Annotated in this window: 49 protein-coding genes, 2 tRNA genes and 1 other RNA gene (2 of these 52 cut by a window edge); 11 read left to right on the forward strand and 41 right to left on the reverse strand. The window is 70.6% G+C overall.

The window, feature by feature from the left end:
- The 8 genes from RWS82_RS14255 to ffs form a co-directional block, all read right to left on the reverse strand.
- On the reverse strand, positions 1-1504 hold the 5' portion of the coding sequence (locus RWS82_RS14255; RefSeq protein ID WP_314651375.1) for a DNA polymerase III subunit gamma and tau. It extends 1034 nt beyond the left edge of the window; only the first 1504 of its 2538 coding nucleotides appear in the window; the start codon lies at positions 1502-1504; the stop codon falls past the left edge of the window.
- Between the two features lie 67 nt (positions 1505-1571).
- Complete coding sequence (locus tag RWS82_RS14260; protein WP_314651378.1) at positions 1572-4124, reverse strand: glycosyl hydrolase family 65 protein; 2553 nt, start codon at positions 4122-4124, stop codon at positions 1572-1574.
- On the reverse strand, positions 4121-4879 hold the full coding sequence (locus tag RWS82_RS14265) for a beta-phosphoglucomutase family hydrolase (RefSeq protein ID WP_314651380.1): 759 nt from the start codon (positions 4877-4879) through the stop codon (positions 4121-4123). Before RWS82_RS14265 ends, RWS82_RS14260 begins: the two co-directional genes overlap by 4 nt.
- A 128-nt stretch (positions 4880-5007) precedes the next feature.
- Entirely contained in the window at positions 5008-6228 is a 1221-nt protein-coding gene (locus RWS82_RS14270) for an acetate kinase (protein ID WP_314651382.1), read from the reverse strand.
- Entirely contained in the window at positions 6225-8342 is a 2118-nt protein-coding gene (gene pta, locus RWS82_RS14275) for a phosphate acetyltransferase (protein ID WP_314651384.1), read from the reverse strand. Before pta ends, RWS82_RS14270 begins: the two co-directional genes overlap by 4 nt.
- A 62-nt stretch (positions 8343-8404) precedes the next feature.
- Positions 8405-9139: a hypothetical protein gene (locus tag RWS82_RS14280; RefSeq protein WP_314651387.1), complete on the reverse strand. Its 735-nt coding sequence runs from the start codon at positions 9137-9139 to the stop codon at positions 8405-8407.
- Positions 9136-9732, reverse strand: coding sequence for a rhomboid family intramembrane serine protease (locus RWS82_RS14285; protein ID WP_314651389.1), 597 nt, complete (start codon positions 9730-9732; stop codon positions 9136-9138). Before RWS82_RS14285 ends, RWS82_RS14280 begins: the two co-directional genes overlap by 4 nt.
- Before the next feature lie 42 nt (positions 9733-9774).
- An RNA gene (gene ffs / locus RWS82_RS14290) (signal recognition particle sRNA small type) lies at positions 9775-9871 on the reverse strand.
- 158 nt (positions 9872-10029) lie between these two features.
- Here ffs and RWS82_RS14295 point away from each other — a divergent pair.
- Genes RWS82_RS14295 through RWS82_RS14305 form a run of 3 tightly spaced genes read left to right on the forward strand, consistent with a single transcriptional unit; the run spans position 10030 to position 14468 of the window.
- A complete protein-coding gene (locus RWS82_RS14295) occupies positions 10030-11007 on the forward strand; it encodes a MoxR family ATPase (protein WP_314651392.1) in 978 nt (325 codons plus the stop codon).
- 13 nt (positions 11008-11020) lie between these two features.
- Entirely contained in the window at positions 11021-12211 is a 1191-nt protein-coding gene (locus RWS82_RS14300; RefSeq protein ID WP_314651394.1) for a DUF58 domain-containing protein, read from the forward strand.
- Positions 12198-14468, forward strand: a complete 2271-nt coding sequence (locus tag RWS82_RS14305; RefSeq protein ID WP_314651396.1) for a DUF3488 and transglutaminase-like domain-containing protein — start codon at positions 12198-12200, stop codon at positions 14466-14468. Before RWS82_RS14300 ends, RWS82_RS14305 begins: the two co-directional genes overlap by 14 nt.
- 10 nt (positions 14469-14478) lie before the next feature.
- Here RWS82_RS14305 and RWS82_RS14310 read toward each other — a convergent pair whose 3' ends face one another.
- Positions 14479-15369, reverse strand: coding sequence for a rhodanese-related sulfurtransferase (locus tag RWS82_RS14310; RefSeq protein ID WP_314651399.1), 891 nt, complete (start codon positions 15367-15369; stop codon positions 14479-14481).
- 65 nt (positions 15370-15434) lie between these two features.
- On the opposite strand from RWS82_RS14310, the gene RWS82_RS14315 reads away from it, so the two are divergent.
- Positions 15435-15522, forward strand: a tRNA-Ser gene (locus RWS82_RS14315).
- A 64-nt stretch (positions 15523-15586) separates the two neighbouring features.
- Here the strand turns inward: RWS82_RS14315 and RWS82_RS14320 are convergent.
- The 8 genes from RWS82_RS14320 to RWS82_RS14355 all read right to left on the reverse strand — a co-directional run bounded on the left by RWS82_RS14320 (position 15587) and on the right by RWS82_RS14355 (position 24927).
- Positions 15587-16189 (reverse strand): GNAT family N-acetyltransferase, encoded by a 603-nt coding sequence (locus RWS82_RS14320; protein WP_314651401.1) that lies wholly within the window; start codon positions 16187-16189, stop codon positions 15587-15589.
- A gap of 9 nt (positions 16190-16198) precedes the next feature.
- Entirely contained in the window at positions 16199-16846 is a 648-nt protein-coding gene (locus RWS82_RS14325; protein WP_314651403.1) for a phosphatase PAP2 family protein, read from the reverse strand.
- A 70-nt stretch (positions 16847-16916) separates the two neighbouring features.
- Positions 16917-18302, reverse strand: a complete 1386-nt coding sequence (locus RWS82_RS14330; protein ID WP_314651407.1) for a multidrug effflux MFS transporter — start codon at positions 18300-18302, stop codon at positions 16917-16919.
- A gap of 156 nt (positions 18303-18458) precedes the next feature.
- A complete protein-coding gene (locus tag RWS82_RS14335) occupies positions 18459-19613 on the reverse strand; it encodes a cystathionine gamma-synthase (RefSeq protein ID WP_314651410.1) in 1155 nt (384 codons plus the stop codon).
- 96 nt (positions 19614-19709) lie between these two features.
- Complete coding sequence (locus tag RWS82_RS14340; RefSeq protein WP_314651413.1) at positions 19710-21086, reverse strand: cystathionine beta-synthase; 1377 nt, start codon at positions 21084-21086, stop codon at positions 19710-19712.
- A gap of 91 nt (positions 21087-21177) precedes the next feature.
- Positions 21178-22146, reverse strand: coding sequence for a carbohydrate ABC transporter permease (locus RWS82_RS14345; RefSeq protein ID WP_314651417.1), 969 nt, complete (start codon positions 22144-22146; stop codon positions 21178-21180).
- Positions 22146-23486: a sugar ABC transporter permease gene (locus tag RWS82_RS14350; protein ID WP_314651419.1), complete on the reverse strand. Its 1341-nt coding sequence runs from the start codon at positions 23484-23486 to the stop codon at positions 22146-22148. The genes RWS82_RS14345 and RWS82_RS14350 overlap by 1 nt, the downstream gene beginning before the upstream one ends.
- A gap of 109 nt (positions 23487-23595) precedes the next feature.
- Complete coding sequence (locus RWS82_RS14355; protein WP_314651421.1) at positions 23596-24927, reverse strand: extracellular solute-binding protein; 1332 nt, start codon at positions 24925-24927, stop codon at positions 23596-23598.
- A 282-nt stretch (positions 24928-25209) separates the two neighbouring features.
- Here RWS82_RS14355 and RWS82_RS14360 point away from each other — a divergent pair, with 282 nt between their 5' ends.
- On the forward strand, positions 25210-26214 hold the full coding sequence (locus tag RWS82_RS14360) for a LacI family DNA-binding transcriptional regulator (protein WP_314651424.1): 1005 nt from the start codon (positions 25210-25212) through the stop codon (positions 26212-26214).
- Between the two features lie 115 nt (positions 26215-26329).
- Here the strand turns inward: RWS82_RS14360 and rplL are convergent, their stop codons facing one another.
- The 3 genes from rplL to RWS82_RS14375 all read right to left on the reverse strand — a co-directional run bounded on the left by rplL (position 26330) and on the right by RWS82_RS14375 (position 29290).
- Positions 26330-26713: a 50S ribosomal protein L7/L12 gene (gene rplL, locus RWS82_RS14365; protein ID WP_314651426.1), complete on the reverse strand. Its 384-nt coding sequence runs from the start codon at positions 26711-26713 to the stop codon at positions 26330-26332.
- A gap of 48 nt (positions 26714-26761) precedes the next feature.
- Positions 26762-27250, reverse strand: a complete 489-nt coding sequence (gene rplJ, locus RWS82_RS14370) for a 50S ribosomal protein L10 (RefSeq protein ID WP_314651428.1) — start codon at positions 27248-27250, stop codon at positions 26762-26764.
- A 249-nt stretch (positions 27251-27499) separates the two neighbouring features.
- A complete protein-coding gene (locus tag RWS82_RS14375; RefSeq protein WP_314651429.1) occupies positions 27500-29290 on the reverse strand; it encodes a glycoside hydrolase family 15 protein in 1791 nt (596 codons plus the stop codon).
- Positions 29291-29336: 46 nt separating this feature from the next.
- Between RWS82_RS14375 and RWS82_RS14380 the strand changes: the two genes are divergently transcribed.
- The gene (locus RWS82_RS14380; protein ID WP_314651432.1) at positions 29337-30707 is read left to right on the forward strand and encodes a glucose-6-phosphate dehydrogenase; all 1371 of its coding nucleotides are present in this window, start codon (positions 29337-29339) and stop codon (positions 30705-30707) included.
- Positions 30708-30826: 119 nt separating this feature from the next.
- Positions 30827-31507, forward strand: a complete 681-nt coding sequence (locus RWS82_RS14385) for a YqaJ viral recombinase family protein (RefSeq protein ID WP_314651434.1) — start codon at positions 30827-30829, stop codon at positions 31505-31507.
- 60 nt (positions 31508-31567) lie between these two features.
- On the opposite strand, the gene RWS82_RS14390 is transcribed toward RWS82_RS14385, so the two are convergent.
- The 6 genes from RWS82_RS14390 to RWS82_RS14415 form a co-directional block, all read right to left on the reverse strand.
- Positions 31568-32107, reverse strand: coding sequence for a hypothetical protein (locus RWS82_RS14390; protein ID WP_314651436.1), 540 nt, complete (start codon positions 32105-32107; stop codon positions 31568-31570).
- The gene (locus tag RWS82_RS14395) at positions 32104-32727 is read right to left on the reverse strand and encodes an LPXTG cell wall anchor domain-containing protein (RefSeq protein ID WP_314651439.1); all 624 of its coding nucleotides are present in this window, start codon (positions 32725-32727) and stop codon (positions 32104-32106) included. Before RWS82_RS14395 ends, RWS82_RS14390 begins: the two co-directional genes overlap by 4 nt.
- The gene (locus tag RWS82_RS14400) at positions 32727-33377 is read right to left on the reverse strand and encodes a signal peptidase I (protein WP_314651442.1); all 651 of its coding nucleotides are present in this window, start codon (positions 33375-33377) and stop codon (positions 32727-32729) included. The genes RWS82_RS14395 and RWS82_RS14400 overlap by 1 nt, the downstream gene beginning before the upstream one ends.
- A 31-nt stretch (positions 33378-33408) precedes the next feature.
- Positions 33409-34053 (reverse strand): SipW-dependent-type signal peptide-containing protein, encoded by a 645-nt coding sequence (locus tag RWS82_RS14405; protein WP_314651445.1) that lies wholly within the window; start codon positions 34051-34053, stop codon positions 33409-33411.
- A 2-nt stretch (positions 34054-34055) separates the two neighbouring features.
- Positions 34056-34649, reverse strand: a complete 594-nt coding sequence (locus RWS82_RS14410; RefSeq protein ID WP_314651450.1) for a SipW-dependent-type signal peptide-containing protein — start codon at positions 34647-34649, stop codon at positions 34056-34058.
- Positions 34650-34877: 228 nt separating this feature from the next.
- Complete coding sequence (locus tag RWS82_RS14415) at positions 34878-35756, reverse strand: LysR family transcriptional regulator ArgP (protein WP_314651453.1); 879 nt, start codon at positions 35754-35756, stop codon at positions 34878-34880.
- Between the two features lie 71 nt (positions 35757-35827).
- Between RWS82_RS14415 and RWS82_RS14420 the strand changes: the two genes are divergently transcribed.
- Positions 35828-36559, forward strand: coding sequence for a LysE/ArgO family amino acid transporter (locus tag RWS82_RS14420; RefSeq protein WP_314651455.1), 732 nt, complete (start codon positions 35828-35830; stop codon positions 36557-36559).
- 66 nt (positions 36560-36625) lie between these two features.
- Here the strand turns inward: RWS82_RS14420 and RWS82_RS14425 are convergent, their stop codons facing one another.
- Genes RWS82_RS14425 through RWS82_RS14435 form a run of 3 tightly spaced genes read right to left on the reverse strand, consistent with a single transcriptional unit; the run spans position 36626 to position 38909 of the window.
- Positions 36626-37432: an amino acid ABC transporter ATP-binding protein gene (locus tag RWS82_RS14425; protein WP_314651458.1), complete on the reverse strand. Its 807-nt coding sequence runs from the start codon at positions 37430-37432 to the stop codon at positions 36626-36628.
- Entirely contained in the window at positions 37419-38084 is a 666-nt protein-coding gene (locus RWS82_RS14430; protein ID WP_314651460.1) for an amino acid ABC transporter permease, read from the reverse strand. Before RWS82_RS14430 ends, RWS82_RS14425 begins: the two co-directional genes overlap by 14 nt.
- A 3-nt stretch (positions 38085-38087) precedes the next feature.
- Positions 38088-38909: an amino acid ABC transporter substrate-binding protein gene (locus RWS82_RS14435; RefSeq protein ID WP_314651463.1), complete on the reverse strand. Its 822-nt coding sequence runs from the start codon at positions 38907-38909 to the stop codon at positions 38088-38090.
- Between the two features lie 314 nt (positions 38910-39223).
- Here RWS82_RS14435 and RWS82_RS14440 point away from each other — a divergent pair, with 314 nt between their 5' ends.
- Complete coding sequence (locus tag RWS82_RS14440; protein ID WP_314651466.1) at positions 39224-40183, forward strand: hypothetical protein; 960 nt, start codon at positions 39224-39226, stop codon at positions 40181-40183.
- 164 nt (positions 40184-40347) lie between these two features.
- Here RWS82_RS14440 and rplA read toward each other — a convergent pair whose 3' ends face one another.
- The 5 genes from rplA to RWS82_RS14465 all read right to left on the reverse strand — a co-directional run bounded on the left by rplA (position 40348) and on the right by RWS82_RS14465 (position 43134).
- Positions 40348-41037, reverse strand: coding sequence for a 50S ribosomal protein L1 (gene rplA, locus RWS82_RS14445; protein WP_314651467.1), 690 nt, complete (start codon positions 41035-41037; stop codon positions 40348-40350).
- Positions 41038-41048: 11 nt separating this feature from the next.
- Positions 41049-41480, reverse strand: coding sequence for a 50S ribosomal protein L11 (gene rplK / locus RWS82_RS14450; RefSeq protein ID WP_091226625.1), 432 nt, complete (start codon positions 41478-41480; stop codon positions 41049-41051).
- A 189-nt stretch (positions 41481-41669) separates the two neighbouring features.
- Positions 41670-42707, reverse strand: a complete 1038-nt coding sequence (gene nusG, locus RWS82_RS14455; RefSeq protein WP_314651478.1) for a transcription termination/antitermination protein NusG — start codon at positions 42705-42707, stop codon at positions 41670-41672.
- Positions 42708-42749: 42 nt separating this feature from the next.
- Positions 42750-43022, reverse strand: coding sequence for a preprotein translocase subunit SecE (secE, locus tag RWS82_RS14460; protein WP_314651480.1), 273 nt, complete (start codon positions 43020-43022; stop codon positions 42750-42752).
- A 39-nt stretch (positions 43023-43061) separates the two neighbouring features.
- Positions 43062-43134, reverse strand: a tRNA-Trp gene (locus RWS82_RS14465).
- Positions 43135-43326: 192 nt separating this feature from the next.
- On the opposite strand from RWS82_RS14465, the gene RWS82_RS14470 reads away from it, so the two are divergent.
- Entirely contained in the window at positions 43327-45147 is a 1821-nt protein-coding gene (locus RWS82_RS14470; RefSeq protein ID WP_314651483.1) for an HSP90 family protein, read from the forward strand.
- Between the two features lie 54 nt (positions 45148-45201).
- Positions 45202-48000: a hypothetical protein gene (locus RWS82_RS14475; RefSeq protein ID WP_314651486.1), complete on the forward strand. Its 2799-nt coding sequence runs from the start codon at positions 45202-45204 to the stop codon at positions 47998-48000.
- A 68-nt stretch (positions 48001-48068) separates the two neighbouring features.
- On the opposite strand, the gene poxB is transcribed toward RWS82_RS14475, so the two are convergent.
- From poxB to RWS82_RS14510, 7 genes are all read right to left on the reverse strand, one after another.
- On the reverse strand, positions 48069-49793 hold the full coding sequence (gene poxB, locus RWS82_RS14480; protein WP_314651489.1) for a ubiquinone-dependent pyruvate dehydrogenase: 1725 nt from the start codon (positions 49791-49793) through the stop codon (positions 48069-48071).
- Positions 49794-50130: 337 nt separating this feature from the next.
- Positions 50131-51015 (reverse strand): DUF559 domain-containing protein, encoded by an 885-nt coding sequence (locus RWS82_RS14485; RefSeq protein ID WP_314651494.1) that lies wholly within the window; start codon positions 51013-51015, stop codon positions 50131-50133.
- Positions 51016-51373: 358 nt separating this feature from the next.
- Positions 51374-52738 (reverse strand): NAD-dependent succinate-semialdehyde dehydrogenase, encoded by a 1365-nt coding sequence (locus RWS82_RS14490; protein ID WP_314651496.1) that lies wholly within the window; start codon positions 52736-52738, stop codon positions 51374-51376.
- Between the two features lie 23 nt (positions 52739-52761).
- Entirely contained in the window at positions 52762-54237 is a 1476-nt protein-coding gene (locus RWS82_RS14495; protein ID WP_314651499.1) for an NAD-dependent succinate-semialdehyde dehydrogenase, read from the reverse strand.
- 24 nt (positions 54238-54261) lie between these two features.
- On the reverse strand, positions 54262-55803 hold the full coding sequence (locus RWS82_RS14500; protein ID WP_314651504.1) for an APC family permease: 1542 nt from the start codon (positions 55801-55803) through the stop codon (positions 54262-54264).
- A complete protein-coding gene (locus RWS82_RS14505; protein ID WP_314651507.1) occupies positions 55803-56687 on the reverse strand; it encodes a universal stress protein in 885 nt (294 codons plus the stop codon). The genes RWS82_RS14500 and RWS82_RS14505 overlap by 1 nt, the downstream gene beginning before the upstream one ends.
- A protein-coding gene (locus RWS82_RS14510) for an NAD(P)/FAD-dependent oxidoreductase (protein WP_314651510.1) crosses the window boundary here: on the reverse strand, positions 56684-57671 show its 3' portion. Its footprint extends 392 nt past the window's final position; the window shows 988 of its 1380 coding nt (coding positions 393-1380); the start codon falls outside the window, past its right edge — the gene reads right to left on this strand; its stop codon occupies positions 56684-56686. Before RWS82_RS14510 ends, RWS82_RS14505 begins: the two co-directional genes overlap by 4 nt.

A 57671-nucleotide genomic window follows, 5' to 3' on the forward strand; every position in this document is an offset into this window, starting at 1 on the left:
GCGTGAGCACGGCGGGCCAGGCGGCCAGGATGCGGTCGAGCGTCACCGGCCCGCTGGGGGCGGCCGGTGCCGTCGAGTCGGCCGGGGCACCGGCCGTCGTCGACGCCGACCCCGTCGAGTCATCGCCGGCCGACGGTCGCGCGGTGGAGGGCGTGGCCGCGGCCGCATCTGCGAGCGGCGCGGCCGCCGGTGCGGGGACGGCCCCGGCGTCCGAGGCCGTCGACGACGACCCGGCGGTGGCGGAGGAGGGCGCGGCGGAACCAGGAGACGACGCGGCGTCCGCAGACGGCGCCGACGCGGATGCCGGCGCCGACGCGGTCGCCCGCAACGGAGCCGAGGCCGTCGCCACGGGCGCCGCGTGGCCGGCACCGCCGGCGACGGCATCCGCTCCCCCGGCGAGCACCCGCGCGACCATCAGTTCGAGATGCAGACGCGGAGACGTTGCCCCCGACATGTCGTCGAGGGCCGCGCTCACGACGTCGGCGGTGCGCGACAGGCGTGCGGCACCGAAGGCGGCAGCCTGGGTGCGCATGCGCTCGAGCTCGTCTTCGGCCAGGCCGCGCAGCACCGCCGAGGCACCGTTGCCGACGGCCGCAATCACGATGAGGTCGCGCAGGCGCTCGAGCAGGTCGTCGACGAATCGACGGGGGTCCTGTCCGGTCTGCACGACGCGGTCGATCGCCGGGAACGCGGTGGCGGCATCGGCGATTGCGAGGGCGTCGACGATCTCGTCGAGCAGCGCGCCGTGCGTGTAGCCGAGCAGGGCGACGGCGCGCTCGTAGCCCACGGTGACCGTCTCGGAGCCCGCCGGCGCGTCGGACCCGGCGATGAGCTGGTCGAGGAGCGACAGGGTGTCGCGCGGCGACCCGCCGCCCGCGCGCACGACGAGGGGCAGCACGCCCTGCTCGACGATGACGCCCTCTTCGGTGCAGAGCTTCTCGACGTACTCGAGCATCGCGGCCGGAGGCACCAGGCGGAACGGGTAGTGGTGGGTGCGGGAGCGGATGGTGCCGAGCACCTTCTCGGGCTCGGTCGTCGCGAAGATGAACTTCACGTGCGGCGGAGGCTCTTCGACCAGCTTCAGCAGGGCGTTGAACCCCTGAGGCGTCACCATGTGCGCCTCGTCGAGGATGAAGATCTTGTAGCGGTCGCGGCTCGGGGCGAACGTGGCCCGCTCGCGCAGGTCACGGGCGTCGTCGACACCGTTGTGGCTGGCAGCGTCGATCTCGACCACATCGAGGGAACCGCCGCCGGCCCGCGACAGCTCGACGCAGCTCGGGCACGTGCCGCAGGGGGTGTCGGTGGGACCCTCGGCGCAGTTCAGGCAGCGCGCGAGGATGCGCGCCGAGGTGGTCTTGCCGCATCCGCGGGGTCCGGAGAAGAGGTAGGCGTGCCCCACTCGATCGCCGCGGAGGGCGGTCATCAGGGGGTCGGTCACCTGGGACTGCCCGATCATCTCGCCGAACGTCTCGGGGCGGTAGCGGCGGTAGAGGGCTGTGGTCACCAGAACAGCCTACGTCGTGCCGCCGACATCGCGGCGGGCGCCCCGAGGCGTTGCGCCCGCCGCACGATCACTCGACCGGAGCCGTCACCGGAGCCGTCACCGGGGCGACGGTCGGCGAGGCCGGGGCGACGATCGGGATCGCCGACGTGATGACGGGAACGGATGCCGACAGCACCGTGCCGTCCTCGCGACGCGCATCCGCGAACTTCCGCAGCGACGGGCGCCCGGGGATGATCGGCCCCTGGCCGGCCAGCGGCGCGATGACCTCTTGGCCGGCCTCGGCGATGTACGCCGTGCCGCGAACGGTGAACGAGACGGGGGCGCCCGAACGCACCCGCAGGCGCAGCTCGTCGGCGGTCACCGTCACGGTGACCTCGGATCCCTTCCACTGCAGCGGGAACGACAGCGACGGCCAGGCCGCCGGCAGACGCGGATCGAAGCTCAGCTCGCCCTCGTAGTCGCGCATACCGCCGAAGCCGCACACGAGCGCCGTCCACACGCCGCCGGCCGAGGCGACGTGCACGCCGTCGGCGGCGTTGTTGTGCAGGTCGTGGAGGTCGACGAAGATCGACTCCTCGAAGTACTCCAGCGCGAGGTCCTGGTACCCGACCTCGGCCGCGAGGATCGACTGCACGACCGCCGACAGGGTCGAGTCGCCCGTGGTCAGCGGGTCGTAGTAGTCGAAGTCGGCGCGCTTCTCCTCGAACGAGAAGTGGTTGCCCTGCAGGAACAGCGCCAGCACGACGTCGGCCTGCTTGAGCACCTGGAACCGGTAGATCACCAGCGGGTGGAAGTGCAGCAGCAGCGGACGCTGCGAGTCGGGCGTGTGCGCCAGATCCCACACCTCGCGCTCGAGGAACAGCGAGTCCTGGGGGTGGATGCCGAGGTTCTCGCTGTACGGGATGAACATGCAGTCGGCGGCCCGCTCCCAGGCCTCCGCCTCACCCTCGCCCAGACCGGTGCGGTCGACGAGGTCGCGGTAGTCGTCGGGGTACGTCTCGCGGATCTCGCGCACGACCTCGGCGGCGAAGCGCAGGTTGTAGCGCGCCATCACGTTCGTGTACAGGTTGTCGTTCACGACGGTCGTGTACTCGTCCGGACCGGTCACACCGTGGATGTGGAAGGTCTGGATGCCGTCGGCCGCCGCCGCGTCCTCGACGGTCTGCGCCGAGCGCCAGAAGCCGAGCGTCGCCCACAGGCGCGCCGTCTCGACCGCGATGTCGGCGCCCTCGCGGCGCAGGAACTCGGTGTCGCCCGTCGCACCCACGTACTTGCCGAGCGCGAAGCTCACGTCGGCGTTGATGTGGTACTGCGCGGTGCCGGCGGCGTAGTACGCCGACGCCTCCTCGCCGTTGATCGTGCGCCACGGGAACAGTGCTCCCGCCTCGTTTAGCTGCCCGGCCCGTCGGCGCGCCGCCGGGAGCATGAGCACGCGGGCGCGCAGGGCGTTCCTCGCCCACTGCGGCGAGGTGTAGGCGAGGAACGGGAGCACGTAGATCTCGGTGTCCCAGAAGTAGTGGCCGCTGTACCCCGAGCCGGAGACGCCCTTCGCGGCGACGCCGGTGCCGTCGGCGCGGGCCGCCGCCTGCGCGAGCTGGAACAGGCACCAGCGGGTCGCCTGCTGCAGGTCGTCCCGCCCGCCGATCTGCACGTCGCTGCGGGCCCAGAACGCGTCGAGCCAGTCGCGCTGACGCTGGAACTGCGTCTCGACGCCCTCGACGGCGGCGCGGTCGAGCGAGCGGCGGCAGCGGTCGACGAGTTCGCGCGGGGGCACGCCGCGCGAGGTGTGGTAGCTCACGAGCTTGGTGAGCGTGATGGGCACACCGGCCTTGGCCTGCACGCGGAAGACGTTCTTCGCGATGTCGGACTCGACCAGCGCTCGGGCGCTGAACTCGTTCTCGGTGTCGATGACGTGATCGGCCACCACGGCCACGGTCATGCCCGACGCGGCGACGCGGTACGAGAGCGCGGAGCGCAGTCCGTCCTGCCAGTGCTCCGCCGGCTCGAGCACGCGGTCGGCGATGCGCTCGGCCTTCCGCGGGTCAAAGCCCGACTTCTGGGCGGCGACGGGCGTGCCGGCGTAGACCCCTGCACCGTCCTGCCGGTTGAGGATCTGGCAGCTGATCGTCACGGGCGCGTCGGAGTTCTCGACCACGACCTCGAGCCGGAGGATCGCGAGATGCCGCTCCTCGAAGCTGACGATCCGCTCGTCTCGCATGCGCACGCGCTTGCCCGACGGGGTCTCCCACACCACGACGCGCTCGAGCACGCCGGTCTGGAAGTCGAGCGTGCGGCGGTACTCGCGCACGTCGGCATCGTCGAACGAGATCGGCTCGTCGTCGACGTACACCCGCATGACCTTGGCATCCGGGGCGTTGACGATGGTCTGACCGACCTCGGCGAAGCCGTACGCCTGTTCGGCGTGCCGGATGGGCCACGTCTCGTGCAGGCCGTTGATGAAGGTGCCGTGCTCGTGGGCGCCGCGGCCCTCGATGTGGTTGCCGCGCAGGCCGAGGTAGCCGTTGCCGACCGAGAACAGGGTCTCGCCGACTCCTTCTTCGGAGTAGCGCGTCTCGACGAGACGCCAGGGGTCGACGGGGAAGCGGTCGGGGTCGATCATGCGGTCTCCGGAGCAGCGGTCGGGATGAGGGACAGGAACTGGTCGAGGTCGTCGACGACCTCCGTCGCGCCGGCGGCGCGGAGGGCGTCGGCGCCCGTGCCGCGGTCGACGCCGATGACGTGCGCGTAGCCGGCGGCGGCGGCGGATGCCGCGCCCGAGGTCGCGTCCTCGAACGCGACGCTGAGCGACGGGTCGACGCCGAGGGCCTCGGCGCCCGCGCGGAACATGTCGGGTGCGGGCTTGGAAGCCAGGCCCTCGCGTTCGGCGACGACACCGTCGACGACCACGCGGAAGAAGGAGCGGAGACCGGCGGCGGCCAGCACCTCCTCGGCGTTCTTCGAGCTGGAGACGACACCGAGCGGCACACCGGCGTCATGCAGGCGCTGCACCACGGCGAGCGAGCCGGGGTACGGGGCGATGCCGTCCCGGCGCAGCTCCGCGGCGAAGGCGTCGTTCTTGCGGTTGCCGATGCCGCAGATCGTGTCGGCGGAGGGCGGGTCGTCGACCTCGCCCCACGGGATCTCGACGTTACGGCTGTGCAGCAGGCTCGCGACCCCGTCGTAGCGCTTCTTGCCGTCGACGTAGTCGAAGTAGTCGGCATCGGTGTAGGCGGGGGTGATGTCCCACTCGGCGAACACCTGGTCGAAGACCGCCTTCCACGCGCGCATGTGCACCTCGGCGGTCGGCGTGAGCACGCCGTCGAGGTCGAAGAGCACACCCTCTGCGGCGAGCAGATCGGGCAGGTTTTCCGGCACAGAGACCTCCAGGGAGAAGGGCGAGGGTTTCGGCACTCCTCCGTGCCACCATGACAGCGTAGTGGGGAGGGCGATCCAGGATAACCCCCGCGCCCGAGGTGTCTGCCGAAGTGTCCGCGGAGGTGTCCTCAGAGCAGGCCGGCGGTCTGCCGCGCGATCTGCAATTCCTCGTTCGTCGGTACCACGAGCACCGTGACGGCGGAGGCATCCGTGGAGATCGTCCGGATGCCGCGCGCACGGGTCTCGTTGCGCTGCGGGTCGATCTCGACCCCGGCGAAGCCGAGGGTCGCCATGGCCTCGGCGCGCACCCGGGCGGCGTTCTCGCCGACGCCCGCGGTGAAGGAGATGACGTCGACTCCCCCGAGCTGTGCGATGTACGCACCCGCGTACGCGCGCAGACGGTGCACGTACACGTCGAAGGCGAGCACGGCGTCCTCCTCGCCGGCCTCGGCGCCCGCGAGGACGTCGCGCATGTCGCTGCGGCCGGCGAGACCCTTGAGCCCGCTGCGCGTGTTGAGCAGGGCGTCGAGGTCGTTGATCGACAGCCCGGCGCGGCGCGACAGGTGCACGAGTGCCGCCGGATCGAGGTCGCCCGAGCGGGTGCCCATGACGAGACCCTCCAGAGGGGTGAGGCCCATCGAGGTCTCGACCGAGCGGCCACCGTCGATGGCCGTGACCGACGCGCCGTTGCCGAGGTGGAAGACGAGCTGCTTCAGCTCGGCCAGGTCGCGGCCGAGGTGCGCGGCGGCCGCCTCGCTGACGAACTGATGGCTCGTGCCGTGGAAGCCGTAGCGGCGCACGCGGTGCTGACGGGCGAGCTCGGCGTCGATCGCGTACGTGTACGCGGCCGGCGGCAGCGTCTGATGGAAGGCGGTGTCGAAGACGGCGACGTGCGGCACACCGCGGAACACGGCCTTCGCGGCGAGGATGCCGGCGAGGTTCGCCGGGTTGTGCAGCGGCGCGAGCACCGCCAGCTCCTCGATCTGCCGTTCGACGTCGGCGTCGATGAGGGTCGGGGCGTAGAACCGTGCCCCGCCGTGCACGACGCGGTGGCCGACGGCCACGGGCGGATGCTCCGCCAGCGACGGCCCGTGCTCGGCGAACTGCTCGAGCATCACCGCGAAGGCCGCGTGGTGGTCGGGGATGGAGCGTTCGTCGTCGTAAGTCGCGTCGAGCATCGTGGGCGCGGCATCCGTCGTGGGCGCCGGGCGCACGGTGTGCGAGGCCGCCCCCACCTCTTGCCCGATGCGCTCGATGAGGCCCGCGGCCAGCTCGTGCTCGCTCTCGATGTCGAGCAGGCTGTACTTCAGCGACGACGAGCCGCTGTTGATGACGAGGATCGCGCTCACGCGTCGCCTCCCTGGGCCTGGATCGCGGTGATCGCGACCGTGTTGACGATGTCGTCGACGAGCGCGCCGCGCGACAGGTCGTTGATCGGCTTGTTCAATCCCTGCAGCACGGGGCCGATCGCGACGGCACCCGCCGAACGCTGCACCGCCTTGTACGTGTTGTTGCCGGTGTTGAGGTCGGGGAAGACGAACACCGTCGCGCGCCCCGCGACGGCCGAGTCGGGCAGCTTCGTGCGCGCGACCGCCGCGTCCGCCGCGGCGTCGTACTGGATGGGCCCCTCGACCGGCAGCTCGGGCGCGCGCTCGCGCACCAGGGCCGTGGCCTCCCGCACCTTGTCGACGTCGGCCCCCGAGCCCGACTCACCGGTCGAGTACGACAGCATCGCCACCCGCGGATCGATGCCGAACTGCCGTGCGGTGGCCGCCGACGAGACGGCGATGTCGGCGAGCTGCGTGCTCGTCGGATCGGGGATCACGGCGCAGTCGCCGTAGACGAGCACCCGGTCGGCGAGCGCCATGAGGAAGACGCTCGACACCACCTCCACCCCCGGCTTCGTCTTGATGATCTCGAACGACGGGCGGATGGTGTGCGCCGTGGTGTGCGCGGCGCCCGACACCATGCCGTCGGCGAGGCCGAGGTGCACCATCATCGTGCCGAAGTACGACACGTCGGTGACGGTGTCGGCGGCCTGGGCGAGTGTGATGCCCTTGTGCGCGCGCAGCCGCGCGTACTCGGCGGCGAAGCGCTCGACATGCGCGGGGTCGGTCGGACTGATGACCTCGGCGGCGGTGATGTCGACGCCGAGTTCGGCGGCGCGCGAGCGCACGGCCTGCTCGTCGCCGAGGATGACGAGGTCGGCGACCTCGCGCGCCAGCAGAGTCGCCGCGGCCCGCAGGATGCGGTCGTCGTCGCCCTCGGGCAGCACGATGCGGCGGCGGTCGGCGCGGGCCCGCTCGATCAGCCCGTACTCGAACATGAGCGGGGTGACGACGCGGGACTCGGCGAGACCGACCTGTCGCACGAGCTCGCCGAGGTCGACGTGCTCCTGGAAGAGTCCGAGCGCCCGGTCGTAGCGGCCGCGTGCGTCGGCCGACAGGCGGCCGCGTGCGCCCATGACCCGCACCGCCGTGTCGTAGGTGCCGAGGTCGGTGGCGATGATCGGCACACCGGAGGCGAACCCGTCGAGCAGTTGCACGATGGGCTCGGGCAGCGGGAACGGCCCATTGAGGATGATTCCGCTCACCCGCGGGAAGGTGCCGGATGCGTCGGCGAGCAGCGTCGCGAGCAGCACCTCGGTGCGATCGGCGGGGATGACCACCACCGACTCCTCGGTGATGCGCGGCAGCACGTTCACCATCGACATGCCGGCGACGACGATCGACAGCGCTTCCCGACCGAGACGCGCCTCGTCGCCCTTGAGCAGACGTCCGTCGACGGCGGCGAGGATGCCGCGGATCGACGGGGCCACGAGGGTGCGGTCCTCGGGCAGCGCCCAGACGGGCGTGCCCTTCTCGGGGCGGATGCCGCGCACGGCGTCGACGATGGGTCCGAGTTCGTCCGGATCGGCGCGGTTGACGATCACGGCGAACAGCTCGGCGCGCTCCTGGTCGAGCTCGGCGAGCGCGAGGGCGGCGATCTGCCCCACGGCGGCGGGGGTGCGGGCGGTCGTCGTGCCCAGCTGCTCGGCGGCGCGCTGCTGATCGCGCCCGCTGAGCACGAGCAGCACGGGGGCGGCGAGGTTGGCGGCGATGCGGGCGTTGACGCCCAGCTCGGCGGGACTGGCGACGTCGGTGTAGTCGCTGCCGATGATGACCACGGCGTCGCACTGCGCCTCGACCGCTTTGAAGCGGGCGACGATGGTCGCCAGGGCGCGCTCGGGGTCGTGGCGCACGTCGTCGTAGGTCACGCCGATGCAGTCGTCGTAGTCGAGGTGCACCCCGTCGTGGGCCAGCAGCAGTTCGAGGATCTCGTCGCGCTCCGTCACCGACCGCGCGATGGGACGGAACACCCCGACCCGCGGCGTGACGCGCATGAGCGCGTCGAGCACGCCCAGGGCGATGGTCGACTTCCCGGTATGGCCTTCGGCCGAGGTGATGTAGATGCTCCGCGCCACGGCTCCAGCCTAGGCGCACGATCCTCGGGGCGGCCTGGAAAGCGGCCGGGGATATGGGGCGCTCAGCATCCGTCCGTCGAGGACAGCGCGTCGACCACGGCGGCCGCGTCGTCGGCGTATCGCGTGTAGTAGTCGGAGTCGAGGTTGATCTGCACCCGGTGGATCGCGAGCGAGGGGTCGAGGTCGGGCCAGCCGGGCACCCGCGCGAGCCGTTCGTAGAAGAGCCTCGCCGACGTCGCCGGGTCCATGCGCTGCTCGACGCTGCCCCACCACTCCTGCTGCTGGAAGAGCCCGATGCTCGTGGTGCGCGAGCCGTCGGGGTTGGTGAACCCGCTCGTCTCCCAGTCGCCGTAGTCGATGTTGCGGAGGCTGCTCTCGCCCATCGCGGTCATCACGCCGAGGATCTGCCCGCGCCGGTCGAAGCCCAGGGCGGATGCCGTCGACATGATCGTCGCGGCGTTCTCGAGCTGCTCCCCCTGCCACCCGGCCACGCCCGCGTCAGGGAAGGTGCGCGGGTCGTCGCGGCAGATCGCGAGCGGCCGCTCCGCCCCGAGACCGAGGGGCACGAGCGCCGCGACGCCGGCGACCAGCGCGACCACGAGGGCGGTGATTCCGATGCGGCGCAGCACGAGCATCCGCCGCTTCCGCTGCGCGGCCCGAACGCGCGCGCTGACCGGCCGGCGGCGCGAGGCGCCCTTCTTCCGCCCCGGTCGGCGGGTGCCGGTGCGGCGACCGGCCGTCGCTCGCGACGACGACCGGCGCCGGGGAGCGGATGCCCGGGGCCGCCGTGCCGTCATGGTCGCGGGCTCCGACGCCGGCCGACCACCGCGGCGAGCGCGCCGCCCACCGCCCCGAACAGGTGCGCCTGCCACGAGATGCCCTCGCGCACGCCGATGACCCCGGCGAGCATGCTGCCGCCGTAGAGCGCGACGACCACGAGCGCGACGACCGCATACAGCACGCGGTGCGATACGCGGCCCGGCACGAACACGCGTGCGACGACGTACGCGAAGTATCCGAACACCAGCCCCGAGGCCCCCACCGTCAGCGTTCCGGGCGTGTTCACGAGCCACGCACCCAGCCCGCTGACGACCGCGACGATGCCGGTGACCGCCCAGAACCGGCGCGCGCCCTCGACCGCCACGAGGCAGCCGAGAACGACGAGCGGAATCGAGTTCGCGAGGAGGTGGCCCCAGCCGGCGTGCAGCAGCGGGGCGAGCACGATGCCGCCGAGACCCTGCACATCCCAGGAGCGGATGCCGAACACCGAGAACGACCCGGGCAGCACGGCATCGGCGAGCTGTACGACCCAGAGCACCGCGAGCAGCAGCACGGGCGACGCGAAACGGCCGAGGGCCGGGCGGCGGGGCGGAGCGGCGGGCGTGGTCACGTCACGATCCTGGCAGGGCGGCCCCGGAGGAGCCTGAAAAAGAATAATGACCCTCCGCGCACCCAGCAGAGCCCGGTTACCCTTGCTGCGTTTCCGCCCTGGGGGAATTGGCCTGGATGCCGCCACGCGGAGAGCCGTCGAACAGTCTAGCCGATGATGCGGGCGGGCTTTCGCACCCGGTGGGTGCGCGGCGCATCACGCGGGTTCTCCACGGATGGGAACCTGCCAGCCTTCCCGCCACCGCGGCGGGTTACGATCGTGTCACGCGCACCGCTGCGCCGACGCGAGAGGGAACGCATGCCAGAGAACGCCCCCCTGATCTCGGCGGAGGAATTCGCCGCCCGGACCTCGGCGATCCGCGCCTCGGTCGGCGGCGTGATCGACGGGAAGCCCGACGCCGTGCGGAGCGCCCTCATCTGCCTGCTCGCCGAGGGGCACCTGCTCATCGAGGACGTGCCGGGGGTCGGCAAGACGATGCTGGCTCGGGCTCTCGCGGCGAGCGTCGACGCGACGGTGCGACGCATCCAGTTCACGCCCGATCTGCTGCCCGGCGACGTGACGGGCGTGTCGGTGTACAACCCGGTCGACCGGGAGTTCGAGTTCAAGCGGGGCGCGATCTTCGCGCACATCGTGATCGCCGACGAGATCAACCGCTCCTCCCCCAAGACGCAGTCGGCGCTCCTCGAGGCGATGGAGGAGCGCCAGGTCACGGTCGACGGCTCGACGCATCCGCTCCCCGAGCCGTTCCTGGTGGTCGCCACCCAGAACCCGCTCGAGATGGAGGGCACCTACGCTCTCCCCGAGGCGCAGCGCGACCGGTTCATGATGCGCATCTCGATGGGCTATCCCGACGCGGCGGCCGAAGCGCTGATGATCCGGCAGCGCGACATCGTGAACCCTCTCGCGGCGGTCTCCCCCGTCGCGGATGCGGCGCTCATCGCCGAGCTCATCGCCTGGGCGCGTGCGGTGCACGTGGCACCCGCGATCGAGGAGTACACGGTCGCCCTGGCCCAGGCCACCCGCACCGACCCGAACCTGCACCTCGGTGCGAGTCCGCGCGCCACGCTGCAGCTGATCCGAGCCGCCAAGGTCGGCGCGGCGCTCGACGGGCGCGACTTCGTCATCCCCGACGACGTGTCGTCGCTGCTCATCCCGGTGTTCGCCCACCGTCTCCTGCCGGCGCGCGGCGCCCACCGCTCTGGCGCGCAGCCCGTCGAGACCGCGCTCGCCCAGATTGCCGAGCGGGTGCGCGTGCCCGTCGCGAGCCGGGTCTGATCCGGGACCGCCGATGCGTCGCCGCCGACTCCTCACCCCGCGCGGAGCGGGCTGCCTCGTCGCGGCGGTGTGCCTGGCGATCGGTGCGAACCTCGTCGCGTCGTCGATCCTGCTGTACCTCGCGGCGTTCTTCGCCCTCCTGCCCCTGCTCGCGCTGATCGCCGTGCGTGTGCCCCGGCGCTCCGGCACGGTGGCGCGGCAGATCTCGACCGATCTGCTCACGGTCTCGCAGACGTCGCTCGTGACCGTGCGGTTCGCGTTGCGGTCGCTGCGGGTGCCGCGCGCGCTCTGGCACGATGTGCTGCCCGATGCGGTGCGCGGCGATGCGGGCGGCGAGTACCCTCCGGCCTCCGGCCGTCTGGAGTACCGCATCACGGGCGTGCGCCGCGGCGTGTGGGCGATCGGTCCGCTCATGCTCCGTACCGTCGATCCCTTCGGCCTCGCACAGCGCGAACAGGAGTTCGGCGAGACCCGCACGGTGACCGTCGTCCCCGAGGTGCAGACGCTCGCGCCGCTGACCGCCCGGGTCGGTGCGGCGGGCGGTACCGCCCACACCTCGGCGACGCGGATGGGCCAAGGTGCCGACAACCTGTCGCCGCGCTTCTACGTGCCCGGCGATTCGATGCGACGGATCCACTGGCGCGCGACGGCCCACCGCGGGCAGCTCATGGTGCGCCAGGAAGAGGAGGAGTCGAGCCCCGATGCGATCGTCGTGCTCGACCGCAGCAGCGCGCGCTGGGCGGCTCCGACCGATCACGCCGACCCGGCGTTCGAAGCCGCCGTCTCGATGTGCGCGTCGGCGGCGGTGCACCTGGCCGACGAGGGGTACGGGGTCGACGTGATCGACAGCGCGGGACAGGTGCTCGGCGTGCTGCGCGGTCACGAGGACGACCGCGACGGGATGCTCGCCACCCTCGCCCTCGTGACTCCGCGCGGCGCATCGCGCGACGTGGCGACGCTCGTCGGCGGCACGCCCCCCGGCCCCCTCGTGTACGTGACGGGCCGACTCGGCGCCGACGACGCCGCGGCCCTCCGCACCGCCGGCGCCGCGGCCCCTCTGCTGCTCGCGACCGACCCCGACCCCGAGGCGCTGACTGCGGCGTCGCGCAACGGATGGTCGGCGGCGCCGCTCGGAGACGATCTGGCAGCGGCATGGGCAGAGGCCGTGCCCGAGCGGCTGGGGGCGACGGATGTTCCGCGCTGAGACTTCGGCGCGTCCGACCCGCGTCCGCAGCCGCTCGACCGTCGCGTGGCATTCCGACGAGCTGCCGACCCCGACGGTCTGGGCCCCGGCGCTCCTCGCCGTGGCGGCCGGCATCGTCGCGATGTGGCCCTACACGTCGGTGATCCGCCCCGGCGAGTGGTCGTTGCTCGCACTGGTCGTGATCGTGGCGGTCGCCGTCAGCGGGATGATCTCGCGGCTGCTCCTGCGCCGCCGGTCGCCCGGGGTCGCGGCGTCGGTCTCGCTGGTCGTGCAGCTGCTCGTCGCGACGGCGGTGGTCACGCACCACGTGTCGGCGCAGACCGCGGTGTTCGGCGTGATCCCGACGGGCGACACGATCACCGTGTTCGCGCAGCGCGGCGCCACCGCGATCGAGGAGATCACCTTCGGAGCCGCTCCCCTCAAGGCGACAGCGGCCCTCGCGGCCGTGCTCGGTGCCGCGTTCGCCGCGGTCGCGATCGCCCTCGATCAGCTGATCGCCCAGCGCATCGCCGTGCTGCCCCTCGTACTGACCGGGGTGGTGGGGGCCGTGCCGATGATCGTCACGCTCGGCGACGCGAACCTGGTCTGGTTCGTGCTCTTCGCGGTTCTCGCGATCGTGCTGCTGCTGTGGACCGGCCGCCGGCATCCGCTCTCGCCCCGACGCTCGTCCGCCGCGGTCGCGACCGGACTCGGCGCCGCCGCCGTCGCGCTCACCCTGATCATCACCCCCGCGCTCCCGCTCGGCGCCGGCCTCGCGGGGAACGGCCCCGGCATCACCGTCGACGCCTCGCTGCGGCTGGGCGACGACCTGCGCCAGCCGAACCCGGTCGAGGTGCTCACGGTCGCCGCGACCGGCGACTCCGCGCCGTACCTGCGCCTCACCACCCTCTCGCGCTTCGACGGCAGCGTCTGGCAACCCGATCGCGGCGACCTGCAGGCGCAGTCCGAGGGCTTCGGCGATGCCGAATGGGGCGACGACATCGCGGTCGCGACGACGAACACCTCTATCCGCGTCCTGCGCATGTCGAGCAGCTGGCTGCCCGTGCCGTACCCGGCGACCGGGGTGCAGGGGCTCCCCCGCGCCTGGCGCGTGATGCCGGACAACCGCACGATCGTCTCGCGCAACACCGACGCGGTCGGCGCCGACTACACCGTGTCATCGGTGCGGGTGACCCCGACGCTCGAGCAGGTGCGCGCGCTCGATGCCGCACCGCCGGTCGATGACCCCGAGACGTCCGATGTCGAGGTGCCCGAGATCGTGGGCGATCTCGCCCGTGAGGTGACGGCGGACGCCACGACCGACTACGACCGCCTCATCGCGCTGCAGGAGTGGTTCCGCACCGAGTTCACATATTCGCTCGACACCCCGGTCGACGAGGGCTTCGACGGCACGGGCGCCGAGGCGGTCGCGCAGTTCCTCGACGTGCGCTCGGGCTACTGCGTGCACTTCGCGGGGTCGTTCGCGCTGATGGCCGAGAGCCTCGGCATGCAGACGCGCATCGTCGTGGGCTACCTGCCCGGCACCCGCACGAACGAGAAGCGCGGCGACGAGACGATCTTCTCGGTGACGAGCGACCGTCTGCATTCCTGGCCCGAGGTGCTGTTCCCCGGCATCGGCTGGATTCCCTTCGAACCCACCGCCTCCCTCGGGGTCCCGACCGAGTTCCGCGCGGCGACGGTCGAGGGCGGCGGCTCGGGAAGCCCGACCGCGCCGACCCAGACCACGGCTCCGCAGGAGGAGCAGACCGCCGCACCCGAGACCGAGCGCGACGACGTCGGCGGCGGCACCGCGGCATCCGCCGATGACCGCACGCTCGATCCGACGCCGATCCTCGCCGTCGTGCTGGGCGCCGTGGTCGTCGTGCTGCTGCCGTCCCTCATCCGTTCCCTGGTGCGGGCGGGTCGCCTCCGGCGCGCGCGTCGCGGCGATGCCGAGGCGGCATGGACCGAGTTGCGCGACGCGCTCGTCGACCTTCGACTGCCGGTGTCGGATGCCGACAGCCCGCGCATGCGCGGCGCCGAGCTGGTGCGGGAACGACACGTCGACGCCGACGCGATGCGTGCGCTCGTCCGGGCGATCGAGCAGTCGGCGTACGCCCGGTCGCACGCCGGCGACGGCACGGATCTCGCCGCGCCGTTGCGCAAGGTGCTGTCGGCCCTGCACCGCAGCGTCGACGCGCCGTCGCGGCTGCGTGCCGTGCTCGTGCCCCGGTCGCTGTTCGCGGCGCGGACGCCCGAGACCGTCGCGGTCGACTGAACGCGCGCCGTCAGGCGGCGTGTGCCGTGCAGGGCACCGCGTCGCACGTCGCGCACACGACGAACTGCGTCCGGCACGACGGGTCGGGGCAGTTGGCCGTGCGCTTCGTGGGCGCACCGCACCCGACGCACTCCCCGATGACAGCCGTGTGGTCGGAGAAGTCGACCGAGCCGCGGCCGTCGAACACGTAGAGCGAACCGTCCCACAGCCCGTCGTCGCCGTACTTCTCGCCGTACCGCACGATGCCGCCCTCGAGCTGGTAGACCTCGCCGAACCCGCGCGACGTCATGAGGCTCGACAGCACCTCGCACCGGATGCCCCCGGTGCAGTATGTGACGACCGGCTTTCCCTTGAGGTCGTCGTACACGCCGGAATCGAGGAGCTGCACGAAGTCGCGCGTCGTCTCGGTGTCGGGCACGACCGCGCCGCGGAACCGGCCGATCTGCGCCTCGAGGGCGTTGCGGCCGTCGAAGAACACCACGTCGTCTCCGCGCTCCGCGACGAGCGCGTGCAGCGCCTCGGGACTCAGCCGCGTGCCCCCGCCGACTACACCGGCCTCGTCGACGCGCAGCTCGCCCGGCGCACCGAACGACACGATCTCGTCGCGCACCTTGACGCTGAGCTTCGGGAAGTCGAGGCTGCGGCCGTCGGCGTCGAGCGCCGTGCCCTCGCTCCACTTGATGTCGGCGTCGCGGAACGGCGCGTACGACCGGAACGACCGCACCCACTTCTTCACCTGCGGCAGATCGCCACCGAGCGTGCCGTTGATGCCGTCCTTCGAGATGAGCAGCCGGCCGCGCAGACCGAGGGCCTCGCCGATGTCGCGTTGCCACACGCGGATCGCCTCGGGGTCGGCGAGCGGGGTGAAGGCGTAGAACAGGACGATCTTCGGGGTTGCCACCTCCCGATGGTACGCCGGGTCACGGAGCACGGCGGGCATCGGATAGGATGGTCAGGTTGTTCCCTGGTGACGTGTCCGAGCGGCCGAAGGAGCACGCTTGGAAAGCGTGTGTTGTGCAAGCAACCGCGGGTTCGAATCCCGCCGTCACCGCCAGATGACGAAGAAAGGGCCCCGCATCGCGGGGCCCTTTCTCCATTCCGAGGTCAGTCCGCGAACGTCAGTTCGTGAACCGAACGCCGTAGCTCTGGGCGCCGGGCTGCGCCGGCAGCGGCGTCATGCCGAGGCGCTCGTAGAACGCGGCCGCCCCGGTGTTCGCCGGGTCCATGCCGAGGTGCAGGCCCGACACCTCGCGGCGCTGCAGTTCGTCGAACAGGGTGCGCACGAGCATCCGCCCGAGGCCCTGCCCCTGCGTCTCGGGCAGCAGGTCGATGTGCAGGTGGGCGGGGTGGTCGTCCGCGTTCGGTTCCTTGCCCGGCCCCCGGCCGTATGCGTACTCGAGCATGCGATCCTCGCGGGTCGCGCAGTTCGGGGCCCGTGGGAAGCGCTCGGCGTACCGCGGCCACCACTCGTCGCGGAACCACTGCTCGAAGGCATCCGTGTCGTCGGTCGCCACGAGGTAGCCGATGACGCGCCCGTCCTCCGCCTCCACCACCCAGGCGAGATCGGGATGACGCTCGACGTACGGCAGCGCGAACAGCAGGCCCCACAGCTCATCGTCCGAGAAGACTCCCGTGGCATCCTCCCCCGCGTTCGCGGTGCGCACGCACACCTCCGAGAGCGCGGCGCGGTCGGACGGGCGATAGGGGCGGATGCTCGACACGGGGACTCCTCACTGAGCGGGTGCGTCGTCCAGACTATCGGCGGGCTCGACCCGACCGGGCAGCCGCACCCACGGCAGCATCCAGGCGGCGAGCAGCGGCACGGCCGCCGCACCGATCAGCGCCCCGCCCACCGTGTCGGTGGCCCAGTGCACCGACAGCAGGGTGCGCGACAACGCCATGAGCACGATCCAGATCGCCCCGACGATGCGCACCCACACCATGGGGAACAGCACCGCGAACACGAGGGCGAGGGTCGCGGCGTTCGCGGTGTGCCCCGACGGGAACGAGCCGTAGTCGCTGACGACCAGCATGTCCTCGGGGCGGGCGCGACCGAAGAGGTGCTTCACCGCCTGCACGGCGCCGGCGCTGAGCAGGAAGGCGAGCGCGGCGAACACTGCCGAACGCCATCGACGTGCGATGAGGAAGGCGACGATCACGAGGATCGGCACGAGCAGCACGGCCACCCATCCCCCGCCGATGAAGTCCATCGCGTGCGCGAACACCACCAGCGGATCGGTACGGAGCCCCACCACCACGCCGTTCCACCACTGGTCGAGCACGAACGGATGCGCGAGGCCGATGCTCACGAGCGCACCGAGCCCGAGAACGAGCACGAGGCAGATGAGACCCGATACGAGGAGCAGTCGCCTGTTCATCGACCCATTCTGTCGGAGCCTGGCTGGGAAGGGGGCCGACCCGCCCGGCGCTACGGCTGAAGGGCGGGCGTCAGTGCGCCAGCAGCCCGACGGTGCGGGGGCGCACCACGAGCCAGAGGGCGAGGATCCCGATCACGGAGCATCCGACCATGACCGAGGCCATCGTCGTCGCGGTGATGCCCGCGTCGTGCGAGATCCATCCGACGATCGGCGAGATGAGACCGGCGACACCGAAGTTGACCGCGCCGAGGATGGATGCCGCGGTGCCGGCCGCCTTGCCGTGCCGGTCGAGCGCGAGCACCTGCACGTTCGGGAAGGTGAACCCGCACGCGGTCATGAAGACGAACAGCGGGATGATCGTGCCCCACAGCCCGAGACCCAGCTGGTCGGTCACGACGATCGCCGCCCCGGCGAGCAGCAGCGCCGACGTCGAGAAGGCGAGCACCCACTGAGGTCCGAAGCGGGTCGCCAGGCGCGAGGCGGTCTGCACACCGACCACCACGCCGATCGAGTTGACCGCGAAGAGCAGCCCGTACTGCTGCGGGTCGAGTCCGTGCGTCTGCTGGAACAGGAAGGGCGAGGCCGAGAGGTACGAGAACAGTCCCGAGAACGTCATGCCACCGATCGCCAGCACCCCGAGGAACACGCGGTCGGAGAGCACCGAGCGGTAGCGCTGCGCGACGGTCGCTCCCCCGCGCTCCTGACGACGGGCGGCCGGCAGCGTCTCGGGCACGAACAGCAGCGTCGACACGAGCATCACCACGCCGTACGCCGCGAGCACGCCGAAGATGCCGCGCCACGGCATGAGCGTGAGCAGCCACGAACCAATGAGCGGGGCGACGACCGGGGCGACACCCGACACCAGGGCGAGGCGCGAGAGCATGACCACGAGGCGACGGCCGCCGAACAGGTCGCGCACGATCGCCATGGCCACGACGCCACCCGCCGCCGCGCCCATACCCATGAGCACGCGCGAGGCGCTGAGCAGTTCGAGCGTCGGCGAGAAGGCCGCGGCGAGGCTGGCGAGCACGTGCAGCGCCGTGACGGCGATCAGCGGGACGCGGCGTCCCATCTTGTCGCTGAGCGGACCGACGAGCAGCTGCCCGAGCGCGAATCCGATCATCGTGCCGGTGAGGGTGAGCTGGATCGCGGCGGCGGTCGTCTCGAAGTCCTGCTCGAGCACCGGGAACGCCGGGAGGTAGAGGTCGATCGTGAAGGGTCCGAGCGCGGTCAGCGCACCGAGCAGCACGATGTAGAGCGCGCGGCGTCCGTTCGAGATCGCATCGCCGGGGTGCAGCATGACGGGCGCCGTGGCCGGGTTCGACCCGAGCGTACGGATCGCCCCGGTGGGCGACGACGTACGGATGCTTCCGGTAGAAGTGCGGATGCTTCCGGTGGACGTGCGGATGCTTCCGGTGGACGTGCGGACGGAATCGGTGCGAGGAGCGTCGGGCACGACGGCCTTTCAAACGGGGGCGGATGGCCGAATCGATTCGGCCCAGCCCACCATTCTACGGGCCCGCAGACGCCGCCCGTCAGACACCACCTCTGTCGCGAGACACCACATGCGCTGCGGTGTCTCGCCGCGCACGTGGGGTCTCGGTGATCCGGCTCAGGCCGAGATGCGGGCGAGACCCTGCTCGAGGTCGGCGATGAGGTCGCGCACGTCCTCGATGCCGACCGACAGACGCACGACGTTCTCGGGCACCGCGAGGGCCGTGCCGCGCACCGAGGCGTGGGTCATGTCGGGCGGGTAGCCGATGAGCGACTCGACACCGCCGAGCGACTCCGCGAGCTGGAAGATCTCGGTCGACTCGGCGAACGCCTTCGCCGCCTCCGGTCCTGCCGAGAGCGCGAGCGAGAGCATGCCCCCGAACCCGCTCATCTGCCGCGCGGCGATGTCGTGGCCGGGGTGCGATGCGAGACCCGGGTAATACACCCGCTCGAACTCCGGGCGACCCTGCGCCCACTCGGCGATGGCCTGCGCGTTCTCGGAGTGCTGGCGCACCCGCACCGCGAGCGTCTTGATGCCGCGGGTCGTGAGCCAGGCGTCGAGCGGCGCCGAGACGGCCCCCACGGCGAACTGCTGGAACTTCACGGCCTCGACGAACCGGTCGTCGCCGAACACCACGGCCCCGCCGAGCACGTCGGAGTGCCCGCCGAGGTACTTGGTGGTGGAGTGCACGACGAGGTCGGCGCCGAGCGCGAGGGGCTGCTGCAGCGCCGGCGAGGCGAACGTGTTGTCGACGACCACGATGGCACCCGCCGCGTGCGCGACCTCGGCGATCACGGCGATGTCGACGATCTTGAGCAGGGGGTTGCTGGGCGTCTCGAGCCAGACGATCTTGGTCTCGGGGCGGATGGCGGCCCGCACCTGGTCGAGGTCGCCGAGCTCGACGGTCGTGGTGTCGATGCCCCACGGCGCGAGCACGCGGGTGAGCAGTCGGTAGGTGCCGCCGTAGACGTCGTTGCCGAGCAGCACGTGATCGCCGGGCTTCAGGATGCCGCGCAGCAGCGCATCCTCGGCCGCGAGACCGGAGGCGAACGACAGCGCCGCCGCTCCGCCTTCGAGGGCGGCGAGCTGGGTCTCGAGCGACGACCGCGTGGGGTTGCCCGCGCGGTTGTACTCGTAGCCCTCGCGGAAGCCGCCGATGCCGTCCTGCACGTGCGTCGACGCCTGGTAGATGGGCGGGATGATCGCTCCGGTGCGGGGGTCGGGGTCCTGACCGGCGTGGATGGCGCGGGTGGCGAAGGAGTGCTCGGACATGCCTTTCAGCCTACGTCCGTACCGCGCGCGACGGCCCGCCCTGTTACGCCCTGCGACGCACCCGCCGCGCCGTCCGCCGGCGCGCGACCCGGATGCTCAGCGCGAGAGGTACGCCAGCAGATCCTGGCGCGTGAGCACCGTGTGCGGCTTGCCCCCGTCGGTCACGAGCAGCGCGTCGGCATCGGCGAGCGCGGCGCGGGCGTCGGCGACGGATGCATGGATGCCGATGAGCGGCAGCCGCTCCCCCACGTGGTCGCCGACCGCGTCGGCCGGTGCCGCGTCACCACGGAAGAGCAGGTCGAGCAGGCCCTTCTCGTCGACCGTGCCGACGACCTCGCCCATCATCACCGGCGGTTCGGCACTGAGCACGACCAGCTGCGACACCTCGTACTCGGTCATCATGCCGATCGCCTCGAGCACGGTGTCGGTCGGATGTGCGTGCACGAGGTCGGGGATGCTGTCGCCCTGACGCGCGAGCCGGGCGGAGAGCACGTCCGCGACGGTCTCCCCGTCCTCGACGTCGCTGAACCCGTAGGAGCGCATCCAGCCGTCGTTGAAGATCTTGCCGAGGTAGCCGCGGCCGCCGTCGGGCAGCAGCACGACCATCACGGCATCCGCGGGGAGGTCTTTCGCGACCCGCAGCGCCCCGACGACGGCCATGCCGCTCGACCCGCCCACGAGGATGCCCTCCTCGCGCGCCAGCCGGCGCGTCATGGCGAACGCCTCGGCGTCGCTCACGGCGACGATCTCGTGCGGCACGCTCGGGTCGTACGACCCCGGCCAGATGTCCTCGCCGACGCCCTCGACGAGGTACGGCCGCCCGGTGCCGCCGCTGTAGACGCTGCCCTCGGGGTCGACGCCCACGATGCGCACTCCGTCGTCCGACACCTCGCGCAGGTAGCGCCCCGTGCCGGTGATCGTCCCGCCGGTCCCGACACCGGCGACGAAATGCGTGACGCGACCGTCGGTGTCGCGCCAGATCTCGGGCCCCGTGGTCTCATAGTGGCTGCGCGGGCCGTTCGGGTTCTCGTACTGGTTGGGCTTGAACGCCCCGGGGATCTCGCGCGCGAGACGGTCGCTGACGCTGTAGTACGACTCCGGGCTGTCAGCCGCGACCGAGGTCGGCGTCACCACCACCTCGGCCCCGTACGCGCGGAGCACGTCGATCTTGTCGTCGCCGACCTTGTCGGGCACGACGAACACGCAGGCGTAGCCGCGCTGCTGGGCGACCAGGGCGAGGCCGACGCCGGTGTTGCCGCTGGTCGGCTCGACGATCGTGCCCCCGGGCTGCAGCTGACCGGCCGCCTCGGCGGCGTCGATGATGCGCGACGCGATGCGGTCCTTCGCCGAACCGCCGGGGTTGAAGTACTCGAGTTTGACCAGCACGGTGCAGGCGACGCCCTCGGTCACGTGCTGCAGCTTGACCAGGGGCGTGTCACCGACGAGGTCGACGATCGAATCCGCGTACTTCATGACCTCAGCGTAGAACGACGGATGCCGCGGCGCAGGACTGTTGCGCCGCGGCATCCGCCGTCCCTCCGTCCCCCTCGGGACCGGACGGGTGTCAGCCCTTCGTGGCGCCCGCCAGGAGGCCGCGCACGAAGAAGCGCTGCAGGGCGAAGAACACGATCAGCGGGATGATGATCGAGATGAAGGTACCCGCCGACTGCAGGAACCACTTGTTGCCCCAGGTGCCCGACAGCGAGTTGAGCGCCTGGGTGATCGGCAGGGCGCCGGGCGAGGCGAAGATCGTCGCGACCAGCAGGTCGTTCCACACCCACAGGAACTGGAAGATCGCGAACGAGGCGATGGCCGGGGCGGCCAGCGGCAGGATGATCCGGAAGAACACCTGGCCGTGGCCGGCGCCGTCGACGCGGGCCGCCTCGATGATCTCGCCGGGGATCTCCGAGATGAAGTTGTGCAGCATGAAGGTCGCGAGCGGCAGGGCGAAGATCGCGTGGGCGATCCAGACGCGCGCGAAGCTGTACTGCACCTCGTTCAGCCCGAAGCCGGGGAAGATCGGCACATCGTTGATCGACAGTCCGTCGGAGAACAGGCTCAGCAGCGGCACGAGAGCCATCTGCAGGGGCACGATCTGCAGCGCGAACACGAAGATGAACAGCATGTTGCGACCCTTGAAGTCGATCCACGCGAACGCGTAGGCGGCGAGCGCCGCCATCACGATCGGGAAGACCGTCGCCGGGATCGTGATCGCCAGGGAGTTCACGAACGCGGTGGCGAGGGTGGTCGACGTGCCGCCCGAGTTCCACGCCTGCACGTAGTTGTCGAACGTGAACTCGGGGTTGGTGAAGACGGTCCACCATCCGCTGTTCTGGGTGTCGGCGCCCGGACGGAACGACGTGACGAAGAGCCCGAAGGTCGGGATCGTCCAGAACAGGGCGATGACGGCGGCCGCGATCGTCGCGCCCTTCGACGTCAGCTTCTTCTGGGCGATGGCCTCGTTCTTGCGCGTGTCCCGCTCGACCTGGCGCTTGGTGCGGTTGTCGGCCACGACGGCCTGCGTTGCACTCATCAGCGGATCTCCCTCTGCTTGGCCATCGAACGGGCGTTGTAGACGATCAGCGGCAGCACGAACAGGAACAGCACCACGGCGAGCGCCGAGGAGTGCCCGTAACTCTGGAACCGCTGCTGCTGGTTGACCATCTCGAAGCCGAGCACGGTGGTCTCGTCGCGACCACCGGTCATCACGGCCACGATGTCGTACACCTTCAGCGAGGCGATGGTGATCGTCGTGAGCACCACGATCAGCGAGGAGCGGATGCCGGGGACGGTGACGTTGCGGAACCGCTGCCAGGCGTTCGTGCCGTCGAGCTCGGCGGCCTCCATCTGCTCGATCGGCACGGCCTTGATCGCGGCGGAGAGGATCACCATCGCGAAGCCGGTCTGGGTCCAGATGAACACGACGAGCAGCATGAGGGTGTTGAGGATCGGCTTGATGGCCAGCCACTGCACCGGGTCGCCGCCGAACGCGGTGACGATGGCGTTGAGCAGACCGATCTGGTCGCCCTGGCGAGCGTCGTACATGAACTTCCAGATGATGCCGGCGCCGACGAACGAGATCGCGACGGGCATGAACACGAGCACCTTGAGGAACTTCTCGCCGCGGGCCCGGTCGATGAACACGGCGTAGGCGAGGCCGATGACCACGGAGATCACGGGGGCGAGCAGCGCCCAGATGATCGTGTTGATGACCGACGACGAGCCGACGGGGTTCGTGAACACCCAGATGTAGTTCTCCAGCCCGACGAACTCGTCACCGGTCTTGTTGAAGAACGACTTGAAGATCGTCGAGATCGCCGGGTAGATCAGGCCGAGGATCAGCATGATCGACGCGGGGGCCATGAACAGCACGAGCTGGAACAGGTACCCGGCGCCCTGACGGGCGCGGAAGTCGGCGAAGAACAGCAGCGCACCCACGAGCAGCGCGATCGCCACGACGTAGAGCACGGCGTTCTGGTAGGGCCGCAGCAGCATGAACGCCAGCACCGGGATGACCAGGCAGGCAACGAGCCGCATGATGAAGTAGCCGCGGCCGGGGCGGGGTGCGAACTCGATGAGCACCAGGATGATCGCGACCACCACGCCGAAGACGGCGAGGACGGCGGGGATCTGCACGAGCGGATGCATCGCGCCGAGCCAGAGGAAGAAGCTGTTGAGCGAGAACCCGATGGTGGTGCGGGCGGATTCCTCGGTCGACGTGGTGAAGACGAGGAGGAGGGCGAGGGCGACGAGCACGACGAAACCGACCGCGAGGACCGTGCGGGTGACCGCCCGCCCCTTCGCGTCGGTGCCGTGCGTCGTCACCGGAGGAGCGTCGGCCTCGACGGGCTTCTCGACGGTCGCGTGCGACATGGGTGTCCCCTTCTGAGTACTGCGGCGTACTCGGGCGGTGCGGATGGGAGGAGCGGGGCCGGGCTCAGAGCCCGACCCCGCTCAGCTCGAGCTGATCGTATCGGAACGATCAGTTCTCGTAGCCGGCCTGGATGTCGGAGAGCACCGTGTCGGTGTCCTTGCCGTCGATCCAGTCGACCATTCCCTTCCAGAAGGAGCCCGAGCCGACGGTGGCCGGCATCAGGTCGGAGGCGTCGAAGCGGAACGTCGTCGTCTCGTCCTGCATGATCTCCATGGCCTCCTGCAGGAACTCGCTCGAGCCGAGGCTCGCGTCGGCGTTCTTGTTGGCGGAGATCACGCCGCCCAGCTCGACGCGGGCGTCGGCGAACTCCGGCGAGGCCATGAACTCGAGCACCTGCTGCGTGGCGTCGTCGTCGGAGAAGGCCGCGACGAACTCGCCGCCACCCTCGACCTGCAGTTCACCGGCGGTCTCGCCCGGCATGAGGAACGCGTAGACGTCGCCCTCGGGAGCGACCTCGGGGACGTTGCCCTCGGCGGTCGTGGTGTCGAGGAAGTTCGCCGAGAGGAACGACGCCTGGTGGGTCAGCGCGCACTTGCCGGAGGCGACGGCCGAGGCCACGTCACCGAAAGCGGTGGAGTTGATGCTCTTGACGTCGCCGTAGCCCGCGTTGACGTACTCCGGGTTGAGCAGGATCTCGCCGACGGCGTCGAACGCCTCCTTGATCTCGGGGTCGGTGAACTTCACGTCACCGGCCACCCAGTCGTCGTAGACCTCGGGGCCGGACTGACGGAGCACGAGGTCCTCGATCCAGTCGGTGCCGGGCCAGCCGGATGCCGCCTCGGACGAGAAGCCGGCGCACCAGGCCGGGCCGCCCGTCTTCTCGACGATGGTGTCGGTGAGGGTGATCATCTCGTCCCACGTCTTCGGGACCTCGACGCCCCACTCGGCGAACTGCTTCGGCGAGTACCAGACGTAGCCCTTGAGGTTCGCGAGCATCGGTGCGGCGTAGAACGTGTCGTCGAACGTGCCGTACTTCTTCCAGTCCTCGGACCAGTTCTCGTCGACGGCCTTCTCGACGGCCTCGGGGGCCTCCATGACCTTGCCCGTGTCGACCAGGGTCTTGAGCAGACCCGGCTGCGGGACGATCGCGATGTCGGGGGCGTCGCCACCGGTCACCTTCGTGACGATGTTGCCCTCGAAGCCCTTGTCACCGGTGTACTCGACCTTGATACCGGTGTCCTTGGTGAACTGCTCGAACGACGCGTTCAGGTCGTCAGCCTCGACGCCCGTGATACCGCCCGAGATGCGGACGGTGTCCTTCGTGTCTCCGCTGCCGCCTTCGCCGCCACTGCCGCCTTCGGCGCAGCCGGCGAGAGCCAGGGACGCGACTCCGACGAGCGCGATTGGGGCGAGCAGGCGGTATCGCTGTGACAAAGCCATGTACTTCTCCTCTTCAGGTGGATCATCCGTCCGCCCAAGGGAGCAATCGCCGCAACCATTGGGGAACCGATTCCAGGCCAACCTACTCGCCTTTTCGTCCGCGCGACAACTGGGGAAGGTCACAAGATCGCAACCTTTGCTGGCATATCGGCGTGCACGATGGGAGCGCTCTCATTCCGGCGGTGTGGAACCGGTTCCCTTCCGCCGGTCCGACGCACTACGCTCGGTTCTGGGCGTGCGCCGACGACGGCACGCCGTGCATGGTCTGGTCGAGGAGGACCGATGAGCAAGATCGCCGACGTCGCGGCGCGCGCCGGCGTCTCGAAGGCGACCGCGAGCCGAGCCCTGTCGGGGCGGGGATACGTCTCCGAGGAGACGCGCACGCGCGTGGCCGACGCCGCCCGCGAATTGGCGTACGTCGCGCACTCGTCGGCGACGAGCCTCGCCACCGGTCGCACCCAGACCGTCGGCGTGGTGATGCCGCCGGTCGACCGCTGGTTCTTCGCCGAGCTGCTCGCCGGCATCCAGGACTCCCTGTTCGCCCTCGACTACGACCTGTCGCTGTACGGCATCCCCGAGGGGTCGGACACGCGCGAGCGCCTGTTCGAGAGCATCCTCCCCCGACGCCGCTTCGACGGCATCATCGCCGTGGGCATCCAGCCCAGCGCCCATGAACTCGAGCGCCTGCAACGCTCCGGCCGCCCCCTCGTGGGCGTAGGCCCGTACAGCGACGGCACCAGCGCCGTGTCGATCGACGACGTGGCGGCGGCCCGCATCGCGACCGAGCACCTCATCGACCTCGGGCACAGCGACATCGCCTTCGTGGGCGGGACGACGGATGCGGGCACCTTGAGCGTGGGCGACGAACGTCGCATCGACGGATACCTCGCCGCCCTGGGCACCGCGGGTCTCGCCGATCACGCCAGGGTGGCCGGGTCGGCCCCGACGCTCTCGGCGGGATACTCGGCCGCCGTCGGGCTGCTCGCCGACCGGCGACGGCGCCCGACCGCCGTCGTCGCCGTCTGCGACGAGGCCGCGATCGGCACGATCATCGCCGCACGACGTCTGGGCATCGCCGTGCCCACCGAGCTCAGCGTCGTCGGCATCGACGACCACGAGCATGCCGAGCTCTTCGCCCTGACCACCATCCGACAGTCGCCACGCGACCAGGGGCACGACGCCGTGCGACTGCTCGTCGAGCGGATGGACGACCCCGACCTTCCCGAGACGCATCTGGCCGCGGCATCCGCCCTGGTCGTGCGCAGCTCGACCGCCGCGCCGCGCTGAGCGCGGACCGCTCCCCGCACACTCGCCTCCGGACGCACGAATGCCCCGGCCGGAGCCGGGGCATTCATGAAGGTCGCGTCAGACGCAGGACGGAGCGCGCTCCGCCCGAACCCGATTACTTGAGGGTAACCGTGGCGCCTGCCTCTTCGAGGGTCGCCTTGGCCTTCTCGGCGGTCTCCTTGTTGGCGCCCTCGAGGACAGCCTTGGGAGCACCGTCGACGACGGCCTTGGCCTCGCCGAGGCCGAGCGAGGTGAGCTCGCGGACAGCCTTGATGACCTGGATCTTCTTGTCGCCGGCAGCCTCGAGGATGACGTCGAACGAGTCCTTCTCCTCCTCGGCCGCAGCGTCGCCAGCGCCACCCGCAGCGCCGGCAACGGCGACGGGGGCGGCAGCGGTGACGTCGAACTTCTCCTCGAACGCCTTCACGAACTCGCTGAGCTCGACGAGGGTGAGGCCCGCGAACTGCTCCAGCAGCTCCTCGGTGGAAAGCTTCGCCATGATGTTTCTCCTAATAGATGGGGTTTGTGTAACGAGAACGCGTGCTGCTTACGCGGCGTCGGCGGTCTCGAGCTTTTCGCGAAGCGCGTCGATGGTGGCGGCAGCCTTGCCCATCGTCGCCTTCATCATGCCCGCAGCCTTCGCCAGCAGAACCTCGCGGCTCTCGAGCGAGGCGTACTTGTCGACCTCGTCGGCGGTGAGGGGGTTGCCCTCGAAGATGCCGGCCTTGATCACGAGAAGCGGGTTGGCCTTGGCGAAGTCACGCAGAGCCTTGGCGGTGGCGACGAAGTCACCGTGCACGAAAGCCACGGCCGACGGACCCTTGAGGTCGTCGTCCAGGGCCGTGATGCCCGCCTTGTTGGCGGCGATCCGGGTCAGCGTGTTCTTCACCACGGCGTACTCGGCGTCCTGACGGATGCTGTTGCGCAGCTCCTTGAGCTGGGCAACCGTCAGACCGCGGTACTCGGTCAGCAGGACGGCGGACGAGTTCTCGAATGACTTCGTGAGCTCGGCGACCGATGCATCCTTCTGCGCCATGGTCACTCCTTGGTGTGTACGTGGCGCCGCACGGTGGTGGGGCGCCGGCCTCGGACCCCCCTGCGAAAAACAGAAAAGCTCCGGCGCAAGCGCACGGAGCTCAGAAAGTTCGTGTCCTGCGCGGGCCCCTGCGATGCAGAGCTTCGATCGCCTCGCGTTCGCACGCATGACGATGACCAGCGGTCTTCGGTTGAGACGAGCATACCCCACCGGTGCTGCCCCACCCAAATCCAGCCGACCCCGACGGGCTCACCGCCGATGCGCGGCGCGGCCGCTGTGTCCGGCGAGTGCGTCGGCGGCGCGGATGAGTGCGAGGTGCGACAGGGCCTGCGGGGTGTTGCCGACATGTCGGCGCTCTCCCGCGTCGTACTCTTCCGACATCAGGCCCACCTCGTTGGGAACGGCCATCAGTCGATCCATCAGGGCGTGGGCGTCGGCCATGCGGCCACTCGCCGCGTACTGCTCCACCAGCCAAAAGCTGCAGGCGAGGAACGGATGCTCGTCGCCCGGCAGGCCGTCGACCCCCGACGCCGTGCGGTACCGCAGCAGGAAGCCGTCGCGGAGGAGCGTCTCCTCCATGCGCTGCACCGTGCGGAGCATCCGCGGGTCGTCGGCGGCGCAGAAGCCGACCTGCGGGAGCACCAGCAGCGAGGCGTCGACCTCGGTCGAGTCGTAGTGCTGCACGAAGTGGCCGTCGCCGCTCACCCCGCGCTCCTCGATCTCCGCCCGGAGCTCGTCGCGAGCCCGCTCCCAGCGATCCGCGTCGCCGGGCAGGCCGTGCTCCCGCACCGCGCGGACCCCGCGGTCGAACGCCGCCCACATCATGACCCGCGAATGGGTGAACCACCGCGGCTCGCCGCGGATCTCCCAGATGCCGTTGTCGGGGCGATCGAGGTCGTCGAGCACGCGACCGATCAGCGCCCGTTGCAAGGGCCACGAGAAGTCGCCCTCCTCCACCCCCGCCAGCCGCGCCTGTTCGAGGGCCACCAGCACCTCGCCGATCACGTCGCCCTGGTACTGGGTGACCGCGGCGTTGCCGATGCGCACCGGCTGCGCACCGCCGTAGCCGGGGAGGTCGACCAGCTCGCGTTCCGGCAGGTCGCGTTCCCCCGCGATGCCGTACATGATCTGCACCTCGTGCGGCTCGCCGGCGATCGCGCGCAGCAGCCACTGACGCCAGTGATGCGCCTCCTGCAGATACCCGTGGGTGATCAGCACCTCCAGCGTGAGCGACGCGTCGCGCAGCCAGACGAAGCGGTAGTCCCAGTTGCGCGATCCGCTGAACTGCTCGGGGAGCGAGGTGGTCGCGGCCGCGACGATGCCACCCGTGTCGCGGTTGGTGAGCGCACGGAGCACGAGCAGCGAGCGCACCACCTGATCGCGATGGGCGTCGTCGTGCGCGATGCCGCTCGCCCACCCCTCCCACCAGGCGCGCGTCGAGGCGAACGCCTCCTCGACATCGAGCGGCTCGGGAGGATTCTCGTACGACGGGAAGCGGGTGAGCACGAGGTCGCGGTGCGCGCCGGCATCGACGGCGAACGTCGCCGTGTGCGCATGATCCCGCGCCCGGAGCGCGACACCGGTGACCACCACGGCCTCCGGGCCCGCCGTGGCGCGCAGCGCCGGAGCATCCGGCGTGCCCACCTGGCGCACCCACGGGAGGGTGCGGGAGTAATCGAAGTGCAGGCGCAGCTCGGTCTCGAACTCGACCGTTCCCGAGACGCCCACCACCCGACGAACGAGGTCGCTGCGATGCCGGTGCAGGGCGAGCATCTCGTGCACCTCGGCGACGCCGGTGTCGGTCTGCCAACGCGTGACGAGGATGAACGTGTCGGGGAGGTAGTGCCGGTCGACCACCGTCGCAGCACCTCGGGGGCGCAGGCTCCAGCGGCCGTTCGCAGGCTCGCCCAGCAGCGCGCCGAAGACCGAGGGGGCGTCGAAGCGCGGCAGGCAGAGCCAGTCGACACTGCCCTCGCGCGACACCAGCGCACCCGTGCGGCAGTCGCTCAACAGGGCGTAGTCCTCGATCGGAGACGGCATCGCCCGAGTCTCGCACGCCGCCGTCGACCGCGGCTACGGTGGGGGCATGACCGAAGCGACGACTCTCGTGATCTTCGGAGCGGCGGGCGATCTCGCCTCGCGACTGCTCCTGCCCGCGCTCGGACAGCTGCTCGCGCGGGAACCGTCGCGGCGCGTGCGCGTGATCGGCGTCGACCGGGAGGACTGGGACGACGCCCACCTGCGTCAGGTCGTCGAGACCGCGTTCGCCACGACGGGCGCCGGCGCGGCGACGAGCGAGGTCGAGGTCGCCTACCGGCGCACCGACATCACGCAGCCGGACGAACTGCGGGCGCTCCTCCATGACTGCACGGGCCGGGTCGCGCTGTACTTCGCCGTGCCCCCGTCGGTCGCCGTCGCCACCATCGCTGCGCTCACGCCCGACATGCTCCCCGAGGGTGCCGTGCTCGTGATGGAGAAGCCGTTCGGCGTCGACGAGGAGAGCGCCCGCGCACTGAACCTCACCCTGACGGCCCTCGTGCCCGAGAGCCAGGTGTTCCGCGTCGACCACTTCCTCGGGCGCTCGACGACGCTGAACCTGCTCGGTGCGCGCTTCGCGAACCGGCTGCTCGAACCGCTGTGGTCGGCCGAGCACGTGGCGTCGGTCGAGATCGTCTACGACGAGGAACTCGGGCTCGAGGGGCGAGCGGGGTACTACGACGCGGCTGGCGCTCTCGTCGACATGATCCAGAGCCACCTGCTGCAGGTGCTCGCGGTCGTCGCGATGGAGCAGCCCACCACTCTCGGTCACGTCGACTTCCGCGCGGCGACCTCGGCGGTGCTGCGCGCCACGTACGTCTGGGGCGACGACCCCGCCGCAGCATCGCATCGCGCGCGCTACACGGCCGGGACCGTGGGCGGCACCGACAAGCCGTCGTACGCCGACGAGCCCGGCATCGACCCCGCGCGACTCACCGAGACCCTCGCGCAGGCGACCTTCGAGGTGCGCAACGCCCGCTGGGCCGGCGTGCCGTTCACGCTGCGGTCGGGCAAGGCGATCGGCACCCCGGCGAAGGAGGTCGTCGTGCGGTTCCGGCCCGTGCGGCACGTGCCGACCGGGCTCACCGGCTCGGCAGACGGCGCGGTGCTGCGATTCTCGCTCGGCCCCGACCGCATGTCGCTCGAGATGAACGTGAACGGCGGCGACGACGCGTTCGAGCTGGAGCGGGCGACGCTCACGGCCGAACTCGGCGAGGGCGCGCTGCGCGCCTACGCCGAGGTGCTCTCCGGCGTGCTCGACGCCGACCCGATGCTCTCGGTGCGGGGCGACGCGGCCGAGGAGAGTTGGCGGATCGTCGCGCCGATCCTCGACGCATGGAAGAACGGCGACGTGACCCTCGACGAGTACGTCGCCGGGTCGCATGGCCCCGAGGCGTGGTCGCACGGCCCCGAGGCGTGATCGCACAACCGCGGGGCGCGATCGCACAGCCGCGGGGCGGCGCCGTTCGGCCACTGAGCCGATCCGCCCCGGCGGCGTGTGCGGGCGGAGACGTCGCCGGTCGGAGTTAGGCTTTTGCGGTGACCCCCGAACTCGCCGCACGCATCGTCGCGGACTCCCGCGACCGCGTCGCGTGGATGCGGGCACGCTCCCGCGGGATCACCGCGACCGATGTCGCACAGCTCACCTCGTCGGCATCCATCTCCCGCGCCGCGGACTCGAAGCTCGGCGGCGGTCCCCGCTTCGGCGGCAACGCCTACACCGATCACGGCCGACGCCGCGAGCCCGAGATCGCCGCGTGGGTCGCGGCGACCCACGGCATCCTTCCCTCCTCCGCCCTGTTCCGGGCCGAAGTCGAGCACCGTCACCTCGCCACTCCCGACGGCATCGCCGTCGACACGCACGGCCGGGTCGAGCTCGCCGAGATCAAGACGACGAACAAGGCGTTCCGGGGCATCCCCCGCACCTACCTGCGGCAGGTGTGGTGGCAGCAGCACGTTCTGGGCGCCGAGCGCACCCTGTTCGTCTGGGAGGAGCACGTCGACTTCGCTCCCGTGCACGACGAGCCCCGCTGCGTGTGGATCGACCGCGACGAGCGCGAGATCGCCAAGCTGGTGGGCCTCGCCACCGACCTCATCGACGAGCTCTACCGTCGCACCACGGGTCGGCAGGTGCCGACCCGGGTGATGGATGCCGTCGCCAGCCGTCGCGACCAGCTGCGCGAGCGCGACGCCTTCCGCGCGCTCGCCCTCGCCGACTGATTCCCACCCCGACGGTGCCCGCGGGCACCGCGCCCGGGAGTCGCATGGCCGTGCCGTCGTTCACGTCGTGCAGGTGCCGCCCGTGCCGAGCAGCGCCACGGTGAGTCGGCGCACGCCCGCCGTCGAGGTCCAGGTGGTCGAGTTGGGGTGGATGGCCGTCACCGTGAGGGTGGTCGTGCTGCCGAGGAGGTTGGACACGAGGCTGTTGAGCACCGTCTGCGATAGCACGGCCGTGTAGGTGTAGAGGCCGCCGGTCGGCCCGGTCGAGGTGATGTTCGACGACGGCACGGTGCCCGAGGTGGCGCCCTGCGCCACGGTGAGGCGCTGCCACGTCGGCACGTGCGGCGACGTCCAGACCAGGGTGACGCTCTGGAACACCCCGAGGGTGTTGTTCTGCACGGTGCACGAGCTGATCGACGGCGCCGTGAGCGCCAGCGCCGTGACGGTGCCCGATCCGACATGCTCGACGTCCGTGAACCGCGCGTCGGTGGGCTGCGCCGACGAGACGACCCCGACCCCGGCCAGCACCGCGAGTCCGAGGGCGGCAGCGAGCGCCCTGCCTCCCGGTCGCCCGCGCCGCATCCGGCCCTCCCCCGTCACCGCTCCGTCTCCTCAGGGTCGCGCCGTCGCACCCGCACCAGCGCCGCACCGGCCGCGGCGAGCGCGGCCCCCGCCGCGATGGCCCACGGCGTGAGCGGCCCGCCGGTCGCCGGGAGGGGCGCGTCCGGACCGACGACCAGGCTGTCGCCGACGCCGGTCGCGTGCACGCGCACCTCGGTCAGACCGGGCGCGTCGTCGTCGAGGGCGATGCGCAGCCGGAGGTGGCCGACCTCCTCGGCGGAGAAGTCGGCGAGCGCCACCCGTCGTCCGTCGCGCGGGATGAGCCATGCGGTCTGCAGCACGTCGGCCCCGCCGGGGCAGAGGTCGCCCTCCCACGCGCGCATGCACAGCGCCGCGTCCACCCGCAGGGGGGCGTCTCCGCGTGCGCTGGCGGCGACCGTCACGGTGCCCGGTTCGGCGGCATCCGCGCTGACGGTCAGATCCCACCGCACCGGTTCCCCGGGCCGCAGGCTCGACGCGGCGCCCCAGTCGGCGACCGACACGATCCGCAGCACGCGCCCCTGGACGATCTCGCTGACGGGCGCGGCGATGGCCGGCAGGGCGATCATCGCCGCGAGCAGCCCCGCCGCTGTCCCGGCCACGATCCGACGCCCCCTCATCACCGCTCCTCGGTCGTCCGGGTCGCGGCGCGTGTCTGCGGCCGACCTCGCCGCGGGGCGTGCGGCCAGAACGCCCACACGACGAGCAGCGTCGCGCCCGCGGTCAGCCCGCCGAGCACGAGGGGATGCCCGAGCGCGGCGATGACCGACGCGATGCCCGGCGCCGAGAACAGCACGATGCGCACCGTCGAGACGGTGTACGGGAACGGGTCGTCGCTCGCGTTCGCATCGCCGCGCAGGGTGAGCACCCGCTCGGCGTCGGACTCCCCCGGGGCGACCGACGTGACCCGGTGTGTGACGGGCAGCTCTCCCTCCCGGTCGACGGTCACGACGTCGCCCACTTCGACCTCGGTCGCCGGGATGCGCTGCACGATGGCGACGGAGCCCGCGGGGATGGTCGGCGACATCGACCCGGTGCGGAACAGGATGAGGGTGATGCCGGCGGTCATCGCGAGCACGACCAGCAGGATGCACACGGTTCCGGCCGCGGCCGCGATCCACAGCGCCGCGTCTCCGAGCATCCGCCCCACCCGACGCCGACGGCGCGGTTCGAGCGCAACGATTCCCGGGTCGTCGGAGGCGTCACCCGGCAGGACCGGCGAGCGCCGCGCCTGCTCCCGCAGGTCGCGGCGAGTGCTCGGGATGCTCATCTCCCCTCCTTCCCGTCTCGCGCCGGCGGCGCTACGACGACGTGCCCTGGATCTGCCACGTCTGCGTCATCGTGAGTCCCTGCGCGGTGTTGGGCGCGGTGGTGGGCAGGGTCACCGCGAAGCAGTAGTTCAACTGGTTCGCGCCGTTGGCCGTCACCGCCTGCGGTACAGACGTCGTCGCGGCACCACCGGTCGTGAGCGCGGAACCGTCGGGCACCACGATGCTCGTCGCGGACGATGCCGCGGCGTACGTGGTCGCGTTGCAGGTGGTCGCCGGCACGAGCCGCACTCCGTACGTCAGCGATGCGGCGAGGCCCGTACCACCGGGCGTCCCCGCGGTCAGCTGCAGGGTGCCGGCGACCGACGGGTTCGCGGTGCGCACGCTGAACAACGCGTACGTGGTGGTGCCGGGCGCCATCGCGGTCGGCGCGACGACGAAGTTCAGCGCCACCGCCGCGCCGGCCGTGGCATGACTGGTGAAGGTCGTGCCGTCGGCCGCACCGACGATGTCGAACCGACCGGCGGTGAACGTCGACCCACCGAACTCGGCGTCGTTCCACGCGGCCAGCGTGCCGGCCGCGCCCACACCGAGCACCAGCCCGGCGGCGAGCACCGCGCGGATGCGGCGGGAGACCCGACGTGCCGCCTCCCGCTTCCGCGCGCGGGTGCGCCCCATGATCAGTCCGCGGTCGAGGTGGCCGTGAACTCCCAGGTGGCGGTCGCCGACGCGCCCTGCACGATCGCGTCATCGGCGGTCACGGCGATGCAGAGCTGCACCGCGGTGCCTGCGGCATCCGCCGCCCCCTGAGTCAGCGCAACCGTTCCGGACGCCGTCTGGGCCGTGAGGTCGGCGCCCGTCGCGAGCACGGTGCCCGCCGCCGAGGCGTCGCAGGTCGCATCGGCGGCGATCGCCTGCACCGCGTACGACAGGTTCGCCTCGTTGCCGCCGGCGCCGCTCGTGATGCCGGTGGCGGCGAGCGTCGCGTCGTTCGTGGTCGTCTCGTCGAGACGCACCCAGAACGGCGCGTACACCACGTCGCCCGGCGACATCGCCGACGCGACTTCCGGCAGCTCGAAGACCAGGCTGGCCGCCGCGTCGCCGTCGTCGACGTTGTGATCGCTGTACGCGGCATCCGTGTCGCCGGTGGTCGACCCCTCCAAATTGAACGAGCCGGCCGTGAACGTGCCCGTCGCGAACTCGGAGTCGTTCCACGCCGCGAGAGTCACCGCCACTCCGACGCCGAGCACCAGGCCGCCCGCAAGGACTGCCAAGATCTTCCGATTTCCATCCTTCGTAACCATGCGCTATTCCCCCTCAGGAATCTCGTCGATCGCATGAGTCCGTCGTCCGGCCACCCCTCAGAGGCCGCGCACCCTTGCGTTCCGGCCATCCTCACCCAGACTGAAGAGTCATTCAAGAGGATGTTCGTCGGAGGTACCGGATCGTTGCGCGTCGCGGCTGTGCGGGCGCCGCGTCAGCGGTGCAGGACGGATGCCGAGTCAGCGGTGCAGGACGGATGCCGCTTCGGCCGCGACCTCGGCCGCGATCCGGTCGAGCAGCGATGAGCGCAGATTCCACTGCTGCCAGTACAGCGGGACCCGCAGCACCGGACCGCCCAGCGGCACGAGTTCCGGCGTGGCCTGCACCGTCGGCACCATGCCCCAGCCCAGGCCGAGCCGCACCGCCAGGGCGTAGTCGTGCGACGCGGGAACGTAGTGGCGAGGCACGCCCTGCGCCGCGACGCCGCGTGCCCGCAGCCACTCGTGCTGCAGGGTGTCGCGACGGTCGAAGTCGACGAACGGGGCGCGGGCCAGTGCATCCGTCGTCGCACCGTCGGGGAACCACTCGCTCGCATACGCGGGCGCGGCCATCGCCCGGTATTCGAGCACGCCGAGGGGGGCGACCGAGCATCCGGCCACCGGAGTGCTCTCGCTCGTCACCGCGGCCATCACGTCGCCCGACTCGAGAAGGCGCGCGGTGAAGTTCTGGTCGTCGCGATGCAGGTCGACGTCCACGCCGAGACGTGCGGCGATGCGGGAGAGCGGGGGAAGGAACCACGTCGCCATCGAGTCGGCGTTCACCGCCAGCGGGATGACCGGGCGAGCGACCGACCGCCCCTCGTCGATGCCGAGCCCTGCGAGCGCATCCTGCTCCAGGAGGTCGATCTGACGCGCGAGCCGTACGATCGCCTCGCCGGCCGCGGTCAGCCGCGCGGGTTTGGTGCGGACCACGACGATGCGCCCCACCTGCTGTTCGAGAGCTTTGAGCCGCTGGCTCACGGCCGACGGGGTGATGCGCAGCCGCCGGGATGCCGCGTCGAGGGTGCCTTCGTCGGCGACGGCCGCGAGCGTGGCGGCGAGGTCCGGATCGATTCTCACGTGAGCGATGCTAATGGTCCGGTAGGAATCCTCGCTGGTGCTTCACGTGATCTCCTCCGTAGCGTGGACGCATGCTCTCGGTGCTCTCCGGCCTCGGCCTCGGTCTCTCGCTCATCGTCGCGATCGGCGCGCAGAACGTATTCGTGCTGCACCAGGGCATCCGCCGCGAGCACGTGCTCGCCGTCGTGGTCGTCTGCGCCCTCTCCGATGCGGTGCTCATCATCGCGGGCGTCGCCGGTCTCGGCTTCCTCATCGCCGCCGCGCCGTGGCTCGTGGTCGTCGCCCGCTGGGCTGGCGCCCTGTTCCTGCTCGGCTACGGTCTGCGCGCCGCGCGCCGCGCCTGGCGCGGTGACGCCTCGGGTCTCGAGGTCGATGACCGGGGCGCGGTCGCCCCGGGTGTCGGAGGGATGCCCGCATCCTCTGCCGCGACCGCCCCCGCCGCGACCTCCGACCGCGGCACCACCGCCGGAGTGGCGACCACGACGCGACCGTCCCGCACCCGTCTCGCCCCGGTGCTGCTGACCGTGCTCGCCCTCACCTGGCTCAACCCGCACGTCTACCTCGACACCGTGCTCATGCTCGGATCGATCGCCGCGACGCACGGCGAGCAACGGTGGCTCTTCGCCGGCGGGGCCGTGCTCGCCAGCATCCTGTGGTTCACCGCCCTCGGGTTCGGAGCGCGGTACCTCGGCCGATGGCTGCACACACCCCGCTCCTGGCGCATCCTCGACGCGGTGATCGCGGTGGTGATGATCGCTCTCGCCGTCAGTCTCGTGCTGCCGGTGCTCGGCGCAGCCGGCTAAGGCGTCGTCGGCTCGGGCGCAGCCGGCTCGGACGTCAGGGCAGGCGTCACCGAGTCCGGCGTCGGGTCAGGCGTCGCCGTCGAGCGGACGCAGGATGCGCGTGAGGAAGCGCTGCGTGCGCTCGTGCTGGGGCGCACTGAACAGCTGCGCGGGCGGACCCTGCTCGACCACGACACCGCCGTCCATGAAGAGCACATGATCGGCGGCCTCGCGCGCGAAGCTCAGCTCGTGCGTGACGACGGCCATGGTCCAGCCCTCGTCGGCCAGCTCCTTGATGACGAGCAGCACCTCGCCGACGAGTTCCGGATCGAGGGCGCTGGTCGGCTCGTCGAACAGCAGCAGATCGGGCTTGAGTGCCAGCGCGCGCACGATCCCCACACGCTGCTGCTGCCCACCCGAGAGCTGATGCGGCCGGGCATCCGCCTTGTCGGCCAGGCCGACCCGGTCGAGCAGGGCGAGCGCCTCGCTCACGACCTCGGCCTTCGGGCGCCCCTGCACCCGCCACGGCCCTTCGATGACGTTCTCGAGCACGGTGAGATGCGGGAACAGGTTGTGGTGCTGGAAGACCATGGCCGAGCGGTCGCGCAGCGCGAGGCGCTTCTGCTGCCGCACGCGCGGCTTCTCGGTCGCGGCGAGGGCGAAGTCGATCTCGGGGCCGCCGTCGACCGTGATCGTTCCGGCATCGGGGGTCTCCAGGCCGTTCAGCGCCCGCAGCACGGTGGTCTTGCCGGAGCCGCTCGGTCCGATCAGCACCACCACCTCGCCGCGGTGCAGGGTCAGGTCGAAGCCGCGGAGCACCTCGGTGGCGCCGAAGCTCTTGTGCAGGCCGCGGGCGGTGAGGAGCGCCTCGGTCGACGGGTCAGTGCGCGACACGGCTGTCGAGCCTCCTCTCGAGAGCGCTCTGCCCGAACGACAGGATCAGGCAGAGCACCCAGTACACGAGCGCGGCGGCGAGATACAGCACCATGAACTCCAGCGTCGTCGACGCGATCTGCTGCGCCACCTTGAACAGCTCGGTGACGAGGATCAGCGACGCGAGCGATGTGTCCTTCACCAACGCGATGAACGTGTTCGACAGCGGCGGCACCGACACCCGCGCCGCCTGCGGCAGGATGATGCGCGTGAGCGTGCGGGTGCGGTTCATGCCGACCGTGTACGCCGCCTCCCACTGCCCCTTCGGGACCGAGAGGATAGCCGCGCGCACGACCTCCGCCCCGTAACCGCCGACGTTCATCGACAGGGCGATGATCGCACTCGGCCACGGGTCGAGCGTCACACCGATCGACGGCAGCCCGTAGAAGATCACGAACAGCTGCACGAGCATCGGCGTGCCGCGGATCACCGAGATGTAGAACCGGGCGATCGACGACAGCACGGGGTTGACCGAGATGCGCATCAGCGCGACCACGATCGCGAGGAAGAGCCCCAGCACGAACGACGCCAGGGCGAGTGGCACCGTCGCCGTCAGACCCGCCAGGGCGATCGGCCCGAGCGACTCCAGGAACAGCTGCCAGGGGCTCTCCATCGACTACTGCGAGACGTCTTCGCCGAAGTACTTCTCGCTGATCTCGGCGAGCGTGCCGTCGGCGCGGAGCTCGTCGAGGGCCTCGTCGACCGCATCGACCAGCGCTTCCTTGTCCTTCGTGAACACGAACGCCTGCTCGCCGGCCTCTTCGGTCTCGGCGGCGATCTTCAGACCGGTCGGGCTGTTGGTCGTCTCGTAGTCGAGGAAGGTCAGCTTGTCGTTGATGGTCGCGTCGACGCGGCCCTGGCGCAGCAGCTCGACCGCCTGGGCCCAGCCCTCGACACCCTCGACCTTCGCCCCCGACTCGGTGGCCAGCTCGTACCAGTTGCTCGTGAGCGACTGCGCGGTGGTCTTGCCGTCGAGGTCGGCGAACGACGAGATCGAGTCGTCGTCGTCCGCGACGACGATCACGCCGGGAGAGACCGTGTACGGCGCGCTGAAGAGGTACTTCTCCTCGCGCTCGTCGTTGATGGTGACCTGGTTGGCGATCAGGTCGAAGCGGCCGGCGTCGAGTCCGGCGAAGATCGCGTCCCACTGCGTCTCCTGGAACTTCAGCTCGAGGCCGAGCTTGTCGGCGACCGCCTCGATGATCTCGACGTCGTAGCCGGTGAGCTCGCCCGAACCGCCGTCGCCGTGGAAGCTGAAGGGGCGGTAGGTGCCCTCGGTCGCGACCGTGAGCGTTCCGTCGCTGACGAGACCGAAGTCGGAACCTTCGGATGCCTCGCCGGCGCTCGACGAGCTCTCGGGCGAGGTGCTGCCGCTGCAGGCCGTGAGCGCAGCGGCTCCGACGACGAGTGCGGTGATGGCGATGAGGCGACGGGACATGGACCCTCCTGGGGTATGGGGCGCAGTCGCGATTTTACGCGACCCGCACAGGAACTCCCTCACAGTACGCGGCCCTTGACGCGGCCCCCGCATCCATGTCCTTCCGTTGCGCCCGATCTGCCGAGCCTCGCCCTCCATCCCCCCGCTCCCTCTCCCGCCCCCTCTCCCTCTCCCTCTCCCTCTCCCTCCGCTCCGGTCGCATTTTCTGTCGCTTCGCGCGTCGGCAGGCGACAGAAATTGCGACGGGAGCTGCAAGGGAGGCGGGGGCTGTGGAGAGTGCCCACAGGGACCGGGAGACAAGGCACAGTGAGCGGATGCCCCGACCCCGTGACCTTCCCGCTCGACTCGGCGACGTGTTCCATATCTCGGACATCCAGGACGCCGGTGTCAACCCGGAACGGATGCGTCGCTCCGACCTCCTCCGGCCGTTCGCCGGGGTGCGCGCGCGGCGAGAAGCGATGCATCCGCTTCCCGTCGAAGACGACCTCTTCGCGCGTCGTCGAGCGGAGCTGCGGGCGGCCGCCGCGCTCTACGCGCCGCGACTTCGCGCAGGGCAGTTCTTCAGCCACGAGACGGCGATCGCCCTCTGGGATGCTCCGCTGCCCAGCTTCCCGTCCGGTCTGCCGCCCGACGTTCACGTGAGCGTCTTCGGGGAGGCGCCGCTCCCGCGGCTTCCCGGAGTCGTGGCCCATCGTGCCCGTGCCGCGACGTCTGCCGCGGAGGTCATCGACGGACTCGCCGTCTCGACGCCCGCGACGACGTGGGCGACATCGGGGAGCTTCGCATTGCACGACGTCGTGGCCTTGGGTGACTTCTTCTGCCGCCGCTGGCGAGCAGGCGTCGGGCGTCCGACTCCGGACCGTCCGCCGCTCGCCACGATCGACGACCTGGCCGCGGTCGTGGCGTCGGGCCGTCGCGTCGGCATCCCTCGGCTTCGCGAGGCGCTTCCGCTCATCCGCGAGGATGCCTGGTCGCCCCGTGAGAGTCGGCTCCGTTGCCTGCTCCATGATTTCCGGCTCCCCGAACCCGCCCTCAATGTCGACGTGTTCGACGACGATGGGCGATTCCTCGCCTGCCTCGACCTGGCCTTTCCTGCACAGAAAGTCGGAGTCGAGTATCACGGCCTCATGCACACCGCTTCCTACGCCCGCGACGTCGAGCGCATCGCCCGGCTACGCGCCGCCGGCTGGACAATCATCGAGGTGACAGCCGAGTCTCTCCGCGACGAACTCCCGCTCATCCGCCGGATCCGCGCTGCTCTCTCCCGTGCCTGACCCGCTCCCGCGCCTGACCCTCCCCCGCGCCTGACCCCTTCCCGTCGCATTTTCTGTCGCCTGACGGCGGCCCAGACGACAGAAAATGCGACGGGAGCGGAAGTGGCCGGAGGGGGGACGCAGAAACGCCCCCGGCGGAGCCGGGGGCGTTTCGGGAGTCAGACTCAGATGGCGTTGACGTCCAGCGGGATGCCGGGGCCGAACGTGGTCGACACCGCACCCTTCTGGATGTAGCGGCCCTTCGAGCTGGACGGCTTGAGGCGGACGATCTCCTCGAGCGCGGCCGAGATGTTCTCGTTCAGCTGCTCGGTCGAGAACGAGGCCTTGCCGACGACGAAGTGCACGTTGGCGTGCTTGTCGACGCGGAACTCGATCTTTCCACCCTTGATGTCCTCGACGGCCTTGGCCGTGTTCGGGGTCACCGTGCCGGTCTTCGGGTTGGGCATGAGGCCGCGCGGGCCGAGCACCTTTCCGAGACGACCGACCTGGCCCATGAGCTCGGGCGTGGCGACGGCCGCGTCGAACGCGGTCCATCCGCCGGCGACCTTCTCGATGAGCTCGGCGCCGCCGACCTCGTCGGCGCCCGCAGCGATCGCAGCCTCAGCCGCGGCGCCGGTGGCGAACACGATGACGCGGGCGGTCTTGCCGGTGCCGTGGGGCAGGATGACGGTGCCGCGCACCATCTGGTCGGCCTTGCGCGGGTCGACGGACAGCTTCAGCGCGACCTCGACGGTGGAGTCGAACTTCGCGGAGCCGGTCTCCTTCGCCAGGGCGACGGCCTCAGCGGGGGTGTAGAAACGGTCTGCCTCGATCTTCGCGACGGCAGCCTGGTAAGCCTTGGACTTGGTAGCCATGATTATTCTCCTCAGCCCTCGACCGTGATGCCCATGGAACGGGCGGTGCCGGCGATGATCTTCGAGGCGGCCTCGATGTCGTTCGCGTTCAGGTCGGCCTGCTTGGTCTCGGCGATCTGACGGACCTGGTCCTTGGTGATCTTCGCGACCTTGACGGTGTGCGGGGTCGACGAGCCCTTGGGCACGCCGGCGGCCTTCTTGATGAGCTCCGCCGCGGGCGGGGTCTTCAGGACGAAGGTGAAGCTGCGGTCCTCGTAGACGGTGATCTCGACGGGGATGACGTTGCCGCGCTGCGACTCGGTCGCGGCGTTGTACGCCTTGCAGAACTCCATGATGTTGACGCCATGCTGACCGAGCGCGGGGCCGATCGGCGGCGCCGGGTTGGCTGCACCGGCGTTGATCTGAAGCTTGATCAGGCCGGTCACCTTCTTCTTCGGTGCCATTCTCTTTCCTTTCATCGAATCGGATGCCTCGGCATCCGCTTCTCCCACAGACCCGGCGTTTCCGGACCGTGGTTGCCTGCGCGCACGACGAAGCGGCGCACAAACCACACAAGTCTACCCGATCGGGGGACCCGCCGGGAACGCGAGAAGGCCGCCCCGAAGGACGGCCTTCTCGAACGACGCGCAGCGTCAGATCATCTTGGTGACCTGGTCGAACGACAGCTCGACCGGGGTCTCGCGCTCGAAGAGCGAGACGAGCACGGTGAGCTTGCCGCTCTCGGGCTTGATCTCGCTGATCGAACCCGGAAGACCCGCGAACGAGCCTTCCTTGATGGTGATGGTCTCGCCGACCTCGAAGTCGACCTCGGCCGGGAGCGGACGGGCGACGGCGACGCCGCCCTTCGAGGCGATGTTCTTCGCGGTGGGGACGTCCTTGACCTCGACGAGTGACTTCAGCATGTTGAAGGCCTCTTCGAAGCGCAGCGGCGTGGGGTTGTGGGCGTTGCCCACGAAGCCCGTCACGCCCGGCGTGTGGCGCACGACCGACCAGGTGTCTTCCGTGAGCTCCATGCGCACCAGCACGTAGCCGGGGATGCGCACACGGGTCACCATCTTGCGCTGGCCGTTCTTGATCTCGACGACGTCCTCCATCGGGACCTCGACCTGGTAGATCTCGTCCTCGACCTCGAGCGTCGACTTGCGCTGCTCGATGTTCGCCTTGACCTTGCGCTCGAAGCCCGCGTACGAGTGGATGACGTACCACTTGCCGGGGAGCATCCGCAGGTCGAGGCGGAAGGCCTCGTAGGGGTCCTCGTCGGCGTCGTCGGCGTCCTCATCGGCATCGGCCGCGGGGCGGTCGTCGTCGCCGTTGATGTCCGGGCCGTCGTAGGGGGTCACCTCGTCGGCGGCGGCAGCCTCCTCCTCGGCGGTCTCCTCGGCCACGGCGTCGTTGAGCACCTCGGCCGCGGCCTCGGACTCTGCAGCCTCGTCCAGGTTGAGCGCGTCGTTCACGATGGCGTCGGCCTCCGGGTCTTCGATTTCGATCTCGTCGTCGGTGTCGGTCTCGTCGTCGGCGTCTTCATCTTCGACGTGCAGGGCGATGTGCTCGGCAGACGTGGATGCGCGCTCCTCGGCGGCGAGGGTGTTGCCCTCCTGGGCCTCGTCCTCTTCGCTGGACTGCTCGGCGGCAGGCGCCCAGTCGGCGTCGTCGGAGTATCGTTCGGACACTAGTTCTTTCCAATCACTGCGGCAGGGGCCGCGGGGACGTCATCAGCTCGGGATACCGAACACGTAGTGCGTCATGATGCCGAAGACCCAGTCGAGGCCGTAGACGATGCCCATGACGATCAGGACGAAGACGAGCACCACCAGCGTGAACTTGACCAGTTCCTTGCGGGTCGGGGTGACGACCTTGCGCAGTTCGGCGATGACCTGACGGATGAACAGGGCGATGCTTCCGAAGAACCGGGAGAAGGGGTTGCCCTTCTTCTCGCGGGCGGCGCCAGCCGCGATGACCTCGCCGCGCGGTTCGTCCTGACTCATCCTGAATGTACCTTTCGTGTGCCAGCGTGCGCTGACGCGCAGGGCGGACAGGAATCGAACCTGCAACCTGCGGTTTTGGAGACCGCTGCTCTGCCAATTGAGCTACCGCCCTAGAGACTCTGGAGTCTCGGGGTGTTCTCCCATCCTGCCACCTCGACGCCATCGGGAGACCCGAGGCACGGCGAAAGAATGCAGAGAACAAACTGCTTCCCCAGTGTACGGCATCCGTCGCCCGCCGCCGAACCGGGGCGACGTCGGTCGCCTCTTGTAGGCTTCGTGGGCGGGAAATTCCGGGAGGGAGCGGATGTCGGTGCAGGTTCAGCAGTTCCAGGTCGATCTGCGCGGGGTCGTCGACCTCCTCAGCCGGCACATCTACTCCGGCCCGCGTGTCTACCTGCGGGAGCTGCTGCAGAACGCGCGCGACGCGATCACCGCGCGGCGCGAGGTCGACGGGCAGGGCGGCAGCATCCGCATCACCCCGGTCGGCGAGCACTCCGACGAGTTCGTCCTGCGCGACGACGGCATCGGGCTCACGTCGGCCGAGGTCGCCGACCTGCTCGCGACGGTCGGCCGCAGCTCGAAGCGCGACATCTTCGACCTCCCCCGCGACGACTACCTCGGACAGTTCGGCATCGGGCTGCTCAGCTGCTTCATGGTCGCCGACACGATCGTCATCCGCTCCCGCAGCGCCCGCGGCGGGCCGGCCGTCGAGTGGACCGGCCACTCCGACGGCACCTTCCGCGTGGTCGAGCTCGACGACGACCTGCCGATCGGCACGAGCGTGCACCTCGCCCCGCGGTTCGACGCGGCCGACCTGCTGCGCGCGGCCTCGGTGCGCGAGCTCGCCACGACCTTCGGCGAATTCCTGCCCGTGCGCATCACCGTCGACGGCCCGGGCGGAGACGTCGACCTCACGCACGCACCGCCGTTCCTCGACGCGGCGCCAGACGACGCCGCGGCCTACGGCCGCGCGCTCCTGGGCGCGACACCCCTCGACACCATCGAATTGCACGAGCCCGCCACCGGCACGCGGGGAATCGCCTACGTGCTCCCGTTCGCGCCACCACCCGGCGCGCGTCAGGCCACGCGCGTCTACCTGGGACGGATGCTCCTCGCCGAGCGCGTCGACGACGTGCTGCCGGAGTGGGCGTTCTTCGTGCGGGCGGTGGTCGACTCGACCGGTCTCGCCCCGACGGCCAGCCGCGAGTCGCTCGTCGACGACGCCGGGCTCGAGCGGGTGCGTGAACAGTTCGGAGCGGGCATCCGTCGCTGGGTGCTGGAGCTGGCGCTGCGCGAACCGCACCGGCTCGCCCACTTCGTCGCGATCCACGAGGTCGGCCTGAAAGCCCTCGTGCGGCACGACGACGAGTTGGCGCAGTTCATCGCCCGCTGGCTGACCGTCGAGACCACGCACGGCACGATGCGCATCGACGACCTCGTCGAGCGGCATCCGCACATCCGCTTCGCCGCGTCGGTCGACGAGTTCCGCCAGGTCGCGGGCATCTCGCCGTCGACCGAGGTGCTGGTCAACGGCGGCTACCTCTACGACGCCGACCTCGTGCGCCTGCTGCCCCAGCTCTACCCCGACGTCACGGTCGAACAGGTCGACGTGACCGGCGAACTCGATCGTCTCGACCCGCCGCCCCTCGACGACCGCGACGCAGCGCTCGCCCTCGAGGCGCGGGCGGGCGCCGTCCTCGCCCCCTCGTCGTGCGCCGTCGTCGTGCGCACCATCGATCGTCCATCGCTGACCGGGCTGTACGTGATCGATCCCGAGACCCTGCGCGCCCTCGATCGTGGCCGCACGAAGGGCGTCACGGGGTCGCTGTGGGGCGGCGTGCTCGATCGCATCGACCGGACGCTGCCCGCGGCGGCCGACGACGATCCGGGCGCCCGCCTCTGCCTCAACTGGTCGAACGCGGTGGTGCGGGCGCTCGTGCGGGTGACCGATGACGCTGTCTTCGGGCGAACGGTGCAGCTGCTGTACATCCAGGCCCTGCTCGCCGGGCACCACCCGCTGTCCGATGCCGACCGGGAGCTCATGACCTCGGCGCTCGGCGACCTCGTGGCGCTGTCAGCCGGGGTGGCCGACGAGGTCTTCCCGTTCGACGCCCCCGCGTCCTGACGGCATCCTCTCTCCGACAGCCTCCCCCACCCGCCTCCTGACGAAGGGATTCCCATGACCCGTCCGACGACGCGCTTCGCCGAGCTCATCGACGAGATCGACCGCACCCCGTGGGGGCCTGCCGAGCAGGCTCTCGTGACCGAGGCGGTCGCCCTCGCGCGGGAGATCGGCGACGAACGGCTCGAGTACGAGGCCCGCATGCGGCAGACCGCCTCGGCGAACATGAACGGCGCCACCGACGTGATGCTGAACTCGTTCGCCTGGTGCCTGGCGAAGCACGACGAGGATCCGCAGAGGTTTCCCGCCGACCTCGACAACGGCGGCGCCGACCTCATGTGGCAGTTCAAGTGGATGGCGTCGTCGCTTCGTTCGTCTCCTGTGTTCTCGCAGGAGCAGATCCACGCCGTGCTCGACGACATGGAGGCCCACTACCGGGCGGCCGGCCTGGGGCTGAGCGGCGTGCTCACCGCACGATTCGAGGATGCGTGGGACTCGGGGCGCCTCGATGACGCCGAGGCGCTGCGGGTGCAGTTGGAAGCGACCCCGCGCGACGACCACAGCCACTGCGACGCCTGCGGGCGCAGCCAGTTCGCCGGGTTCTTCGCCGAGACCGGGCGGGATGCCGACGCCATCCGCCTCGTGGAGGAGATGATCGAGGGCGGGTTCTCGTGCGGCGAGGAACCGGAGCACGCCCTGTCGCGCGTGCTCGTGCCCTACCTGCGCGCCGGACGCGGCGACGAGGCCAAGACCGCGCACCTGCGCAGCTACCGCCTCGCGAAGGACAACCCCGACAACCTGCGCATCGTCGCGAACAACGTGGTCTTCGCCGCCATCACCGGCAACGAGGCGCGCGCGCTCGCGCTCGTCGAGCGTCACATCGGCTGGTTGGCGCACGACGGCCTCAACGTCGACGCGCACTTCGCCGCTCTCGCCGCGTTCGCCGTCGCCCTCGACCGCGTTGCCGCCGCTGGGCACGGCGACACCCCCGTGCGGGGAGCGGATGCCGCGGCGCTCGTGCCCTTCTTCGGCGCACACGACGGCGTCTGGAACGCCGCCGACCTGGCCGCCGCGTGCTGGGCGGGAGCGGAGCGCCGCGCGGCCGAGTTCGACCGCCGTGACGGGAGCGACGGGCACGCGCGCCACCTCGAGCGGCTGCGTCTCATCGGCTCCGAGAGCTACGACGTGCCGATCCGCTCGGATGCGTTCGTGGCGGCGCCGCCGTCAACGACGCCGACCGACGCCGAGGGGTGGTTCGATCGTGCGATGCAGCTCGCGCAGTACGGCGCCGAGCACGAGACCCTCGCCGCCCTCCCCCGCGCCCTCGGGGTGGATGACCCGTACCAGCGGGCCCAGCTGCACTCGATGCACATCGGCATCCTCGTCGCGCTCGACCGCGCCGACGAGGCACGCGCGGTCCTCCCCGACCGCATCGCCGAGCTGCGGGCGGCCGGTCGCGCGGAGCAGGCCGACCTCGAGGAGCGCGCGGGGCTCGCGACCTTCGGCCTCGACAGCGCGGAGAGCGCGGCATCCCTCGATCACGAACTGGCTCAGGCGGATGCTCTGCCGGCGTGGTCGCGCGGCGACGTCGCGCTCAGCCGCGGTGTGCTGCATCTGCGCGCCGGCGAGACCGACGCCGCGCTCGACCTCTTCGAGCGCGCGGCCCACGCGTTCTCCGACGCCGGCGACCCGCGCCTCGCGAACACCACGGCGCTGCTCGCGACCTCGGCGCTGCTGCAGAAGGGCGAGACCGACGCGGCATCCGCCCTGCTCGATCGACTTCTCGCGCAGGACGATACGGGCACCGGCCACCGCGCGCACGCCCTCGAGATCCGCGCACGCCTGCGCGGCGGGGCGGCCGACTACGCCGCGGGGGCGGCCGACGCCGACGAGGCGTGCCGACTGCTCGCCGGGCTGGGGGCCTCGCGTGCACTGGCCGGCCTTCACCTGCTGGCGGGGTCGCTCTGGGAGGACGCCGGCGATGCCGAGAAGGCCGTCGCGCGCTTCCGCGTGCTGACCCGCCTCGTCGGGCAGGAGGGGGAAGACACGACGGCGCCCGACTTCCGTCTCGCCCGCGCCATGCTCGCGGCCGGCGATGCCGCAGAGGCCGCCGAGCTGCTGGGAAGCGTGCTGGAGCGCGAGGAGCGTGCAGAAGTGTCGGCAGCGTCGCGCGCGGCGACGGCGATGCTGCTCGCCCGCGCACTCTCGGCCGCCGGAGAGTTCGGCCAGGCGGTCGGGGCGTTCGGTTTCGCGGGCGACCTCTTCGGGGAAGACGAGGAGCACGCGGATCGCGCGGTGGCGCTGGTCGAGCAGGCGCGCATCCTGATGCGGTTCGACGAGCACGACGAGGCGCTCTCCCTGCTCGAGGCGGCCGCCGACTCTGCCCGTCGTTCGCCGGATGCCGTCGGGGTACTCGCCGACGTGCTGCACACCCTCGGCCAGGCGTACGGCGGGCGGCAGGACGAGCGCGCCTTCGCGCTGTTCGACGAGGTCGCGGCCCTCGCGGTCGAGCATGAGGCGCCGTGGCTGGGTGCCGACGTGATGGACTCGCGGGCTCGGGCGCTCGCACAGCTCGGCCGTATCGACGAGGCCGTGGCCATCGCCCTCACCGCTGCCGACGGGTTCGCCGCCCTCGACGACGCCGGTGCCGCCGGCGGGTCGGAGCTGTTCGCGGCGCGCGTGCTCCACAGTGACGGGCGTGCCGAGGACGCCGTCGCGGTGTACCGGAGCGCCCTCGATCACGGCTCGGAGTTCCCGCCGCTGCTCCAGGTCGCCGCGCTCGAACTCGGCGACGTGCTGGAAAGCCTCGGGCGCCACGGCGACGCAGCCGAGGTACGGGCGCTCGCAGAGGCGTGACGGACAGCCGCCCGGTTCGATGAGAGTCGGGCGGGTGTCCGCCGTATGCGGTCAGCCGCGCTCGGGCGTCAGAAGAGCTGACGCCAGTTCGCGCGGGCGAGGTCGAGCAGCTCGTCGCCGCGTCCCGACAGCACGGTGCGGATGGCGTACAGCGTGAAGCCCTTGACCTGGGCGGCTTCGATCGCCGGCGGCATCGACAGCTCCTGCCGCTCGGTCACCACGTCGAGCACCGCGGGACCATCGTGCGCGAGCACGTCGCGCACGGCATCCGGCAGGTCCTCACTGTCCTCCACCCGGCGGGCGTAGATGCCCATGGCTTCGGCGATCGCGGCGAAGCTCGGGTTGTCGAGACCGGTGCCGTACGTCACGAACCCGGCCGCCTTCATCTCGAGTTCGACGAAGTTCAACGACGCGTTGTTCACGACGACCGTCTTCAGCGGAAGCCCGTTCTGCGTGACGGTGAGCAGTTCGCCCAACATCATCGAGAGCCCACCGTCGCCCGCGAGCGCCACCACCTGACGACCGGGCTGCGCGACCTGCGCACCGATGCCGTGCATGAGGGCGTTCGCCATCGAGCCGTGCGTGAACGAACCGATCAACCGTCGCCCCTCGGTCATCGCGAGGTAGCGGGCCGCCCACACCGTCGGCGAACCCACGTCGGCGGTGAAGATCGCGTCATCGGCGGCATGATCGTTCAGCAGCTTGGCGAGATACTGCGGGTGAATGGGCCGGCCGCGCTTCGTCGGCACCGCGAGGTCGTCGAGCTTGGCGCGCGTCTTGCGGTAGTGCGCGAGGGCGTCGTCGAGGTGACCACGGTCGTCCTTGCGAGCGAGGCGCGGGAGCAGCGCGTCGACGGTGGCGCGCACGTCACCGACGAGACCGAGGTCGAGCGGATGCCGCTTTCCCAGCTGCGATCCGCGGATGTCGACCTGGATGGTCGTCGCTTTCTCGGGGTAGAACTGCGGGTACGGGAAGTCGCTGCCGAGCACGAGCACCGCGTCGGCGGCCTCCATGGCCCGGTAGCCCGAGGCGAAGCCGAGCAGCCCCGTCATTCCGACGTCGTACGGGTTGTCGTGCTCGATGTGCTCCTTTCCGCGCAGCGCGTGCACGATCGGGGCGCCGAGCGCCTCGGCGAGCGACAGCACCTCGGCGTGAGCACCTTCGACGCCGGCGCCCGCGAGGATGGTGACCTTCTTCGCCGCGTTGAGAAGCGTGGCGGCCTTCTCGAGCTCGGGTCCGCTCGGCACCACGACCGACCGCGTGCGCTCGATGCGCACCGAGCGGTCCTGAGGGATCTCGGCGAGGGCGACGTCGCCCGGGATGACGAGCACCGCGACCCCGCGCTCCTCGATCGCGGCGCGCATAGCGATCTCCATCAGCCGAGGCATCTGCTGGGGGTCGGCGACGTATTCGACGTACACGCTGCACTCGCGGAAGAGCTCCTGCGGGTGGGTCTCCTGGAAGTACCCGGTGCCGATCTCGGTCGTGGGGATGTGCGCGGCGATGGCGAGTACCGGTACGCGCGAACGCTGGGCGTCGTAGAGGCCGTTGATGAGGTGCAGGTTCCCCGGACCGCACGACCCGGCGACGACCGCGAGCTCACCCGTCACGGCAGCATCCGCGGCGGCGGCGAAGGCCGCGGACTCCTCATGCCTGACGTGGACCCAGCGGATCGAGCCGTCTTTGCGCAGCGCGTCGGTGAACCCGTTGAGCGAGTCCCCCGGGATGCCGTAGACCCGCTCGATGCCGTTGGTGCGGAGTGTCTGGACGATGTTCTCAGCGACGGTGGCCATGCTTTCGACCCTACGCCCGTCACCGCCGCCGCGGCCCGGTGGCTCGCCTCCCTTGACAACCCCCGCCCCGGGGCTCGTGCGTAGCGCTCCCGCGAGCGGGTCCGAACATCCATGCGAGGGGTCAATAAACGCCGTGTCGAACCCTCGCGAGGCGGCATTCTCTGACCCCTCGCGAGTGAGACGTCCCGTGCGATCGGACGCACGGACGCACGGACGCACGGGCGCGCGGGCGCGCGGACGCACGGCGCGCGGACGCACCCAGGGTGAGAGGTCAAAACACGCCGTGTCGGACCCCCGCGAAGCGGCGCTTCCTGACCCCTCGCGAGCGAAACGTGCCTCATGCGGCGAGCAGGCGACGGATGCGTCGCACGAGAGCCTCCGGATCATCGAAGTCGCGTCGAGTCACCACGGTCACGCGGTAACCGAGCGCCTCGAGTTCGGCGCGACGGATCTGATCGCGGCTCCATCGGTCGGGATCACGATGGTGGTCGCCGTCGTACTCGATGATGAGCCGGGCGTCGCGGAACAGCATGTCCACCCGCGCAACGAACCGCTCCCCGTCATCGATGACGACGTTGCATTCCGGGGCGGGCAGGCCGGCTTGCACCAGGATGAGCCTCACCATCGACTCGCGGGGCGACTCGGCGCCATCGTCGGCCAGCGCGAGCGCTCGTTCACGAACCCGTGAACCGCGACCACCGAGGAAGCGACGATGCGCAGCGGCGAGTTCGTCGAGCTCGACGAGGCCGTCGCGGCGGGCGATGAGCGCGTCGGTCACGGCGAGCATCCACGGAAGCGGCAGGTCCCGCGAGATGTCGATCCACGCGCGCGCCGGAGAAAGCGTCGCGATCCCGTGAAGCTCTACGACATCCTCCGGCGCGACCTCCCGACGGTGCCCGAGGACGCCCTCTCGCCGGATCCTCGTCGACTCGGGCGGCACGGCGATTCGAAGCCGAGCCCAGGCATCCGTCTCCATCGTCGCGCTCAGCGGCAGGCCCCAGAGGGCGGCGGCGGTCAGTCCGCAGACGAAAGCCTGCGGAGGAACAACCGCCAGCAGCAGCCGCAGCCGCTGCTCCGGGGGGAGCGGGAAGCGCGAGCGCGTTCCGTGGAAGGGACGCCCGAGGTCCAACGCACGCAGACGACGGCGAGTGATGCCATGCGCGAGGGCATCTGCGACTGTGAACGCGGGAGGGGCGTCGACGGGAAGCGGTGACGGATGCATCCGCCGATCGTGCCCGTCCGCACCCGTTCCCCGCGGGCGTCTGCTGCGCTACTCGCGCCAACGGTGGATGCATCCACAAACCAACGCGCTTGTGCAGGACCGCATGCCCTTCCTCCCCCTCCCCCTTGCGCGAGGGGCCAGGGAACGTCGATTGGGCGGGGCGGGATACGGCGTGTCTTGACTCCTCACGCGGAAATGAGCGCGAGGCACGCGGCATGCGGGAGGGGGCGCGGGAAGGGGGCGGGATAAGACTCGCGAGGGGTCAAAAAACGCCGCCTGGCAGGGGTGCGAGGCGGCGTTTCTTGACCCCTCACGCGGAGGGCCGGGGGGAGAGAGAGAGCGAGCGGGCGCGGGAGCGTCAGCCGATGCGGATGAGCTTCTTGTTCACGAACTCGTCCGCGGCGAGGTGGCCCAGCTCACGCGCGGTGCCGCTGCGCTTCACGCCGCCGAAGGGCAGCTCGGGGCTGTCGGCGAGCACGAGGTTGACGTAGACCATGCCGGCCTCGATCTTGTCGGCCACGCGCTCGGCCTGCTCGGCATCCGTCGTGAACACGTACGAACCGAGACCGAACGTCGTGTCGTTCGCGAGCTCGACGGCGGCGTCTTCGTCGGCGACCCGGTAGACGACCGCGGCGGGGCCGAACAGCTCCTCGCGGTACACGTCCATCTCGGGCGTGACGTCGGCGAGAACGGTCGGGGCGAAGAACGCCCCGTCGCGCGTGCCGCCGGTGAGCAGCGTCGCGCCCTGGGCGACGGCCGTGTCGATCTGCTTCTGCAGGTTCTCGGCCGCCGTCTCGGACGAGACCGGTCCGAGGACGGTGTCGTCGAGCGACGGGTCGGATGCCTCGACCGCCGCCATCGCCGCCGTGAACTTCTCGACGAACGCGTCGTACAGCCCGTCGACGACGATGAAGCGCTTGGCGCCGTTGCACGCCTGGCCGTTGTTGTCGAGGCGCGCGTCGACCCCGGCCTGCACGGTGGCATCGAGGTCGTCGGTCGACAGCACGATGAACGGGTCGGACCCGCCGAGCTCGAGCGCAACCTTCTTGAGGTTGCGTCCGGCGATCTCGGCGACGGCCGCGCCCGCACGCTCCGAACCGGTGAGCGAAACGCCCTGCACGCGGGGGTCGGCGATCATGTCGGCGATCTGCTCGTTAGTCGCGAGCACGTTCTGGTACGCGCCCTTCGGGAAGCCCGCGTCGTGGTAGATCGCCTCGATCGCCGTCGACGACTCGGGGCACTGCGGTGCGGGCTTGAGCAGGATGGTGTTGCCCACGATCAGGTTCGGCGCCGCGAACCGCACGATCTGGTACGCCGGGAAGTTCCACGGCATGATGCCCACGAGCGGCCCCAGCGACGAGCGGCGGATGATCGCCGAACCCTCCCCCAGGATCGCGATGGGCTGGTCGGCCATGATCGCCTCGGCCTGGTCGGCGTAGTACTCGGCGATGTCGGCGGCGAAGTCGACCTCGCCGAGCGCGGCCTCGCGGGGCTTGCCCATCTCGCGCACGAAGACGTCGGCGAGCTCCTCGCGGCGTTCGCGGTGCAGCTCGGCCGCGCGACGCAGCAGCGCAGCCCGCTCGGCGACGGTGGTCGAGCGCGACCAGTCGCGGTGCGCCTCGGCGGCCGCGGAGACCGCCTCCTCGATCTGCGCGTCGGTGAACGTGTCGTAGGAGGCCAGCTTCTCGCCGGTGGCGGGGTTGATGACGGCGTAGTCGGTCATTTCTCGTCCTCTCGTCGCACCGGTCAGGAGACCGGGATGAGCGTGTACTTGGTGGACAGGTACTCGTGGATGCCCTCGGCACCGCCTTCGCGGCCGACACCCGACTGCTTGACGCCGCCGAACGGCGCGGCGGCGTTCGAGACGACGCCCACGTTGAGACCCATCATGCCGGTCTCGAGGCCGTCGATCATGCGCTGGCCGCGCTGCAGGTTCTCGGTGAAGACGTACGAGACGAGCCCGTACTCCGTGTCGTTGGCGAGGCGAACGGCGTCCTCCTCGGTCGAGAAGGTCGAGATCGCGAGCACCGGGCCGAAGATCTCCTCGCGCAGGATCGCGCTGCCGGGAACGACGTCGGTGAGCACGGTCGGCTCGTAGTACGTGCCGGTGCCTTCGATGGCCTTGCCGCCGGCGAGCAGCTTCGCGCCGCGGTCGACGGCGTCGCCCACGAGCTCCTCGGCCTTGGCGACGGCGTCCTCGTCGATGAGCGGTCCGATCGCGACGCCCTCCTCGGTGCCGCGGCCGACCTTCATCGCCTGCACGCGCTCGGTGACGCGGCGGGCGAACTCGTCGGCCACGTCCTCGTGCACGATGAAGCGGTTCGCCGCCGTGCACGCCTGACCGATGTTGCGGAACTTCGCCAGCAGCGCGCCCTCCACCGCCTTGTCGAGGTCGGCGTCGTCGAACACGACGAACGGCGCGTTGCCGCCGAGCTCCATCGACACGCGCAGCACGCCTTCGGCGGCCTGAGCGATGAGCTTGCGGCCGACCTCGGTCGATCCGGTGAACGACAGCTTGCGCAGACGCGGGTCGGCGATGATCGGTGCCGACAGTGCGCTCGACTTCGACGTCTGCACGACGTTGACGACGCCCTTCGGCAGTCCCGCCTCTTCGAGCAGCTTCGTGAAGAAGAGGGTGGTGAGCGGCGTGAGCGCCGGGGGCTTGATCACGACGGTGCAGCCGGCGGCCAGCGCGGGGGCGATCTTGCGTGTCGCCATCGCGAACGGGAAGTTCCACGGCGTCACGAAGAACGACGGCCCCACGGGGCGCTGCGAGACGACCATGTGGCCGGTGCCCTCGGGGTTGATGCCGTAGCGGCCGCTGATGCGCACGGCCTCTTCGCTGAACCACCGGAGGAACTCGCCGCCGTAGACGACCTCGCCGCGCGCCTCGGCGAGGGGCTTGCCCATCTCGAGCGTCATCAGCAGCGCGAGGTCCTCCTTGTGCTCCTGCACGAGGTCGAACGCCCGGCGCAGGATCTCGCTGCGTACGCGCGGCGCGGTCGCCGCCCACTCGTCCTGCGCGGCGACGGCCGCGTCGAGGGCACGGATGCCGTCCTCCGGAGTCGCGTCGGCGATCGAGCGGATGACGTCACCCGTCGAGGGGTCCTTCACGTCGAAGGTCGCACCGGAGGAGGCATCCGTCCATTCTCCGCCGATGAAGAGGCCGGTGGGGATGCTGTCGAGGAGCGTCTGCTCGGCGGAGGCGGTCTGCGTGGTCATGTTTCTCCTTCGTGGGGATGCGGGTCAGCGGCGGCGGAGGCTGGCAGGGGCGTCCATGCCGAGCGTCTCGCCGCGGAAGAACGCGGGGCGGCGGACGGCGTTCCAGATCATCACGGCGATGCCGACGACGATGATGAGGATGCCGAGGATGAAGACGATGCCGACCCCGCCGATCTCGGCGCCCGAGCCGTAGGCCGGGTCCATCGAGTCGATCAGCGTGGTGACGAACAGCACCGCCAGGATGATGCCGCCGACGAGCGGGAACAGGAACGTGAAGAACACGTTGCGCACCGAGTCGAACCACTGGCGGCGGAAGTACCAGACGCATGCGAACGCCGTGATGCCGTAGTAGAAGCAGATCATCATGCCGAGCGTGAGGATCGTGTCCCACAGCGTGTTCTCGCTGACGACGCGCATGATCGCGTAGAACGCCGACGCGACGATCGCCGAGACGATGGTGGCGTAGCCCGGGGTGAAGAACCGCGGGCTGACCTTCGCGAACGATCCGGGCAGCGCCCCGTAGTGCCCCATGGCGAGCAGTGTGCGGGCCGGGCCGACGAAGGTCGACTGCAGCGACGACGCCGAGCTGGTGAGCACCGCGAGCGAGACGAGGAACGCGAGCGGTCCGAGGATCGGGCCGGAGAGGTGGAAGAAGACGTTCTCCTGGATGTCCTCGTTGCCGAGCCCGAGTTCGCCCGAGCCGACGCCGGCGAACATGATGAGCGCGACGGCGAGCAGCAGGTAGAGGGTGACGATCGTGAGCACCGTGGCGGTGGCGGCGCGACCGGGGGTCTTCTCGGGGTCCTTCGTCTCCTCGTTCATGGTGAGGGTGACGTCCCACCCCCAGAAGATGAAGATCGAGAGCGAGAGGCCGGCGGCCACGGCGCTGAACGTCGGGATGGCGAACGGGTTGAACCAGTTGAGGTCGAACGGCTGATAGTCGAACCCGTTGCCGTTCACGGCCTGCACGATCGCGGCGCCCGCGAAGAACACCAGCACGATGATCTGGAAACCGACCAGCCAGTACTGCAGCTTCTGCGTGGTCTGCATGTCGCGGTACGACACCCACGTCGCCCCCAGCATGAACAGCAGGCACACCCCGATGTTGATCCAGGTGACGCTCGCGAGGTCGGCGATGGCGGGGTTGTTCGTGATCTGCGAGATCAGCAGGAACAGGAAGTCGACGGCGATGCCGGCGAGATTCGACAGCACGAGGATGGTCGCGACGACGAGTCCCCATCCGGCCATCCAGCCGATCCACGGGCCGAAGGCGCGGGTGGCCCAGGTGAACGACGTGCCCGAGTCGGGCATGCGGTTGTTGAGCTCGCGGTACCCGAATGCCACGAGCAGCATGGGGATGAAGCCGACGAGGATGATCGCCGGGATCTGCGCGCCGACGGTGGATGCCGTCGGGCCGACCGCGGCGGTGAACGTGTACGCGGGGGCGATGCACGAGATGCCGATCACGATGGCGCCGAGCAGACCGACGGTCCCGGCGCTGAGGCCCTTGCTCGAGATGCCGGTCGTGACGGCGGCGGGCTCCGTCGCCCGGGGGGTGCTGCTCATCAGCGGTCTCCTGCCTCCCCGCGGGTGCGCGGGACGACGATCATGGGAACGGGGAGCTCGTGCAGCATCTTCGCCGCGGTCGAGCCGAGGAAGAGTCGGCGGGGCTGGGCCAGCCGACTGGAACCGACGAGGACGATCTCGCCGGGGAGCCACGAGAGGTTCGCGACGGCGTCTTCGACGGTGTCGCCGGGGGTCTCTTCGACCGCGACGCCGCTGCCGTCCGGCAGCAGCTCCTCGGCGATCGCGCGCACCTGACTCGCGTGCTCGTCGCCGACGACGCGGATGGCACCGGTGTCGAGACCCGGGGGCACGTCGAAGGGCACGAGCGACACGAGGCGCAGGTCGACGCGACCGGCGGCGGCGAGAGCGGATGCCTCATCGAGCAGCACGTCGGCGCCCGGGCGGTTGCCCACCGCGGCGGTGACCCGCGGCAGCACGTGGTCGTCTTCGGTGGCCGTGCCGGCCGGTGCGAGGGCGACGGGGATGGTCGACGAGTGCAGCAGCTCCGAGGCGACGGTGCCGAGGCGGTGACGGCCGAGGATGCTCCCGCCCGCCGCGCCGATCACGATCAGCCGCGCACCGAACTCCTCGCCCGCGGCGATGAGCCCCTCGGCGAACGACTCGGCGATGCGCACGTGGCCGACGGCCGCGACGTCGCGCGGGAGTCGCACGATCGCGCCCTGCAGCCACTGCCGCGCCTGGGCGCGGATGTGATCCTCGTATGCGCGCTCCTTCGGCACGAGCGCGCTGCGCGTGCCCTCGGCGGGCAGCACCGTCACCAGGTGCAGTTCGGCCCCGGTGCTGCGCGCGAGGCGCGCGCCGAGTGCGGCGGCATCCGCCCCGGCATCCGTCGCCGTGTACCCGACGACGATCGCGGCGGTCATCCCTCGCTCGCAGCCGCGCCCGTGCGGGCGTTCTCGAGGATGTTCGACGCCACGAGGTGACCCATGCGGATGGCCCCGTCGACGTGCTGGTACCCGGCGCCGGCCATGTCGCTGCAGGCGAAGTGGATCGGGCCGACGGGCGTGCGGAGGTCGGCGCCGTATCGGTGCAGGCCTCCCATGTCGAAGCTGGCGGCGTAAGCGCCGCGCGTCCACTCCTCGGTGCCCCAGTCGCTCTCGTAGTAGACGACCGGGTCCTTGGCCTCGGGGCCGTAGTAGTGCGAGAGCGACTCGAGGATGCGCTCCTTGCGCTCCTCGGCCGAGAGCTCGAACAGGTCGTCGGCGTTCTGGTCGGAGACGAAGCCGACGAGGGTGCCGCGCTCGTCGCCGTGGTTGGAGTTGTCGTACGCCTCGTGCGACAGCTCGTACGGGCTGAACGCGGTGCCGCTGAGTCCCTTGTCGCGCCAGAACGGCCGGTCGTAGACCGCATGCACCTTGATGACGAAGCCCATCGAGAGGTGCTGGTGCAGCTGGTGCTGGCGGCGCGGCAGCGGCGGGGTGAACGCGATGCGGTTGTAGAGGATGGGCGCGTGGGCGAGCACAGCGAACCGGGCCCGGACGGTGAGCTCGTCGGTGGTGGCGGTGACCCCGCCGTCGCCCCATTCCAGGGCGCGCACGGGCTGCCCCAGCAGCACGTCGTCGCCGAGGCGCTCGGCGAGCCGGATCGGCACCTGCTGCAGGCCGCCGACGACGCGCTTGTCGAGGATGAAGTCGGCGTCGACGAGGTTCGAGTACGACCCGGCAGACGCGGCCATCAGCAGCGACTGCAGCAGCGAGAACGAGTGCGTCGGCTTGGTGAGCATCGCCGAACCCGTGGCGAACGCGAGGTTGCGTACGGCTTCGTCGTCATCGGTCTGCTGACGCAGCCAGGCGTCCCACGTGACCGTGTCCCACTCGGCGGCGTTCGGGTGCTCCCACGGACGGTCG

Source organism: uncultured Microbacterium sp., from assembly GCF_963528945.1.
In the GTDB taxonomy this organism is placed as follows: domain Bacteria; phylum Actinomycetota; class Actinomycetes; order Actinomycetales; family Microbacteriaceae; genus Microbacterium.

Bases quoted from the DNA above. Each gene is read 5' to 3' on its own strand.
- RWS82_RS14260 (WP_314651378.1), bottom strand. From the start codon at position 4,124: ATGATCGACCCCGACCGCTTCCCCGTCGACCCCTGGCGTCTCGTCGAG.
- RWS82_RS14280 (WP_314651387.1), bottom strand. From the start codon at position 9,139: ATGACGGCACGGCGGCCCCGGGCATCCGCTCCCCGGCGCCGGTCGTCG.
- RWS82_RS14295 (WP_314651392.1), top strand. From the start codon at position 10,030: ATGCCAGAGAACGCCCCCCTGATCTCGGCGGAGGAATTCGCCGCCCGG.
- RWS82_RS14300 (WP_314651394.1), top strand. From the start codon at position 11,021: ATGCGTCGCCGCCGACTCCTCACCCCGCGCGGAGCGGGCTGCCTCGTC.
- RWS82_RS14305 (WP_314651396.1), top strand. From the start codon at position 12,198: ATGTTCCGCGCTGAGACTTCGGCGCGTCCGACCCGCGTCCGCAGCCGC.
- RWS82_RS14325 (WP_314651403.1), bottom strand. From the start codon at position 16,846: ATGAACAGGCGACTGCTCCTCGTATCGGGTCTCATCTGCCTCGTGCTC.
- RWS82_RS14335 (WP_314651410.1), bottom strand. From the start codon at position 19,613: ATGTCCGAGCACTCCTTCGCCACCCGCGCCATCCACGCCGGTCAGGAC.
- RWS82_RS14340 (WP_314651413.1), bottom strand. From the start codon at position 21,086: ATGAAGTACGCGGATTCGATCGTCGACCTCGTCGGTGACACGCCCCTG.
- RWS82_RS14345 (WP_314651417.1), bottom strand. From the start codon at position 22,146: ATGAGTGCAACGCAGGCCGTCGTGGCCGACAACCGCACCAAGCGCCAG.
- RWS82_RS14350 (WP_314651419.1), bottom strand. From the start codon at position 23,486: ATGTCGCACGCGACCGTCGAGAAGCCCGTCGAGGCCGACGCTCCTCCG.
- RWS82_RS14355 (WP_314651421.1), bottom strand. From the start codon at position 24,927: ATGGCTTTGTCACAGCGATACCGCCTGCTCGCCCCAATCGCGCTCGTC.
- RWS82_RS14360 (WP_314651424.1), top strand. From the start codon at position 25,210: ATGAGCAAGATCGCCGACGTCGCGGCGCGCGCCGGCGTCTCGAAGGCG.
- rplL (WP_314651426.1), bottom strand. From the start codon at position 26,713: ATGGCGAAGCTTTCCACCGAGGAGCTGCTGGAGCAGTTCGCGGGCCTC.
- rplJ (WP_314651428.1), bottom strand. From the start codon at position 27,250: ATGGCGCAGAAGGATGCATCGGTCGCCGAGCTCACGAAGTCATTCGAG.
- RWS82_RS14375 (WP_314651429.1), bottom strand. From the start codon at position 29,290: ATGCCGTCTCCGATCGAGGACTACGCCCTGTTGAGCGACTGCCGCACG.
- RWS82_RS14380 (WP_314651432.1), top strand. From the start codon at position 29,337: ATGACCGAAGCGACGACTCTCGTGATCTTCGGAGCGGCGGGCGATCTC.
- RWS82_RS14395 (WP_314651439.1), bottom strand. From the start codon at position 32,727: ATGAGGGGGCGTCGGATCGTGGCCGGGACAGCGGCGGGGCTGCTCGCG.
- RWS82_RS14400 (WP_314651442.1), bottom strand. From the start codon at position 33,377: ATGAGCATCCCGAGCACTCGCCGCGACCTGCGGGAGCAGGCGCGGCGC.
- RWS82_RS14405 (WP_314651445.1), bottom strand. From the start codon at position 34,053: ATGGGGCGCACCCGCGCGCGGAAGCGGGAGGCGGCACGTCGGGTCTCC.
- RWS82_RS14420 (WP_314651455.1), top strand. From the start codon at position 35,828: ATGCTCTCGGTGCTCTCCGGCCTCGGCCTCGGTCTCTCGCTCATCGTC.
- RWS82_RS14430 (WP_314651460.1), bottom strand. From the start codon at position 38,084: ATGGAGAGCCCCTGGCAGCTGTTCCTGGAGTCGCTCGGGCCGATCGCC.
- RWS82_RS14435 (WP_314651463.1), bottom strand. From the start codon at position 38,909: ATGTCCCGTCGCCTCATCGCCATCACCGCACTCGTCGTCGGAGCCGCT.
- RWS82_RS14440 (WP_314651466.1), top strand. From the start codon at position 39,224: ATGCCCCGACCCCGTGACCTTCCCGCTCGACTCGGCGACGTGTTCCAT.
- rplA (WP_314651467.1), bottom strand. From the start codon at position 41,037: ATGGCTACCAAGTCCAAGGCTTACCAGGCTGCCGTCGCGAAGATCGAG.
- rplK (WP_091226625.1), bottom strand. From the start codon at position 41,480: ATGGCACCGAAGAAGAAGGTGACCGGCCTGATCAAGCTTCAGATCAAC.
- secE (WP_314651480.1), bottom strand. From the start codon at position 43,022: ATGAGTCAGGACGAACCGCGCGGCGAGGTCATCGCGGCTGGCGCCGCC.
- RWS82_RS14470 (WP_314651483.1), top strand. From the start codon at position 43,327: ATGTCGGTGCAGGTTCAGCAGTTCCAGGTCGATCTGCGCGGGGTCGTC.
- RWS82_RS14475 (WP_314651486.1), top strand. From the start codon at position 45,202: ATGACCCGTCCGACGACGCGCTTCGCCGAGCTCATCGACGAGATCGAC.
- poxB (WP_314651489.1), bottom strand. From the start codon at position 49,793: ATGGCCACCGTCGCTGAGAACATCGTCCAGACACTCCGCACCAACGGC.
- RWS82_RS14485 (WP_314651494.1), bottom strand. From the start codon at position 51,015: ATGCATCCGTCACCGCTTCCCGTCGACGCCCCTCCCGCGTTCACAGTC.
- RWS82_RS14490 (WP_314651496.1), bottom strand. From the start codon at position 52,738: ATGACCGACTACGCCGTCATCAACCCCGCCACCGGCGAGAAGCTGGCC.
- RWS82_RS14495 (WP_314651499.1), bottom strand. From the start codon at position 54,237: ATGACCACGCAGACCGCCTCCGCCGAGCAGACGCTCCTCGACAGCATC.
- RWS82_RS14500 (WP_314651504.1), bottom strand. From the start codon at position 55,803: ATGAGCAGCACCCCCCGGGCGACGGAGCCCGCCGCCGTCACGACCGGC.
- RWS82_RS14505 (WP_314651507.1), bottom strand. From the start codon at position 56,687: ATGACCGCCGCGATCGTCGTCGGGTACACGGCGACGGATGCCGGGGCG.